The sequence below is a fragment of the Mycobacterium sp. AMU20-3851 genome, assembly GCF_043974665.1.
In the GTDB taxonomy this organism is placed as follows: domain Bacteria; phylum Actinomycetota; class Actinomycetes; order Mycobacteriales; family Mycobacteriaceae; genus Mycobacterium.
In genome coordinates this window covers 4,153,341-4,210,480 of the sequence record NZ_CP146371.1, presented here as the reverse complement: position 1 = coordinate 4,210,480, position 57,140 = coordinate 4,153,341, and the positions used below count along the sequence as shown (strand labels likewise).

55 protein-coding genes and 1 tRNA gene (2 of these 56 cut by a window edge) are annotated in these 57,140 nt (G+C 67.1%); 31 read left to right on the top strand and 25 right to left on the bottom strand.

The window, feature by feature from the left end:
* Both V4U86_RS20065 and V4U86_RS20060 read right to left on the bottom strand, forming a co-directional pair.
* A protein-coding gene (locus V4U86_RS20065) for a cyclodehydratase (protein WP_395307684.1) crosses the window boundary here: on the bottom strand, window positions 1–327 show its 5' end (the start). It extends 519 nt beyond the left edge of the window; the window shows 327 of its 846 coding nt (coding positions 1–327); it begins with the start codon at window positions 325–327; its stop codon lies beyond the left edge, outside the window.
* Window positions 328–362: 35 nt separating this feature from the next.
* The gene (locus V4U86_RS20060; RefSeq protein WP_395307683.1) at window positions 363–1,712 is read right to left on the bottom strand and encodes a zinc-dependent metalloprotease; all 1,350 of its coding nucleotides are present in this window, start codon (window positions 1,710–1,712) and stop codon (window positions 363–365) included.
* Between the two features lie 81 nt (window positions 1,713–1,793).
* Between V4U86_RS20060 and V4U86_RS20055 the strand changes: the two genes are divergently transcribed.
* Window positions 1,794–2,834: a YlbL family protein gene (locus V4U86_RS20055; RefSeq protein WP_395307682.1), complete on the top strand. Its 1,041-nt coding sequence runs from the start codon at window positions 1,794–1,796 to the stop codon at window positions 2,832–2,834.
* A 98-nt stretch (window positions 2,835–2,932) separates the two neighbouring features.
* Window positions 2,933–5,935 (top strand): UPF0182 family protein, encoded by a 3,003-nt coding sequence (locus V4U86_RS20050; RefSeq protein ID WP_395307681.1) that lies wholly within the window; start codon window positions 2,933–2,935, stop codon window positions 5,933–5,935.
* Window positions 5,936–6,094: 159 nt separating this feature from the next.
* Here V4U86_RS20050 and V4U86_RS20045 read toward each other — a convergent pair whose 3' ends face one another.
* Window positions 6,095–6,697, bottom strand: a complete 603-nt coding sequence (locus tag V4U86_RS20045; protein ID WP_395307680.1) for an Rv1733c family protein — start codon at window positions 6,695–6,697, stop codon at window positions 6,095–6,097.
* 235 nt (window positions 6,698–6,932) lie between these two features.
* On the opposite strand from V4U86_RS20045, the gene V4U86_RS20040 reads away from it, so the two are divergent.
* Complete coding sequence (locus V4U86_RS20040) at window positions 6,933–8,312, top strand: FAD-binding oxidoreductase (protein WP_395307679.1); 1,380 nt, start codon at window positions 6,933–6,935, stop codon at window positions 8,310–8,312.
* 69 nt (window positions 8,313–8,381) lie between these two features.
* Window positions 8,382–8,455, top strand: a tRNA-Met gene (locus tag V4U86_RS20035).
* A gap of 187 nt (window positions 8,456–8,642) precedes the next feature.
* Here the strand turns inward: V4U86_RS20035 and V4U86_RS20030 are convergent.
* The 3 genes from V4U86_RS20030 to V4U86_RS20020 form a co-directional block, all read right to left on the bottom strand.
* A complete protein-coding gene (locus V4U86_RS20030) occupies window positions 8,643–8,813 on the bottom strand; it encodes a hypothetical protein (RefSeq protein WP_395307678.1) in 171 nt (56 codons plus the stop codon).
* A 72-nt stretch (window positions 8,814–8,885) separates the two neighbouring features.
* On the bottom strand, window positions 8,886–10,046 hold the full coding sequence (locus V4U86_RS20025; protein ID WP_395307677.1) for an iron-containing alcohol dehydrogenase: 1,161 nt from the start codon (window positions 10,044–10,046) through the stop codon (window positions 8,886–8,888).
* Between the two features lie 3 nt (window positions 10,047–10,049).
* Entirely contained in the window at window positions 10,050–11,561 is a 1,512-nt protein-coding gene (locus tag V4U86_RS20020) for a CoA-acylating methylmalonate-semialdehyde dehydrogenase (protein ID WP_395307676.1), read from the bottom strand.
* A gap of 83 nt (window positions 11,562–11,644) precedes the next feature.
* On the opposite strand from V4U86_RS20020, the gene V4U86_RS20015 reads away from it, so the two are divergent.
* The 7 genes from V4U86_RS20015 (at window position 11,645) to V4U86_RS19985 (ending at window position 20,383) form a co-directional block, all read left to right on the top strand.
* A complete protein-coding gene (locus V4U86_RS20015; protein WP_395307675.1) occupies window positions 11,645–12,547 on the top strand; it encodes a LysR family transcriptional regulator in 903 nt (300 codons plus the stop codon).
* Between the two features lie 266 nt (window positions 12,548–12,813).
* On the top strand, window positions 12,814–14,277 hold the full coding sequence (locus V4U86_RS20010; protein WP_395307674.1) for a purine-cytosine permease family protein: 1,464 nt from the start codon (window positions 12,814–12,816) through the stop codon (window positions 14,275–14,277).
* 29 nt (window positions 14,278–14,306) lie between these two features.
* Window positions 14,307–15,743 carry an amidase gene (locus tag V4U86_RS20005; RefSeq protein WP_395307673.1) on the top strand — a complete coding sequence of 479 codons (1,437 nt, stop codon included), beginning with the start codon at window positions 14,307–14,309 and terminating at the stop codon, window positions 15,741–15,743.
* A gap of 787 nt (window positions 15,744–16,530) precedes the next feature.
* Window positions 16,531–17,682, top strand: coding sequence for an MFS transporter (locus tag V4U86_RS20000; RefSeq protein ID WP_395307672.1), 1,152 nt, complete (start codon window positions 16,531–16,533; stop codon window positions 17,680–17,682).
* 122 nt (window positions 17,683–17,804) lie between these two features.
* Window positions 17,805–18,428, top strand: a complete 624-nt coding sequence (locus tag V4U86_RS19995; protein ID WP_395307671.1) for a TetR/AcrR family transcriptional regulator — start codon at window positions 17,805–17,807, stop codon at window positions 18,426–18,428.
* Entirely contained in the window at window positions 18,425–19,633 is a 1,209-nt protein-coding gene (locus V4U86_RS19990) for a cytochrome P450 (protein ID WP_395307670.1), read from the top strand. Before V4U86_RS19995 ends, V4U86_RS19990 begins: the two co-directional genes overlap by 4 nt.
* Before the next feature lie 129 nt (window positions 19,634–19,762).
* Window positions 19,763–20,383 carry a GAF and ANTAR domain-containing protein gene (locus V4U86_RS19985; RefSeq protein ID WP_395307669.1) on the top strand — a complete coding sequence of 207 codons (621 nt, stop codon included), beginning with the start codon at window positions 19,763–19,765 and terminating at the stop codon, window positions 20,381–20,383.
* A 19-nt stretch (window positions 20,384–20,402) separates the two neighbouring features.
* Here V4U86_RS19985 and V4U86_RS19980 read toward each other — a convergent pair whose 3' ends face one another.
* The 3 genes from V4U86_RS19980 to V4U86_RS19970 form a co-directional block, all read right to left on the bottom strand.
* Complete coding sequence (locus V4U86_RS19980) at window positions 20,403–21,356, bottom strand: AraC family transcriptional regulator (RefSeq protein ID WP_395312126.1); 954 nt, start codon at window positions 21,354–21,356, stop codon at window positions 20,403–20,405.
* A gap of 345 nt (window positions 21,357–21,701) precedes the next feature.
* Window positions 21,702–22,616, bottom strand: a complete 915-nt coding sequence (locus V4U86_RS19975) for an MBL fold metallo-hydrolase (RefSeq protein ID WP_395307668.1) — start codon at window positions 22,614–22,616, stop codon at window positions 21,702–21,704.
* A 96-nt stretch (window positions 22,617–22,712) separates the two neighbouring features.
* A complete protein-coding gene (locus V4U86_RS19970) occupies window positions 22,713–23,531 on the bottom strand; it encodes an acyl-CoA thioesterase (protein WP_395307667.1) in 819 nt (272 codons plus the stop codon).
* 70 nt (window positions 23,532–23,601) lie between these two features.
* Here V4U86_RS19970 and V4U86_RS19965 point away from each other — a divergent pair, with 70 nt between their 5' ends.
* Window positions 23,602–24,255, top strand: a complete 654-nt coding sequence (locus V4U86_RS19965) for a heme oxygenase (biliverdin-producing) (RefSeq protein WP_395307666.1) — start codon at window positions 23,602–23,604, stop codon at window positions 24,253–24,255.
* A gap of 3 nt (window positions 24,256–24,258) precedes the next feature.
* On the opposite strand, the gene V4U86_RS19960 is transcribed toward V4U86_RS19965, so the two are convergent.
* The 5 genes from V4U86_RS19960 to V4U86_RS19940 all read right to left on the bottom strand — a co-directional run bounded on the left by V4U86_RS19960 (window position 24,259) and on the right by V4U86_RS19940 (window position 30,129).
* Window positions 24,259–25,557 (bottom strand): NtaA/DmoA family FMN-dependent monooxygenase, encoded by a 1,299-nt coding sequence (locus V4U86_RS19960; RefSeq protein WP_395307665.1) that lies wholly within the window; start codon window positions 25,555–25,557, stop codon window positions 24,259–24,261.
* Between the two features lie 26 nt (window positions 25,558–25,583).
* Window positions 25,584–26,189 carry a TetR/AcrR family transcriptional regulator gene (locus V4U86_RS19955; RefSeq protein WP_395307664.1) on the bottom strand — a complete coding sequence of 202 codons (606 nt, stop codon included), beginning with the start codon at window positions 26,187–26,189 and terminating at the stop codon, window positions 25,584–25,586.
* On the bottom strand, window positions 26,186–27,994 hold the full coding sequence (locus V4U86_RS19950) for a flavin-containing monooxygenase (protein ID WP_395307663.1): 1,809 nt from the start codon (window positions 27,992–27,994) through the stop codon (window positions 26,186–26,188). The genes V4U86_RS19955 and V4U86_RS19950 overlap by 4 nt, the downstream gene beginning before the upstream one ends.
* Window positions 27,995–28,175: 181 nt before the next feature.
* Entirely contained in the window at window positions 28,176–29,633 is a 1,458-nt protein-coding gene (locus V4U86_RS19945; protein WP_395307662.1) for an HNH endonuclease signature motif containing protein, read from the bottom strand.
* A 157-nt stretch (window positions 29,634–29,790) separates the two neighbouring features.
* Entirely contained in the window at window positions 29,791–30,129 is a 339-nt protein-coding gene (locus tag V4U86_RS19940; RefSeq protein ID WP_395307661.1) for an EVE domain-containing protein, read from the bottom strand.
* A gap of 257 nt (window positions 30,130–30,386) precedes the next feature.
* Here V4U86_RS19940 and V4U86_RS19935 point away from each other — a divergent pair, with 257 nt between their 5' ends.
* Both V4U86_RS19935 and V4U86_RS19930 read left to right on the top strand, forming a co-directional pair.
* Window positions 30,387–31,538, top strand: a complete 1,152-nt coding sequence (locus tag V4U86_RS19935) for a flavin-containing monooxygenase (protein WP_395307660.1) — start codon at window positions 30,387–30,389, stop codon at window positions 31,536–31,538.
* Between the two features lie 146 nt (window positions 31,539–31,684).
* Window positions 31,685–33,070 carry an NAD(P)H-dependent amine dehydrogenase family protein gene (locus V4U86_RS19930; protein ID WP_395307659.1) on the top strand — a complete coding sequence of 462 codons (1,386 nt, stop codon included), beginning with the start codon at window positions 31,685–31,687 and terminating at the stop codon, window positions 33,068–33,070.
* A gap of 57 nt (window positions 33,071–33,127) precedes the next feature.
* Here V4U86_RS19930 and V4U86_RS19925 read toward each other — a convergent pair whose 3' ends face one another.
* A complete protein-coding gene (locus V4U86_RS19925; protein ID WP_395307658.1) occupies window positions 33,128–33,901 on the bottom strand; it encodes an HAD-IIA family hydrolase in 774 nt (257 codons plus the stop codon).
* Window positions 33,902–34,278: 377 nt separating this feature from the next.
* On the opposite strand from V4U86_RS19925, the gene V4U86_RS19920 reads away from it, so the two are divergent.
* The 8 genes from V4U86_RS19920 to V4U86_RS19885 are packed head-to-tail and all read left to right on the top strand — an operon-like array spanning window position 34,279 to window position 41,017.
* Entirely contained in the window at window positions 34,279–35,259 is a 981-nt protein-coding gene (locus tag V4U86_RS19920) for a Bug family tripartite tricarboxylate transporter substrate binding protein (RefSeq protein WP_395307657.1), read from the top strand.
* 17 nt (window positions 35,260–35,276) lie between these two features.
* A complete protein-coding gene (locus tag V4U86_RS19915) occupies window positions 35,277–35,756 on the top strand; it encodes a tripartite tricarboxylate transporter TctB family protein (RefSeq protein WP_395307656.1) in 480 nt (159 codons plus the stop codon).
* Entirely contained in the window at window positions 35,753–37,243 is a 1,491-nt protein-coding gene (locus tag V4U86_RS19910; RefSeq protein WP_395307655.1) for a tripartite tricarboxylate transporter permease, read from the top strand. The genes V4U86_RS19915 and V4U86_RS19910 overlap by 4 nt, the downstream gene beginning before the upstream one ends.
* Window positions 37,236–38,147: a sugar kinase gene (locus tag V4U86_RS19905; RefSeq protein ID WP_395307654.1), complete on the top strand. Its 912-nt coding sequence runs from the start codon at window positions 37,236–37,238 to the stop codon at window positions 38,145–38,147. The genes V4U86_RS19910 and V4U86_RS19905 overlap by 8 nt, the downstream gene beginning before the upstream one ends.
* A 14-nt stretch (window positions 38,148–38,161) precedes the next feature.
* On the top strand, window positions 38,162–38,905 hold the full coding sequence (locus V4U86_RS19900; RefSeq protein WP_395307653.1) for an IclR family transcriptional regulator: 744 nt from the start codon (window positions 38,162–38,164) through the stop codon (window positions 38,903–38,905).
* A complete protein-coding gene (locus V4U86_RS19895) occupies window positions 38,893–39,504 on the top strand; it encodes a bifunctional 4-hydroxy-2-oxoglutarate aldolase/2-dehydro-3-deoxy-phosphogluconate aldolase (RefSeq protein WP_395307652.1) in 612 nt (203 codons plus the stop codon). Before V4U86_RS19900 ends, V4U86_RS19895 begins: the two co-directional genes overlap by 13 nt.
* 14 nt (window positions 39,505–39,518) lie before the next feature.
* Window positions 39,519–40,571, top strand: coding sequence for an L-glyceraldehyde 3-phosphate reductase (gene mgrA / locus V4U86_RS19890; protein ID WP_395307651.1), 1,053 nt, complete (start codon window positions 39,519–39,521; stop codon window positions 40,569–40,571).
* Window positions 40,568–41,017, top strand: a complete 450-nt coding sequence (locus V4U86_RS19885) for a heme-degrading domain-containing protein (protein ID WP_395307650.1) — start codon at window positions 40,568–40,570, stop codon at window positions 41,015–41,017. Before mgrA ends, V4U86_RS19885 begins: the two co-directional genes overlap by 4 nt.
* A 274-nt stretch (window positions 41,018–41,291) precedes the next feature.
* Here the strand turns inward: V4U86_RS19885 and V4U86_RS19880 are convergent, their stop codons facing one another.
* The 5 genes from V4U86_RS19880 to V4U86_RS19860 form a co-directional block, all read right to left on the bottom strand.
* Window positions 41,292–41,978 (bottom strand): nitroreductase, encoded by a 687-nt coding sequence (locus V4U86_RS19880; RefSeq protein WP_395307649.1) that lies wholly within the window; start codon window positions 41,976–41,978, stop codon window positions 41,292–41,294.
* A 31-nt stretch (window positions 41,979–42,009) separates the two neighbouring features.
* Window positions 42,010–42,909 carry a TIGR03620 family F420-dependent LLM class oxidoreductase gene (locus V4U86_RS19875; protein ID WP_395307648.1) on the bottom strand — a complete coding sequence of 300 codons (900 nt, stop codon included), beginning with the start codon at window positions 42,907–42,909 and terminating at the stop codon, window positions 42,010–42,012.
* Window positions 42,910–43,010: 101 nt separating this feature from the next.
* Window positions 43,011–43,343 (bottom strand): MarR family winged helix-turn-helix transcriptional regulator, encoded by a 333-nt coding sequence (locus V4U86_RS19870; protein ID WP_395307647.1) that lies wholly within the window; start codon window positions 43,341–43,343, stop codon window positions 43,011–43,013.
* Window positions 43,344–43,557: 214 nt separating this feature from the next.
* Window positions 43,558–43,917 (bottom strand): DUF488 domain-containing protein, encoded by a 360-nt coding sequence (locus tag V4U86_RS19865; RefSeq protein WP_395307646.1) that lies wholly within the window; start codon window positions 43,915–43,917, stop codon window positions 43,558–43,560.
* A gap of 61 nt (window positions 43,918–43,978) precedes the next feature.
* Entirely contained in the window at window positions 43,979–44,665 is a 687-nt protein-coding gene (locus V4U86_RS19860; protein WP_395307645.1) for an HAD family hydrolase, read from the bottom strand.
* Window positions 44,666–44,854: 189 nt separating this feature from the next.
* Here V4U86_RS19860 and V4U86_RS19855 point away from each other — a divergent pair, with 189 nt between their 5' ends.
* The 6 genes from V4U86_RS19855 (at window position 44,855) to V4U86_RS19830 (ending at window position 50,417) form a co-directional block, all read left to right on the top strand.
* Window positions 44,855–45,784: an NAD(P)/FAD-dependent oxidoreductase gene (locus V4U86_RS19855; RefSeq protein WP_395307644.1), complete on the top strand. Its 930-nt coding sequence runs from the start codon at window positions 44,855–44,857 to the stop codon at window positions 45,782–45,784.
* Window positions 45,785–45,859: 75 nt separating this feature from the next.
* Entirely contained in the window at window positions 45,860–47,308 is a 1,449-nt protein-coding gene (locus tag V4U86_RS19850; RefSeq protein WP_395307643.1) for a lipase maturation factor family protein, read from the top strand.
* Between the two features lie 53 nt (window positions 47,309–47,361).
* Window positions 47,362–48,384 carry a YihY/virulence factor BrkB family protein gene (locus V4U86_RS19845; RefSeq protein WP_395307642.1) on the top strand — a complete coding sequence of 341 codons (1,023 nt, stop codon included), beginning with the start codon at window positions 47,362–47,364 and terminating at the stop codon, window positions 48,382–48,384.
* 16 nt (window positions 48,385–48,400) lie between these two features.
* On the top strand, window positions 48,401–48,592 hold the full coding sequence (locus V4U86_RS19840; protein WP_395307641.1) for a hypothetical protein: 192 nt from the start codon (window positions 48,401–48,403) through the stop codon (window positions 48,590–48,592).
* A complete protein-coding gene (locus tag V4U86_RS19835; protein WP_395312125.1) occupies window positions 48,589–49,668 on the top strand; it encodes an NAD-dependent epimerase/dehydratase family protein in 1,080 nt (359 codons plus the stop codon). Before V4U86_RS19840 ends, V4U86_RS19835 begins: the two co-directional genes overlap by 4 nt.
* A gap of 317 nt (window positions 49,669–49,985) precedes the next feature.
* A complete protein-coding gene (locus tag V4U86_RS19830; RefSeq protein WP_395307640.1) occupies window positions 49,986–50,417 on the top strand; it encodes a hypothetical protein in 432 nt (143 codons plus the stop codon).
* Window positions 50,418–50,433: 16 nt separating this feature from the next.
* Here the strand turns inward: V4U86_RS19830 and V4U86_RS19825 are convergent, their stop codons facing one another.
* A complete protein-coding gene (locus tag V4U86_RS19825) occupies window positions 50,434–51,522 on the bottom strand; it encodes an FAD-dependent oxidoreductase (protein ID WP_395307639.1) in 1,089 nt (362 codons plus the stop codon).
* A 243-nt stretch (window positions 51,523–51,765) separates the two neighbouring features.
* Window positions 51,766–53,133, bottom strand: a complete 1,368-nt coding sequence (locus V4U86_RS19820) for a neutral zinc metallopeptidase (RefSeq protein ID WP_395312124.1) — start codon at window positions 53,131–53,133, stop codon at window positions 51,766–51,768.
* Between V4U86_RS19820 and V4U86_RS19815 the strand changes: the two genes are divergently transcribed.
* The 3 genes from V4U86_RS19815 to V4U86_RS19805 all read left to right on the top strand — a co-directional run bounded on the left by V4U86_RS19815 (window position 53,069) and on the right by V4U86_RS19805 (window position 55,111).
* Window positions 53,069–53,206, top strand: a complete 138-nt coding sequence (locus tag V4U86_RS19815; RefSeq protein WP_395312280.1) for a hypothetical protein — start codon at window positions 53,069–53,071, stop codon at window positions 53,204–53,206. The genes V4U86_RS19820 and V4U86_RS19815 overlap by 65 nt on opposite strands.
* A 368-nt stretch (window positions 53,207–53,574) precedes the next feature.
* Complete coding sequence (locus V4U86_RS19810; RefSeq protein ID WP_395312123.1) at window positions 53,575–54,285, top strand: SDR family oxidoreductase; 711 nt, start codon at window positions 53,575–53,577, stop codon at window positions 54,283–54,285.
* A gap of 1 nt (window position 54,286) precedes the next feature.
* The gene (locus V4U86_RS19805; RefSeq protein WP_395307638.1) at window positions 54,287–55,111 is read left to right on the top strand and encodes a hydroxypyruvate isomerase family protein; all 825 of its coding nucleotides are present in this window, start codon (window positions 54,287–54,289) and stop codon (window positions 55,109–55,111) included.
* Between the two features lie 60 nt (window positions 55,112–55,171).
* Here the strand turns inward: V4U86_RS19805 and V4U86_RS19800 are convergent, their stop codons facing one another.
* From V4U86_RS19800 to V4U86_RS19790, 3 genes are all read right to left on the bottom strand, one after another.
* Window positions 55,172–55,321, bottom strand: coding sequence for a hypothetical protein (locus V4U86_RS19800; RefSeq protein WP_395307637.1), 150 nt, complete (start codon window positions 55,319–55,321; stop codon window positions 55,172–55,174).
* 183 nt (window positions 55,322–55,504) lie between these two features.
* Window positions 55,505–56,689 carry a metallophosphoesterase gene (locus tag V4U86_RS19795; protein ID WP_395307636.1) on the bottom strand — a complete coding sequence of 395 codons (1,185 nt, stop codon included), beginning with the start codon at window positions 56,687–56,689 and terminating at the stop codon, window positions 55,505–55,507.
* A 26-nt stretch (window positions 56,690–56,715) separates the two neighbouring features.
* A protein-coding gene (locus V4U86_RS19790; RefSeq protein ID WP_395307635.1) for an SDR family oxidoreductase crosses the window boundary here: on the bottom strand, window positions 56,716–57,140 show its 3' end. Its footprint extends 439 nt past the window's final position; 425 of the gene's 864 nt are visible here — the last part of the coding sequence; its start codon lies beyond the right edge, outside the window; the stop codon is at window positions 56,716–56,718.

Here is a 57,140-nt window from a genome sequence, read left to right as displayed (position 1 = left end):
CGACAGCGGTCCGCGGCCGTGGATGCGTACCGAGACCGATCGCGTGCAGGGACGTGCCGGAGTCACCGTCACCGCCCCGGCGGAGACCAGGGTGTCCAGCAGGTCCGCCACGGCGTCCGCGCCCAGCCCGAGACCGGCCGCGCGGGCGGCGACATCAGCGGCCGGGGCCGGGTTCTGCAGGGAGCGCAGCAGTCCGGCCAGCGCGGCGCCGGTGAGTCCGGCCGGCGGGTGCACCTGCACCGCGCGCCGCGGATCCCAGCCGACCTGCACGCTGCCGTCGGGACGCAACAACACCGGCCTCGCCGGGTTGAGTGCGTAGCGCCGCATCCGATGACTGTGTCATGTCCGGCGCACGCCCGGCGTCAGTTATCCACAGGGCCCTCGGGGTCGCCGCCGGGGCCCTCGTTCTTCTCCAGATCGGCGAGCGCCTGATCGATGCCGCTGGTGTCACCGCCGAGCACCCGGTCGATGAACGCCGCCGGCTCGTCGAGATCGTCGGCGCCGGGCAGCAGATCGGGGTGCTGCCACACGGCGTCGCGGGCGTCCGCGCCGACCGCCTCGGTGAGCTTCTCCCACAGCGCCGCGGCCTCGCGCATCTTGCGGGGCCGCAGCTCCAGCCCGACCAGGGTGGCGAAGGTCTGTTCGGCCGGGCCGCCGGTTGCCCGGCGCCGCCGCAGCGTCTCGCTCAACGCGGAGGTACCGGGCAGCCGGTCCCCGAGCGCGGCGGTCACCACGGTCTGCACCCAGCCCTCGATGAGCGCCAGCATCGTCTCCAACCGCTCCAGCGCCGCGGTCTGCTCCGGGGTGGCCTTCGGTTCGAACATGCCCTGGCTGAGTAGCTGCTCCATCGCGGCCGGGTCGGCCATCGAGGCCGGGTTGAAACCCTGCGCCAGATCCTCGATGCCGGACATGTCGATCTTCATGCCCTTGGCGAAGGCCTCGACCGCATTGAGCAACTGGCTGGACAGCCACGGGACGTGACTGAACAACCGGTGGTGCGCGGCCTCACGAGCGGCCAGGAAGGTCAACACCTCGCTGCGGGACTGCTCCAGGCCCTCGGCCAGTGCGTCGACGGCCTCGGGCATCAGCGCGGCAACACCCTTGGGCCCCAGCGGCAATCCGATGTCGGTGGAGGTGAGCACCTCCTTGGAGAGCTTGCCGAGAGCCTGGCCGAGCTGGCTGCCGAAAGCCATGCCGCCCATCTGCGACATCATCGCCAGCAGTGGGCCGGCCATCGCCTGAGCCTCCTCGGGCAGCGCCGAGGCCCACACCGTGGAGATCTGTTCGGCCACCGGGTCGCACAGCCGCTTCCAGGTCTCCAGGGTGTTGTCGATCCAGTCGGTCGGCGTCCAGGCCGCGGTGCGGTTGGCGCCGGCCGGCAGCGGGGTGGCGCCGTCGAGCCAGGTCTCGGCCAGACGCACCGCATCGGCGATGGCGCTGCTGGTCGACTCCGGCACCGGGGCGACGAATCCGATGGCGCTCGACGCCAACTGGCGGGCCAGGTCGTAGTTCACCGGGCCGGCCTGCTGGCCGCCGGCGGCCATATTGCCTGCACCGCTGAACATCTCGCCGAGCCGGGTGAAGATCTGCCCGAGATCGGACATGTCGAAATTTCCACCGCCCAGCCCGAACGGGTCCCCGGAGGGATCTTTCTTGCGTTTGTCCGGATCCGGGTCATCTCCAGAGGAGAAGCCGAAGGGCAGGTCAGCCATAGCGTCAACGGTACCCACCGAGGGAAGGGCCGGTGGGGCCGCGGGTCACGCTGTGGGTGAACGCGCTCTACTGTGGGCGGCGTGAACAGGCGGATTTTGACGCTGGTGGTCGCGCTGGTGCCGATCCTGGCATTCGGGTTGCTGCTGTCGGTGGTGACGGTTCCCTTCGTCGCGCTGGGGCCGGGTCCGACGTTCGACACCCTCGGCGAGGTGAACGGCAAGCCGGTTGTCGACATCAGGAGCACCGAAGGGGTGGCCGGGGACATCACCCACCCGACGTCGGGTCACCTGAACATGACCACGGTGTCGCAGCGCGACGGGCTGACCCTCGGGCAGGCCCTGGTGCTGTGGATGTCGGGCCGCGATCAGCTGATCCCGCGCGAACTGGTCTATCCGCCGGACAAGTCCAAGGACGACATCGACAAGAGCAATACCGCCGACTTCAAGCGTTCCGAGGACGACGCCGAGTTCGCGGCACTGTCCTTTCTGAAGTACCCGAAGGCGGTCACCGTCGAGTCGGTGGAGGAGAAGGGGCCCTCGGCAGGCAAGCTGGAGCGCGGCGACGCCATCGACATGGTGAACAACATCGCGGTGCCCGACCTCAAGGCGTTCCAGGACATCGTGAAGGCCACCCGGCCCGGCGAGCAGATCGTCATCGACTACCGCCGCAAGAACGGCCCGCTGGGCACCACCACCATCACTCTCGGCGAGCATCCCGAAGGGGAGCAGGGCTTCCTCGGGGTCGGCGTGCTGGATGCGCCGTGGGCCCCGTTCGACATCGAGTTCAACCTGGCCAACATCGGCGGGCCGTCGGCCGGGCTGATGTTCAGCCTGGCGGTCGTCGACAAGCTGACCACCGGGGAACTCAACGACGGCAAGTTCGTCGCCGGCACCGGCACCATCGACGCCGAGGGCAAGGTCGGCTCCATCGGCGGGATCACCCACAAGATGGTGGCCGCCCGCGAGGCGGGGGCGACGGTGTTCCTGGTGCCCGCGGACAACTGCGCCGAGGCACTCACCGCGCACGAGGACGGCATGCAGCTGGTGAAGGTGGACACGTTGACCACCGCCGTGGACGCGTTGAACTCGATCTCTGCCGGTAGCGAACCCCCGACATGCTGAGAGATTCCTTGGCCGGCACTGCGTAGAGTTGGGGAAAGTTGTGGCAGCTCGACCCGGACCGGGGTCGGGGCCACGTACCACGGACTGGAGTTGAAGAGTTGGGTATGCGGCCCGCGGCGAGAATGCCGCAGCTGACAGGTCGGAGCCGGGTTTTCATCGGCGTCGCGGTCGTCGTCGTCCTGTTGTTGTTGGTGGGACCACGCTTCATCGACGGCTATGTGGACTGGTTGTTCTTCGGTGAACTCGGCTACCGCTCGGTGTTCACCACGGTGCTGTTCACCCGCATCGTGCTGTTCCTGGCCGTGGCGCTGCTGATCGGCGCGGTGGTGTTCGCTGCGGTGGCGCTGGCCTACCGCACCCGGCCGGTGTTCGTGCCGACCGCCGGACCCAACGACCCGGTCGCCCGCTACCGGACCACCGTGATGAGCCGGCTGCGGCTGTTCGGCATCGGTATCCCGGCTTTCATCGGTCTGCTGGCCGGCATCGTGGCGCAGAGTTACTGGCCGCAGGTGCAGCTGTTCCTGCACGGCGGCGAGTTCGGGATCACCGACCCGCAGTTCGGGATCGACCTCGGCTTCTACGCTTTCGACCTGCCCTTCTACCGGCTGGTGCTGACCTACCTGTTCGTGGCGGTGTTCCTGGCCTTCGTGGCGAACCTGTTGGGCCACTACCTGTTCGGCGGTATCCGGCTGTCCGGTCGCACCGGTGCACTGAGCCGGGCGGCCCGGATCCAGCTGATCGCGCTGGCCGGCACCCTGGTGCTGCTCAAGGCGGTGGCCTACTGGCTGGACCGCTACGAACTGCTGAGCAACACCCGCGCCGGTAAGCCGTTCACCGGCGCCGGCTACACCGATATCAACGCGGTGCTGCCCGCCAAGCTGATCCTGCTGGCCATCGCGGTGATCTGTGCGGTGGCGGTGTTCTCCGCGCTGGTGCTGCGGGATCTGCGGATCCCGGCGATCGGCCTGGTGCTGCTGCTGCTGTCATCGCTGGTGGTGGGTGCGGGGTGGCCGCTGATCGTCGAGCAGTTCAGCGTCAAACCGAATGCGGCGCAGAAGGAAAGCGAATACATCAGTCGCAGTATCGCGGCGACCAGACACGCCTACGGGTTGACCGACGACGTGGTGACCTACCGCGACTACAGCGGCGATGCCGCGGCCACGGCCCAGCAGGTCGCCGCCGATCAGGCCACCACCTCGAACATCCGGCTGCTGGACCCGACGATCGTCAGCCCGGCGTTCACCCAGTTCCAGCAGGGCAAGAACTTCTACAACTTCCCCGACCAACTGTCGATGGACCGCTACACCGGGCCCGACGGTCAGATCCGCGATTACGTGGTGGCCGCCCGTGAACTGAACCCGGACCGGTTGATCGACAACCAGCGGGACTGGATCAACCGGCACACCGTGTACACCCACGGCAACGGGTTCGTGGCCTCGCCGGCCAACACCGTGCGCGGCATCGCCAACGATCCGAACCAGAACGGCGGGTACCCGGAGTTCCTGGCCAGTGTGGTCGGCGCCAACGGCACCGTGGTGTCCCCGGGCCCGGCTCCGCTGGATCAGCCGCGCATCTACTTCGGTCCGGTGATCGCCAGCGCCGCCGACGATTACGCCATCGTCGGCAAGAACGGTGACGTCGACCGCGAGTACGACTACGAGACCAACACCGAGACCAAGAACTACACGTACCAGGGCTCCGGCGGTGTACCGCTGGGCAACTGGTTCGCCCGGGGCGTATTCGCCGCCAAGTTCGCCGAGCGGAACTTCCTGCTGTCCAACGTGATCGGGGAGAACAGCAAGATCCTGTTCAACCGTGACCCGGCGAAGCGGGTGGAGGCGGTGGCGCCGTGGCTGACCACCGACAACAGCGTGTACCCGGCCATCGTGAACAAGCGGATGGTGTGGATCGTCGACGGCTACACGACGCTGGACAACTACCCGTACTCGGAGTTGACCACCCTGTCGAACGCCACCATCGACTCCAATGAGGTCGCGGTCAACCGGTTGCTGCTCGACAAGCAGGTGTCCTACATCCGGAACTCGGTGAAGGCCACCGTCGATGCCTATGACGGCACGGTGACGCTGTACGCGCAGGACGAGAACGACCCGGTGCTCAAGGCGTGGATGGCGGTCTTCCCCGACACGGTGAAGCCCAAGGCGGACATCACCGAGGACCTGCAGAAGCACCTGCGCTACCCAGAAGATCTGTTCAAGGTGCAGCGCGCACTGCTGGCCAAGTATCACGTCGACGACCCGGTGAAGTTCTTCACCAACGCCGACTTCTGGGATGTGCCACTGGATCCCAACCCGACGGCCAGCAGCTTCCAGCCGCCGTACTACATCGTCGCCAAGGATCTGGCGCAGCAGAACGGGTCGGCGTCCTTCCAGTTGACCAGTGCGATGAACTGGATCCGTCGTGACTTCCTGGCGGCCTACATCAGCGCCAGTTCGGATCCGGACTCCTACGGCAAGCTGACCGTGCTGACCGTGCCCGGTCAGGTCAACGGTCCGAAGCTGGCCTTTAACGCGATCAGTACCGACACCGCGGTCTCCACCGAGTTGGGGCAGATCGGGCGTGACGGCCAGAACCGCATCAGGTGGGGCAATCTGCTCACTCTGCCGATCGGCAACGGCGGGTTGCTTTATGTGGCCCCGATCTACGCCTCGCCCGGCGCCAGCGACGCGGCGTCGTCCTACCCGCGTCTGATCCGGGTGGCGATGATGTACAACGACAAGGTCGGCTACGGCCCGACCGTCCGCGATGCGCTGGATGAGATCTTCGGCGCCGGTGCGGGTGCGACGGCCACGGGCCCGGCGCCCGCGCCCGGGCAGGCCGGTGCGCGCCCGCCGGCGCAAGCCGCGGCCAATCCGCAGGCCGCACCGCAGCAGGGCAGCGTCCCCGATGCGGCTCCGCCGCCGGCTGCCGCGGTCCCGTCGGGTCCGGTGCAGTTGTCGGGTGCGAAGGCCGCTGCGCTGGCAGAGGTCAATGAGGCGCTGGACAACATGCAGCAGGCACAGACCGGCGGTAACTTCGCCGAGTTCGGTGAGGCGCTGCAGCGGCTGGACGACGCGATGAACAAGTATCGCGAGGCCAAGTAGCTCCGGCGGATTGGCCCGATGAGTGGGCCAAGTAGCTCCGGCGGATTGGCCCGATGGGTGGGCCAAGTAGTTTCACGCTGACTCTGCGGTCATGGCGGGAACGTTCGAGAGGACGTCGCCATGACCGCAGAGTCGTTTCGCGTACAGGGGAGGAGTGTGTCAGTGATCCCGGTTGGCGCGGCCATTGCCGCTGCTGAGCAGCAGCCACTGGCGATCCCATTCCACGTACCGCCGGCGATCAAGCCGGGTGCGTAACAACGCGAATGCGGCCACGGCCACAACCGTCGTGCCGGTCCAGACCGCAAGACCCACGCCCAGTCCGGTGCTGTGCACCTGCTTGGACTGTCTTGCCGGATCGGCCGGCCTGCCGGCTTCGTCGATCCAGATGGTCAGCCGGTCACCAACGTGCGGCGTTTCCTTCATAGAGACAAATGCTTTGCGCTCCTGGAAAGCCTCGGTCCATTCCACGCCGACTCTGCGCACGAGAGTGGGCACGCGGCTGGGCACGGCATTGCGGATCTCGACAATGGTGGCTTCGACCGGATTCAGGGACTGGGTGTACTGGAGATTGCGCTCCGCCTCGGCAGCGCCGGCTGCTCGACCCGCGAGCACCGCAGCCGGTACCGCGACGAAGATCATCGCCAGCAGAAGGACTCTGGCGACGGCCTCGATGCGATCTTGGCGTCGGACCAGGGAGCTGCTACTCAACCCACACAGGACCCAGGGCCGCCGATGACGACGCCCCGGATTGGATGTGGTCATGCGCGCCCCCATACCCGTGTAACGGCCACGTTAACCACCCTGACACTCGGTCCCATTGGGGGCAATGCAGCGGTGGTCGGAGCGGCTGATCTCACAGTGCGTGCTCCCGCTGCGCCGCGGTCACACTCGGCATGACCTGCGATTTATCGCGCCTTGCAGCCGCCCCCAAGTGAACACCAAGTGGGTTGGGAGAGCGTTGACCTCAGCCGATCAACTCTGCCCGAAAGGACCCTCGATGACCCTGGCCGAATCTGTCGACGAGAGCGCGCTGTCGACGCTGCCCGACCACGTCAGCGCCCTGGTGGCGCTGCCCGGCGAGCCCGGCTATGAACGCTGCACGCCGTGGAACGTGGCCGTGCCGGTGCGGCCCGCCGCGGTGGTGTTCGCCACCTCGGCGCACCACGTCGCCGAGGCGGTGCGCTTCGCCGCCGCGCACGGCCTGAAGGTCACGGTGCAGGCGACCGGTCACGGGGCCGTCCCGGTCGGCGAGGACGCCATCTTGGTGCAGACCAGCGCCATGACCGACTGTGTGGTGGACCTGCAGACCCGGGTGGCCCGGGTCGGCGCGGGGGCGCGGTGGCAGCACGTCCTCGACGCGGCCGCACCGCACGGGCTCGCGCCGCTGTGCGGGTCCTCGCCGTCGGTCGGTGTGGTCGGATATCTCACCGGCGGAGGCGTCGGACCGTTGGTCCGCAGCGTCGGCGTGTCGTCGGACTACGTGCGTTCCTTCGATCTGGTGACCGGCGCCGGGGAGTTGCTGCACGTGACGCCGGAGCAGCACGCCGACCTGTTCTGGGGTCTGCGCGGAGGCAAATCCACCCTGGGCATCGTCACCGCGGTCGAGTTCGAGTTGCTGCCCATCTCCGAGTTCTACGGCGGTGCACTGTATTTCGATGGCGCCGACGCCCCCGCGGTGCTGCCTACGTGGCAGGAATGGAGCCAGAGCCTGCCGGAGAACATCAACACCTCGATCGCCTTCCAGCAGCTGCCGCCGCTGCCGGGAGTCCCCGAACAGCTGGCAGGTCGGCTGACGGTGGCGGTGCGCTACACCGCGCTGGATGATTTCGCCGAGGGCGCAGCGCTTCTCGCCCCGATCCGGGAGGCGGCGACGCCCGTCCTGGACACCGTCGGGGTGCTGCCGTATGCCGCGATCGGTGCGGTGCACGCCGACCCGGTGGACCCGATGCCCTGCCACGAGGGTCAGGTGCTGCTGCGTGAATTCGGTTCCGAGGCAGTCGATATCCTGCTGGCCGCGGCCGGCCCCGGCTCGGCCTCGGTGCAGACCATCGTGGAGGTGCGGCTGCTCGGTGGTGCGATGGCCCGCCAGGCCGAACATCCCAGTGCTTTCGGTAACCGCCAGGCCGCGTATGCGGTGACGACGATCGGGGTGCCGATGGGCCCGGCCGCCGAGTTGGTGCCGGCCCAGGCCGGTGCGCTCGCGCGTGCCCTGCAGCCGTGGTCCACCGGAGGTCTGCTGCCCAACTTCGCGCCCGCGGCGGACGCCGCGCGGATGGCACGGGTGTACGACGAGGACACCCGGCACTGGCTGGCCACGCTGGCCGACCGGTACGACCCGGCCGGGGTGCTCAGGACCGGGCAGGTCGTCCGAATCTGACCGGAAAACCGGCTCTGAGCACACGATTTGGTGCGCTGCATCCCCTTGGGTAATGTTGTGTTCACCCGACGCGGGGTGGAGCAGCTCGGTAGCTCGCTGGGCTCATAACCCAGAGGTCGCAGGTTCGAATCCTGTCCCCGCTACTAGGTAGAACGGCCCCCGGAGATTTCTCCGGGGGCCGTTTTCATGGGGTTGGTGAACGCACTTGTGAATGGGGCACCTGGCGAGGCTCCCTGGGGGCCGACGTCGACATCGTTCAGGGACAAACGGTGTGGTGCCGGTGGACGTGCCGGAGGGCGCAGCGGGGACGTGCGGTTGGGGTTGCGTCGATCACGCTGAGCGAGTGCCTGTCGGGTCACGCTCTCGACGGTCGAGCCGATGGCGCGACAGATCGTCACGCGTTTTCTGGCGGGCCAGCGTCAGGCCGGTCGACTGGCCGTTGTAATAGAGCACCGCAGAAATCTCGAGCGCCGTATCGCTCGCCGATGGCGGACTGCCCATGGCGGCTCTTTCGGGGTCGGATCCGTCCCTCCCTCTGCGTTGGGACGGATCCTCCCCGAGGAGCGGGCCGACCTACTGGTAGATCGCCTGGTACAACTCGATGACCTCGTCGGCGTCGGGAACCCGCGGGTTGTTGCCCGGAGATCCGGAGGCTAGCGCCTGTGCTGCCATCACCTCAAGACGCGAATCCCAGTCCGTTGCATCGATGCCGTACTGCGCGGGCGAGGGCACCGCAACATCGGCGCACAGGGCGTCGAGTTCGTCGACCAGGGCGCCTGCGGCCACGGCATCACTGGCCGAATCGTCGGCGACGCGCATCGCACGCGCACACTCGGCATACCGAGCCGTGGCCGCCTGCGCCGAGAATCGGGTGACAGCCGGCAGCAGCATCGCGTTCGACAGGCCGTGCGCTACATGGAAATGCCCGCCGATGGGACGACTCATACCGTGTACCAGTGCCACGCTGGCGTTGGAGAACGCCATCCCGGCCTGGGTCGAGGCGAGCATCATCGCTTCCCGCGCGGCTCGATCCTCACCGTCGGCATACGCGCGGCGCAGGTTGGCGCTGATGGTGCGCATGGCCACCAGCGCCAATCCGTCGCTGAACGGATTCGCGCGACGGCTCACATAGGCCTCGATGGCGTGGGTCAGCGCGTCGACACCGGTGTCGGCGGTGAGGCGAGCCGGCATCGATATAGTCAGCTCGTAGTCGACCACGGTCGCGATGGGAAGAAACGACAGACCCGGGCACAGCATCTTCTCGTCGGTGTCGTCGTCGGTGATCACCGTGAACTGTGTTGCCTCCGAACCGCTTCCCGCCGTGGTCGGTATCGCGACGATCGGTAGCGCCGGGCCGCCGTACAAACTGGGTGCCTTGAAGGAGGCGATATCGCCCTCGGCGACCGCCAGCACGGCGAGTGCCTTCGCGGTGTCCATGGGGCTACCGCCACCGAATCCGATGACACCGTCGGCGCGATGGGTTCGCACGATCTCAAGTCCAGGCACCAACGATGATGATGTCGGATCGGGCACCGTCTCGGCGAACAGCGCCGGCTCACAACCGGCTTGGCGCAGGATGCCCATCAGCCGGTCGGCCTGACCAGTGTCGGCGAGGTAGCCGTCGGTCACCAGGACCGGACGCGTGATGCCGACTTGTGCGCAGAGAGTCCCGAGATCGGCCGCAGCGCCGGCGCCGATCTTGCTGTGTCTAGGAAGAGTGACGTTGTAAGACATGGTTTATCCGTTCTCGGGGAAGCCGAGGTTGATTCCGCCGTGCGACGGGTCGAGCCAGCGGCTGGTGATGGCCTTCTGTCGGGTGAAGAAGTTGACGCCGTCCATGCCGTGGGCGTGGCTGTCGCCGAACAGGGAGGCCTTCCAGCCGCCGAAGCTGTAGTAGGCCATCGGGACGGGGATCGGGACGTTGATGCCGACCATGCCGACCTCGACCTCGTTCTGGAAGCGCCGCGCCGCGCCGCCGTCGTTGGTGAAGATGGCGGTGCCGTTGCCGTAGGGGTTGGTGTTGATCAACTCCAGGGCTTCGTCATAGGTTTCGACGCGCAGCACCGAGAGCACGGGGCCGAAGATCTCGTCGGTGTAGACGCTCATGTCGCGGGTGACGTTGTCGAGCAGGGTGGGGCCCAGCCAGAAGCCATCTTCGCCGCCGTCGGCGGTGACGTTGCGGCCGTCGACGACGACCTTGGCGCCGTCGGCTTCGCCGGCGTCGATGTAGGAGGCCACCTTGTCGCGGTGGGCCTTGGTGACCAGCGGGCCCATATCGGAGTCCTTGGTGCCGTCACCGGTCTTGAGGCCCACGGTGCGTTCGGTGATCTTGGCGACCAGGTCGTCGGCGATGGGGCCGACCGCGACGGCGGCGCTGATGGCCATGCAGCGCTCACCGGCGGAGCCGAAACCGGCGTTGACCATGGCATCGGCGGCCAGGTCCAGGTCGGCGTCGGGCAGGATCACGGCGTGGTTCTTGGCGCCGCCGAGGGCTTGGACGCGCTTGCCGGCGGCGGTGCCGGTGGCGTAGACGTACTGGGCGATCGGGGTGGACCCGACGAAGGACACGCTCTTGATCTTGGGGTTGGTCAGCAGCTCGTCGACGACGGTCTTGTCGCCCTGCAGCACGTTGAACACACCGTCGGGCAGACCGGCTTCCTTCCACAGCGCGGCCAGCCACAGCGAGGCGGACGGATCCTTTTCCGAGGGCTTGAGCACCACGGTGTTACCGGCGGCGATGGCGACCGGGAAGAACCACATCGGCACCATGGCCGGGAAGTTGAACGGCGAGATGATCGCCACCGGGCCCAGGGGCTGGCGGATGGAGTAGACGTCGACCTTGGTGGAGGCGTTCTCGGTGTAACCACCCTTGAGCAGATGCGGGATGCCGCAGGCGAATTCGACGACTTCCTGGCCGCGGCCGACCTCACCGAGGGCGTCGGAGACGACCTTGCCGTGCTCGCTGGTGATGATCTCGGCCAGCTCACCCTTGCGCTCGTTGAGCAGTTCGCGGAACCGGAACAGTACCTGGGTGCGCTTGGCCAGCGACGCGTCGCGCCAGGCCGGGAACGCGGCGGCGGCGGCGTCGATGACGGCCTGGGCGTCCGAAACGCTGCCCAGGGCGACCTGACCGGTGACCTGGCCGGAAGCCGGGTTCGTCACGGGCGCGGTCTGTGCCGAGGTGCCTTGAAACAGTTCGTTGTTCAGCCAATGGCTGATGGCCGTGGGCCGAGATGCGGTCTGAGTCACCCCACCATGGGAAGTGAGATTTGCGCACGAGTCAACGAGTAAATACGCTCCGGTGACTGCAAAAATGCACGATGGGAGGTCGCATGCTCAGCTCGGACAATCTCCGCTACTTCCTCGAAGTGGCGCGGGCCGGTCGGTTGAGTGACGCCTCCCGCGTACTGGAGGTCGACCACACCACCGTGGGGCGCCGGATCACCGCGCTCGAGCGGTCGGTGGGTGAGCGGCTCTTCGATCGGGCCCCCAGTGGGTGGCGACTCACCGAGGCGGGCAAGCGGATGATGCCCCGCGCGGAGGCCGTCGAATCGGCGGTGATGGCCGCCTACGATGTCCAAGGTGCGACGCCGGATGTCTTGACCGGTTCGATTCGTATCACGGCCACCGACGGTTTCGGTGCGTTCATCATTGCGCCCCACCTCGTGGAGTTGAAGGCCGTGCACCCGCGTCTGCGCGTCGAACTGGTCACGGCAACTGTGCACAATGCGGTGTCGGAGCGGCACTTCGACGTGGCCGTGACCCTGGAACGGCCGACCTCCCGTGCGGTCCGCTCGGAGGTGCTGTGCCACTACGACCTCGGTCTCTATGCGACCGCGGAGTACCTGAACGCCCACCCGCCCATCGCCAAAGTCTCCGATCTGCGGGCGCACACCCTGATCTGGTACGTCAACGCATTGATGGACGTGGAACCGCTCAGGATTCTCGACGAGCTACCGCACGTCCAGAACGTCGACGCGCAGATATCCAACATCACCGGGCACTGGCTCGCGGCGCGAAGCGGGCTCGGGGTCGCGCCGCTGCCCGCCTACATCGCCAATGGCGATGAACGCCTGATCCGGGTGCTGCCAGATGCCTTCAGCGTTCGCAGGCTTTATTGGTTGGTGGTTCCGCGGGAGCTCGAGCGTCTTGAGCGGGTGCGGACCGTATGTGCATTCCTGCGCGACACTGTCCAGGCGCATCCCGACATGAGTCTCGGCAAGCGTCGGGCCTAGTCGCGACGCATGTGAAAAATGCTGCGCTACAGCATAATTGAAAGACCGCAGCGGACCGCAGATTCGGCTGCAATTATGCACGGACGGGTGCAGTAATGGCCATTGACTTCAGCGTGCGCCGCGGATGAGATGTAGTTCACATCATAGGTGGACGACTCCGGCGTGGCGCAGAACGAGGTGATCGGTGCGCACGTCCGCCACGTGAGTGATGTCAGTAATGCGCCCGACCCCCGCCGCGCAGATCAGAGTCGGAAAGGACTCATGCCTTGAGTTTGAGAAGTTACTTCCACGGTCCGGCCACCAGTTTGGACGACCAGGTGGAGAGTTACGCGACCACCCGGGTGCCGGACAGCCAGCGCTGGCGTCGGCCCGCCATCCTGCTCGTACTCACCGGCAACGTGACCGCCATGTTCTGGTTTGCCCTCGGCGGTCAGATGGGATTCCTGGTCGGATGGCCCGGGGTGCTCGTCCCGATTGCGTACATGGTGATCGGCGCGACGGTGGTCGGGGCCCTGGTCATGCGGATCGCCAGCCAGCAGGGTCTCTCGCTGCCACTGCTCTCTCGAGGGTTGGGGTTCGGTGCACGCGGTTCGGCCATCGCCTCCTTCGTCTACGCGGTCAACTACGTCTTCTACTTCATCTTCGAGGGCAGCATCGTCTCGCACGGACTCAGTGAGATCCTCGGCATTTCCATCGATTCCGCGGCGGCCAGCGTGGTGTTCGCGATCGTCGCGTTGATCGCGCTGTATTACTCCTGGCGAGGCATGCACTCGATGAATGTCCTGCAGCGCTTCGGTATGCCGATATTCCTGATCCTCTTCGTGATCGGAATGGTGATGCTGGCCAACGGCTATGTGCTTGCCGGACCGGGTGAATGGGTCGTCGAGGACGGTGTGACGGCGACCGCGATGTGGCAGGCTCTGAGCCTGGCCAATGGCCAGGTCGTGTTCCAGGCACTCATCGCCACCGACTACGGACGTTTCGTCAAGCGTTCGGTGTCCTACGTCGGCACCGGTGGGGTGATGCTGGTCGAACTGTTGATGATTTCGGTCGTCATGGTGCTCGGCGTCTTCCTCGGGTTCACGATGATCGAGTACTTCGACGGCGAGCGCTCCGCCCGTGAGCTGGCCGCCACCGATCCCGGGCTGATCTTCGCTGTCGTGATGGGTGTGCTCGGCGTAATCTTCGCCATCCTGACCCAGGTCCGGATCAACGTCATGAACCTCTACTCGGGATCGTTGGCGCTGTCGAATGCCTGGGATGTGCTCTCGCCGAAGCGTGTCGGCCGGCAATGGTGGATGGTCCTGCTGGTGGTGCTCGGAATCGCTTTGTACCCGATCAACGTGTTGCAGTACACCGACAAGTTCCTCGCGGTCACCGGCATCATGACCAATACCTGGATCTTCATCCTGCTCAGTGACTACTTCATCTGCCGCAAGCTGCTCAAGCTTGCCCCCAGCACGCTGGTCGAGTACCGCGAGGGTAGGGTGAAGAACTGGAACTACTGCGGAATGACCGCTCTGGCAACCGGTATCGCGGTCGGTGCGCTCGGAGTCGCGGGAGTGTACCCGCTGTACTTCGCATCGTTCGCCGCAATGCTGGTGGGTCCCATCGTGTACGTTCCGTTGACTATCCTGAGCAAGGGTTCCCAATACGGGCTGCCGGCAGCCGATTCCGAGGATCCCATGGCTGACGAGCGCAAGACGACGACGGTCGATGCCGGCGAGTGAGCCGAAAAGCTGAAAAGGACTGTGAAGAGATGACCGATACCCATACCGATACCGCGCCCGCCGACACGGCGGCGCTGCACTACCGGGAGATCAGCGAACTGGTGCCGCTGCTGACGGACGGCGACGTCAGCTCCGTGCAATTGACCGAGATGACTCTGGAGCGCATCGGCGCCGTCGACCAACGCCTGGGATCGTTTGCCTTCGTCGCCGCCGATGAGGCTCGGCAGCGCGCGCAAGAGTCCGACCAGCGTCGCAAGGCCGGCGGGACACGTAGCCCCCTGGACGGGATTCCGTTGGCCATCAAGGACATCTACGACAAGACAGGGTGGCGCACGGAAGCCGGTATGGCGCTGCGGGCCGGTCAGCTGGCCGACGGTACGGCGACGGTGGTCACCAGGCTCGAGGACGCCGGCGCGGTGATCGTCGGCAAGGTGCACACCACCGAGGGCGTGTACACCGAGCACACGCCACCATTTCGTGCGCCCCTGAACCCGTGGGACCCCAACCGCTGGGTGGGGGTCTCCTCGAGCGGTAGCGGGGTCGCCCCGGTTGCCGGGTTGTGCTACGGCGCACTGGGTTCGGACACCGGCGGATCCATCCGTATGCCGTCGGCCTCCAATGGTGCCACCGGCCTGAAGCCCACCTGGGGACGGGTCAGCCGTGCCGGTGTCGTCGAATTGGCGGCCACCCTCGACCATGTGGGTCCGATCTGTCGATCCGCGCGGGATGCCGGGTTGATCCTCGGGGCTATCGCCGGTGCCGATCCGCGTGACCCGACCGCCTCGCTGCAACCGGTCCCGGAGTTCGGTACGGAGATGCCGACATCGTTGCGGGGTGTCCGGATCGGCATCGATCCGTCATGGAGCTATCGGGACGTCAGTGCCGATGTGGAACAGGCCCATCGGGCCGCCGAAGAGATGTTGCGCGAGTTGGGCGCGGAGTTGGTACACACCGATCTGCCCGACCCGACCCAGGCCATCACCGACTGGTTCGGCGTGTGTGCGGTGCAGACCGCGCGGTCGCACCAGACCACGTTTCCCGCACACCGGGACACCTATGGTCCCGCATTACGCGAGCTGATCGAGCGTGGCATCGCCATGTCCGGTATCGAGTACGACGAGTTTCTGCAGCGACGCCTGATCTTCAAGGGCCAGATGGAAGCCGCGTTGGCGCCCCTGGACGGGGTGCTCATTCCGGCCATGTCGTTCATCGCGCCGCCGGTGGAGAAGATGATCCGGATGGACGACGAGACCACCGCCGGGGTGCACCGCTTCACTGTGCCGTTCACGCTCTCGCAACTGCCCACCATCACCTTCCCCGGCGGATTCACCACCACAGAGGCCGGTCTGCCGTTCCCGGTCGGCCTCCAGATGGTTGGGAGCGCGTTCACCGAGCGTCGCCTCGTCGATATCGTCGGCGCCTTCCAGGCCGCGACGCCGTGGAACAAGCGGCATCCGCAGGTCTGAACCTGCGCGAAGCCGGTCCAACCCGTCGGATCCTGTGCTGACTGGTTACCGGCCAGCAAGCTCGGTCGTGAGGCACGGGAACTCAGATGGCGGAGACCAAATTCGTCGAGATTCACGGGCGCGGCAGGCAGCCGTCGACGAGAGTGCCGATGATGAGGTTACGCTCCTCATCCACGGTAGGGCGGGAGCGCCGAGACCTGGCCGGCCGTAGTACCACGGCCGGCCAAGAAGCACCGGGTGACCGCTTTACCGGCATTCGGAGTACTGTCGTCGGCTCGGGTGCTGATCGGTAGCGGTGGGCCCCGTGGTTACCAAGGGGCCCACATCAGCGTGCTCATAACCGAGAGGCCACAGGTTCGAATCCTGTCTCCGCTAATAGGTTTTCATTGTGTTCGTGAGAGTTGGAGAGCCTGTCGTGCGACGAAGGAGACTGTGAGTGCGGTGCTCATTGCGCAGCTGGAGGACCTCGGCGTTGCCGCCGGACGCCACGACCGCCGCCGCACCCCGAGCCCGTTACCGCGCATCAGGTGAGCCACCGATAGATTGCTGTCCTGGTGGCGGGTCCGCGGTGTCGTTGGGCAGAAGTACAACACCGGGCTCTCGGTTCGTCCCACCAGCCAATGGCCCGGGGCCGCATTGCGCTGACACCATCTGTACCGCAGATGGCAAGAGCGCAGCTGACAACAGGGAAACGTGAGGCATGTCTTCGTCTTCGGTAAGTGACTGCAGCACGTCGTCATCGGCATCGAGCTACTCCCGGCGGGACCTTACGCGGGTCCGGCTGGCGGTGTCCGGGGTTTTCCTGGCCTTCGGGTTCGCGGTGGCCGCCTGGGCGGTGCACCTGCCCTCACTGCAGCGCGCCACCGGCATCTCCACCGCGATGCTGGGGACCGTCGTACTGCTCTACGGATTCGGCGCCCTGATCGGGATGCAGATCTGTGGGCCGCTGTCCGACCGGTGGGGTGCGGGGCGGGTCGCGCTGGGCGCCACACTGCTGATGACCGTGTGCGTGCCGTTGCCGTTCCTGACCGCCGGTCTGGGCTGGGTGATCTGCGGAGCACTCGTGTTCGGTATCGCCACCGGCGGCGCCGATGTCGCCATGAACGCCGCCGCGGTGGCCCTGGAACGCACGTACGAGCGGCCGATCATGGCGTCCTTTCACGGGATGTTCTCGATCGGCAACGTGATCGGATCCGGTATCGCCGCAATCGGTTTCCTCGTCCATGCATCGACGGTCCTGATGACCGGGGTGATGGCCGCGACAGGAGTCGCCCTGATGGGGGCGGCATCGCCCTGGTTGCGCAGTCCGGTGCTGACCGCAGCCGCGCAGAACCTCGCGGCCAACCATGCGTCCCCGGGGCGCGCCCGTCAGAAACCGGGCAGGGGTCGGGTGTTGGTGCTGGGCGCGGTCGCGTTCCTGTGCCTGCTCTGTGAAGGCTCCGCGATGGACTGGTCGAGCCTGCACGCCCAGCAGCACCTCGGCGCGTCACCCGCGCAAGGGGCGATGGCGTTCGCCGCGTTCGTGTCCGCGATGACCATCGCCCGGTTCGTTCTGGACCGCATCGTGCACCGCGTCGGCCCGGTCGCCGTCGTCCGCTACGGCTGCATGCTCATGGTCGTCGGCGCCCTGCTGGTGGTGACGGTGCCGACGCTGCCGGTCGTCATGGTGGGCTGGGCGCTGTTCGGCCTCGGCTTGGCCGGCGGCGCCCCGCAGGTGTTCAGTACCGCAGGCAATCTCGGGGGGCCCGACTCGGGCCGGGTGCTGGGCCGGGTCGTCGGGATGGGCTACGTCGCTTTCCTGGCCGGGCCGGCCCTGGTGGGCTGGATCGGTGAGGCCACCTCGCTGAACACCGCGCTGTTCCTGCCCGTCCTGGCTGGGGCGGTGTGCGTCCTCGCGGCAGGTAGTGTCCGCCGCGAGGAGCACGGCGCACCCCGCTGACCAGCCAGGGGTTACACCGCCTACCCGGTAGGCAGTGGGTGGCCTCGGCGCGGGACATGCCCGTCCCGCGGGCCGATTACGAGACTCTTGATTTCCGGAACTCACTGGTTCAGGATCGAGGTGTGACGGCGACCACACGGACGGAGCGGGGGTCGCGCACGCGCGGGCGGCCGCGGGACGATCGGCTGGACGCGGCGATCATCGACGCAGCGGTCGCCGAGACCGCGGCCAAGGGCTGGGGCGGCGCCACCATCGAGGGCATCGCCGCCCGAGCCGGGGTGGGCCGTGCCTCGATCTACCGCCGCTGGCCGAGCAAGTACGAGCTGTTCCAGTACGTGGCGCGCGCAATCACCCAGGAATCCGAGGCAGCCGACACCGGCTCCTTCGTCGAGGACCTGTTCGCCGCGCTGCTGCCGATCGCCGACATGCTGACCCGGCCCGACCTCGCCGCGATCCTGCCCTCGCTGCTCGCCGAGGCGGCCAACGACGAGTCGATCCGCACGACGGTGCAGACCTTCGCCGGACGGTGCCGCCAGCAGGCGATCGACGCGGTGCAGCGGGCCCGGCGCCGCGGTGACATCCCGGAGTCCACGGACGCCGACGCATTGGTGGACATGCTGGCCGGTGGGCTCGTCTACCGGCGGCTGTTGCTCGGTGAGACGGCGGACGCGGCGGCGGTCCGGGCACTGATCCGCCAAGCCGTGCAGAGCTGCTCGACGGATATCGGGAAAGGGGAACAACCGTGACCGACGTTCTGGAGGTCGATCTCACCGACCCGCAGCTCTACACCAACGGTTTCCCGCACGAGCTGTTCACCGAGCTGCGGGCCCGGGGCCCGGTGCACCGCCATGAGGCCGTGCAGGGGCGCCCGGCGATCCCACCGATTCCGTTCTGGTCCATCGTCTCTCATCCTGAGATCCAGCAGGCCAACCGCGATTGGAAGACCTTCGAAGCCAAGGGCGGACCCATGATGGCGCCGGATCCGCTGCTGTCGGCCGGGCGCACCCTGGTGTCGATGGATCCGCCCGAGCAGGCCGAGATGCGCCGCATCATCACCTCGGAGTTCACGCCCCGCATGATCGGCCGGCTGGAACAACGCATCACCAGCCGTACCGGGCAGATACTGCAGGCCGCGGCCGGCGACACCTGCGACTTCGTCAGCGATATCGCCTATCAGGTGCCGATGCACGTGATCGCCGACATCGTCGGCATTCCCGAGGACGACCGGCCGTGGGTGTTCGAACGGACCGATCAGCTGCTCAAGACCGGTAACCCGTACAACGGCTACACCGAGGAGCAGCGGCTCGGGTTGCAGGTCGAACTGTTCGAGTACGCCCAGCGTCTCACCGCGGACAAACGCAGCAACCCGACCGACGACGTGTGGACCAAGCTCGCCGGACAGCTCGACGGCTTCGAGTTGGAGATGTTCTTTCTCATCCTGTCCATCGCCGGAAGCGAAACCACCAGAAACGCACTGACCCAGGGGCTTATCGCGCTACTGGGCAACCCCGAGCAGCTCGCCGACTTGCGGGCCGACCCGAGCGCCGCGGCGACCGCGGCCGACGAGGCCATCCGCTGGGCGAGCCCGGTATTGTTCTTCGGCCGGACCGCGACCGCCGACATCACCATCGGTGGTCAGGACGTGAAGGCGGGCGACCGGGTGCTGTTCTGGTATCCGTCGGGCAACCGCGACGAAACCGTGTTCGAGGATCCGTTCCGGTTCGACATCCGACGAACGCCCAACCCGCACGTGTCTTTCGGCGGCGGTGGTGTGCACTACTGCCTGGGTGCGAATCTCGCGCGTAAAGAGGTCGAGGCGGTGTTCGGGGCCATCGTGGCCGGCTACGACATCGAGCTGGCCGGGCCTGCGTTGTGGGCCGGCGGAGGACCGGTCCACAACGTCGGGATCGGCATCGACGCGCTGCCCGTGCGGGTCACCGCGCGCATCTGATCACGCCGCCGCGGTACCGGCGCGAACGGCTGTCGCCGCTATTACAGCGGCTGCTGCAGGCGGTATCGCGGGGCGCACCGGGCCGGTGAGCGAAAGTTTCCCGACGACTCGACCGATTTCGCCGCGGCGATGCAGGCGATCAACGCCGGCTCGGTGGCAATGGTTGCCGGGGCGCGATACGCCGGGATCACCGTGATCGAGGCCGACGGCACGGTCGCTGCGTTGGGGGCCACTCACCGTTTTCCGGCCGTGCTGGACTCGGCGCAGGGGGAGACCGGCGAAGGGCCGGGCTTGTCGGCAGCGCGGCAGCAGCGGGTCACCCGCGTCGACGACCTGCAAACCGACTCCCGGTGGCCCGCATTCAGGCAGATTGCGTTGGCCCGGACCACTGTTCGTTCCATGCTCTGTGTCAACCTGCTCGGTGACGACGCGCGGATGGCAGCCTTGAGCCTGCTGGCCGAGTCACCGAACGCTTTCACCGACGAGTCGGTCGAGATGGCGACCATGTTGGCCGCCCACACCACGATGGCCTGGAACCTGCGGCGGCGCCAGGAACAGTTCAGCGTCGCGCTGGATTCCCGCGACATCATCGGCCAGGCCAAGGGAATGCTGATGGAACGCTACGGGATCGACGCGGACGAGGCCTTTGCGTTGTTGAAGAAAATGTCGCAGGAATCCAACGTCAAGCTGTCCCGCATCGCCGAAAACAATGTCGCGCTGACCCATCCCGGCGCAAAACGCAATCAGTAACCGCTACTGGGCAACCCGGCTAGTTCCGCAGAGTGGCCATCGGTGACCGCCCGTAGGTCTGCCGGTAGTAGGCGGCGAACCGACCGCCGTGGGCGAAACCCCACCGTTTGGCGACAGTGCTGACCGCGGTGTCGACCGGAGAGCTGGCCAACAGATCCTGGTGTGCGCGGTCCAATCGGACCGTGCGCAGGTATTCGGTGGGCGTGCAATCCAGGTGTCGGCGGAACATGTACTGCACGGCGCGGGGGGTCAGGAACACCGCATCGGCGATGTCCCGCGGGCTGATGTCCTCGTGCGCATGCTCGTCGATGTAGGCCAGCGCTCGGCGTAGCAGTACCGGTTGCTCGGCGTCGCGTCGGTCCGCGGCCGTCGGTTCGAGCTGCGCATTGTTCGGGAAGGCCTGCAGGGTGGCCGCAGCCAGGTGGGTGACGGCCGAATCCACGATCAGCGGGGAATTGCGGGCCTGCTCATCGGTGAGGACGTGGTCGCGCAGGTATCTGATCAGCGAGCTGAGTCGCTGCTTGGCCGCCGGGGACACCGGGCGGTGACCTTCCAGTTTCACCGGTCCCGCCCGGCCGTGGGGTGCCGTGGTGGCGACCCGATCGAACAGGGCGCTGTCGAACACCGTCAGGTCGTACTCCGCCGCGCAGACCCGCCCGGAGTAGGGGAGTTCGGGCGGGCTGTACAGGGTCAGATCGCCCGGGGCGAACACGTCGTCCGGCTCACCGATGAAGTTCTCCTCGATGTGGCCGCTGTGCACCTCGCAAAGCACGATGAAGCCCAGAGGACTGGCGTCATAGCTCATGTCGAAGGTGACCGACAGCCGGTCCAGGCTGACCTGTCCGAGGGTGCGCCGCACCACCTGAGTCCGCGCCGGGTCGCCCGCGCCGCCGAGGCTCATCTTGGTGTACGTGCGGCCCAGGAAGTCCTCGGTCTCGCCGAGATCGTCGCTGTCGAAGCTGAAATCCTGCATCTTCGTCACCCAACGCCCTGCCGCAATCAGCCGTGATCAGGCTATACGTCGAAGGCGCGGCAACTGGCGATCACCTTTCATCACCCGGTCAAGCGACCGCCGCGTCACGCGCACTGTCGGCGGGCGACTGCGCGCACGAGGCGCACTCGGCCGAGTCGATGTCCATCTGACCGCAGCTCGTGCAGATAAAGGGAATCACGGTTGGCACCTCCACGTCGTATCGGTGGCGCACCGTCGCGCCTCGTTGCGTGCCCTGTACCCCGCCGAGGCGCGGGTTGAAACCGGCATGTGACCGAGAACCCGATCGCCTCGTCGCCGGGATCTCCGGCGACGAGGCGGCGCACGTCAGTAGTCCCAGACGGCGGGCACGAACCGGAAGGCGTTTCCGGCCACCGCGACGTGGCAGACCGAGGGGAAGGGCAGATGGGTGGCCACCAACTGTTCGCCGCTGGCGGCCAACTCGGTCAGCAGGCGGATCCGTACCCGGGTGGACTCCTCGGGGTCGTGCTCGAACCCGTTCTGCCATCCTGGCTGCTCGAATCCCGGCTGGAACACCGCGTCCCCGGCGAAGGTCAGCGCATCACCGCCGGATTCGATCCGGACGATGCTGTGTCCGGGAGTGTGGCCACCGGTGCGACGCAGCAGGACACCCGGTGCCACCTCGTACTCGTCCTCGAACACTCGCAGTTGGCCACGGTAGAGGTCCAGGAACTGCGCGGCCGTCTGACGCAGCACCGGTGGGATCGCCGCCGGCATCACGGTGCGGGTGAAGTCGGGGTTCTCCCAGAAATCAGCTTCGGCGGCCGCGACGTGTACCCGCAGGTCCGGGCGCAGCTTGTTGCGCAGCCCGGCGACCAGCAGCCCGCCGATGTGGTCCATGTGCAGGTGGGTGAGCACGACGTCGGTCACCGATGCCGGGTCGATCCCGGCCGCAACCAGGCGCATCCCCAGCTGCCCCGCGCGCGGGAAGTCGGGAAACTCGGTGCCCAACCCCGAGTCGATGAGGATGGTCTTGCCGGCGCTGCGCACCACCGCCACATTCAGCGGCCAGTCCAGGACCTCCGGCGGCAGGAACATGTCCTTGAGCCATGCCGCGTACGCGGCGGGTTCGGCGTTGGTTGCCAGGGTGGACGCGGTGATCGGCAGCACCCCGTCGCTGATCACCAACACCTCGATGTCGCCGACGTTCAGCGCGTAGCGCGACGGCACCAACTCGTCGATCCCCGTGCCACCCAGATGGGTGATGTTGTCCACGCTCATGTCCTCTTCCTCCTGCACACCGTGTCCGACGAAGGTGCGGGCTGCCCCTTCTGCCCGGTCGAACGCGTGTCAGTCGGAAAAGTCATCCCCGAGTGATCAGTGGTAATCGGGGAAGTACATCTCCTGCCCCACGGTGCACACCAGTGAGCCGTCGCGGTTGAACATCGTCCCGCGGGCCAGGGCCAGCGTGTCGCTGCTACTCGGCGAAGACTGTTCGTAGAGCAGCCAATCCGACAGATCCGCCGGGCCGTGGAACCACACCGAATGGTCGCGCTGCGCCGACGCGCCGATCTTCCCGCGGGCGGCGTAGGCCGGCTCGGTCAGCGTCACCGCCGACAAATAAGCCACCAGGGAGGCGGTCAATACCGGATCGTCGGGAACCTCGCCGTCGGGGCGCCACCAGATCCGGGACCGCGCCGGGGGCGACTGGTCGGCGTCCACGATTCGCCGCTGGAACCAGCGCAGGCTGGCCCACATACCCTCATTTGCCTCGGTCGACTCGGCGAAATGTGGTGCCACCCATGGTAAGTCGCCAGGTTGAGCAACCTGCGGCGCGGACGGCTGATATCCGCCGGCACCGGGGCCCCCGGCCTTGAAGGAGGACATGGCCTCCAACAGGATCTGACCGTCCTGGCGTGCGGTGACCCGGCGCGCCGAAAACGTGCGCCCCTCCTGCAGTTCGGTCACCTCGAAATCGACGGGATGGCGGGCGTCCCCGGGCCGCAGGAAGTAGGTGTGCACGCTGTGCGGGGCCCGGCCCGGGGCGGTGAGGCTGGCAGCCATCAGCGCCTGCGCGGAGATGTGCCCACCGAGAATGTGATTGGCCGGCGCGGCGAGCTGGACGCCGGTGAACCGGGCCGCGTTCACCCGTTCGAGCTGCAAAGAGGCGAGCACTTCGCCCAATGAGGAGGACATCGCAGGTATTGTGCCCGACCCGCTCGGTATGGTCGTAGCCACCGTCTCGCACCGCAGTCTGGAGCACAGCATGCCGCCGAGTACCGCCGAGGCCATCCGGCCGCTGTCCGTCGCGATGAAGGAGGGCTCGGCGAGCGAACACGACGCCGCCGAGCAGTCTCCGTTCGTGACCGAACTGCTGGCCGGCCGCGTCGACGCGCAGGGCTACACCGATTATCTGCTGCGGCTGCGCCTGATCTATGCGGCGATGGAGGACGCTGTGCGCGCACACCGGGACGACCCGTTGGTCGCCGCGGTGTACGACCCGGTGCTGGAGCGGACCGCGGCGCTGGATGCCGATCTGGCGCACTGGGCACCGGGCGGGGACCGCGCAGTCGAATCCCCGGCCGCGGCTGCCTACCGGGACCGGATCGCCGCCGCCGGCTGGGGCGGTGAATTACTGGCTCATCACTACACCCGCTACCTGGGCGATCTGTCCGGCGGTCAGGCCATCGGCAAGATCCTGGACCGCGAATTCGGCCTGGGCGGAGCAGGGTTGGCGTTCTACCACTTCCCGCTGCGAGTCAAGCCGTACAAGGACGGCTACCGGGACCGGCTCGACGGGTTGGCGCTGGGACCCGCGGACATCGACCGGGTGGTGGACGAGGTCAAGGTCGCGTTCGGTCTGAACCAGGCGGTGTTCGACGAGCTGGCCGAGAATCTCCCGCGCTACCGGCGGTCGTAGGTATCAGAACCGCTCCCGCAGCGGGCGGTCGTGCGGCGTGGCGCGGTAGATACCGCGGTCGATGAGCCGGGGGACCACCTCGTCGATGAATTCCCGGATGGCTTGTGCGCCTGCCGAGAACATCAGGTTGAAACCGCCGACGTTGCCGTCCTCGTGCCAGGCCGCGAAGTCCTCGACGAGGTCGTCATAGCTGCCGATGAACTTCCGGTGGGTCGCACCCCCGCGGCCGACGGCCTGGGCGACGACTTCGCGCACGGTGACACCGGGACGCTCCTGAATCCAGTTGTACAGCCCGACGTAGTTGCCGAAGGTGCTCTTGATGGTCTTCTCGACCTCTTCGGGGCGGGGCAGCAGATCGGCGGGGAACCGGTCGTCGACGTCTCCGAACGGGACCTCGATGCCGAACTGCCCCAACGCGAATGGGGCGATGGGCTCCCAGTTCACGTGGCTGTCCAGCTCGTGCAGCTTCTCCTCGGCTTCCTTCGCGGTGCGCCCCAGGTAGGGAATGAGGCCGGGGATCGGTGGGACCGAGCCCGGGGCGCGGCCCTGCTCGACGAGGGCTTTGTCCAGGGATTCGCGGTAGGCCGCGGCGCTGTCGCGGGTGGAGGAGTTGGTGAACACCATCTCTGCGTGCTTGGCGGCGACCCGGATGCCGGCGCCCGACCCGCCGGCCTGGGCGATGAGCGGGCGGCCCTGCCGGCTCGGCGCGATGTTGAGTGCGCCGGCCACCTGAAACAGGTTGCCCCGGTGGTTGATCGGGTCGGCATAGAACCTGGTCAACCCGTCGGGGTCGCGGCGCAGCGCACGGTTGTCCCACAGCGCGCGCAGCACGTCGAGGAACTCGTCGGCGCGCTGATAGCGTGCCTCACGGTCCAGATGCTGTTCCAGGCTGTAGTTCTGCGCGAACTGGTCGATGACCGAGGTGACGGCGTTGTAGCCGGCCCGGCCGTCGGAGGCCTGGTCCAGCGAGGCCAGTAGCCGGGCCAGGTTGTACGGGTCGTAGAACGTGGTGGACGCCGTGGCGATCAGCCCCACGTGCTTGGTGTGCTGGGAGATCGCGGTCAGCGCGGTGATCGGTTCGGCCGGCCCGCCGTCGAAGGCCGGGGATCCGTTCAAGCCGGGAATGTCGCCGACGAACAGTGCGGTGAACAGTCCCTCGTCACCGAACCTGCCGTACTCCAGCAGCCGTTCGAAAGTGCTGCGCTCGGGGATGCCGTGTGCCTGTTCGTACTTGTAGGCACCCTGGTGCAGGTTGATGTCGTTGGCCACCAGGTTCAGGTGCAGATGGCGTCGGTCTGACATGTGTTGTCCCTTGATGGTCGGCGCTGTCAGCGCATGGTGGCGTAGAGGGCGTCGGTCATCGCCTCGATGGCGGCCTCGCGGTCCAGCGGCCAGCCGTCGACCAGCCACAGGTGCATGAATGAGTCGACCATGGTGTACATCATCGCGATGGCCAGGCGTAGTTGAGCCTCGGTGGCACCGGGCATCGCCTCCGAGCGAACCCATTCGGCCACATTGGCTTCCATGGTGGTGCGGTGCGCCGCGGCGAACTCCGGGTCGGCGGCGCGCGCCTGGTGCAGCGCCGTGTACAGCTCCGGCGCGGAAGTGTAGAAGTCGACGACCTTCTCGAAGAACGATCGCACCGACGGTCGGCCGGCGGGCCCACCGCGGGGCGCGTCCTGATCGGACCACACCGTCATCCGGGTGTTGCGCAGCTCCCGCAGCACCGCAGCCTTGCTGTCGAAATGCAGATAGAACGTGGCCCGGCCGATGCCCGCCCGCCCCACGATGTCGTCGACCGTCGTTGCGACATAGCCGCGTTCGGCGAACGCCTCCAGCGCCGAGGCCATGATCTGGTCGCGGGTCATGATGCGGTGCCGGTCCCGCATGGTGAGCTTCGGTGCCGCGCCGGTAGTTCGGGTGGCGGCGCTCATGAGATCGTGACTCCGTCGAGGCGTCCCGTCGCACGCCAGGCACTGAGCATGTCGAAGAAGTCGGTTGGCTTGCCGCCGAAGTTGTTGGCCAGCATGCCGTGTGGATTGTCCTTCTCACCCTCGGAGCTCAGATAGCTCGGGGTGCAGTCCGCGTAGAAGGTCTTGGGCTTCTCCGACGCCTCGTTCATCGCGGTCAGCCATTCCTCTTCGGCGTCGCTGGTGGCCTCGATGGTCGATGCGCCGCGCTGGGCCCAGGTGCGCACCAGATAGGTGAAGTGCCGCGCCCGTTCCTCGGCGGTGTGGGTGTAGTTGGGGGACACCCCGGATTGGGTGTAACCCAGGAAGAAGCAGTTCGGGAAGCCGTGCGACTGCAGTCCGTGGAAGGTGCGCATGCCCTTGGCCCATTTGTCGGACAGCCGCACGTTGTCGCGGCCGACGATCTCGAAGCCGAGGCGCCGGGTGAATTCGGTGCCGACCTCGAACCCGGTGGCGAAGATCAGCGCGTCGAGTTCATAGTGCACCCCGTCCACGACGGCGGCGGTCTCGGTGAACCGCTGCACGCCGCGGCCCTCGGTGTCGACCAGGGTGACGTTGGGCCGGTTGAAGGTCGGCAGGTAGTCGTCGTGGTAGCCGGGGCGCTTGCAGTTGAGTTTGAACCAGGGCTTGAGCGCCTCGGCGGTCACCGGGTCGGTGACCACGTCGCTGATCCGGCGACGCAAGCGCTCCATGGCCTCCCAGTCGGCGCGGTACAGGAAATCGGTGATCTCCTCGGGTGTCATCGCCCGGCCCAGACGGGCGGTTTCCCGGGCCACGGCCGGCTCGGTGAGGGCCAGGGCGTTGCGGGTCCAGCCGTCGTCGGTGAGATCGAGCTCGGTTTCGACACCGGCGGTGACGCGGGTGAAGTTCTCCATCCGCGCGCGCTGCCAGCCGGGTTGCAGGCCCGCCGCCCACTGTGGGTCGGTCGGGCGGTTGTTGCGTTTGGCGACGGTGCTGGGGGTGCGCTGAAACACGTAGAGCGCTCCGGCGTCTCGGCCGAGGTGCGGGATGCACTGCAGCCCGGTGGCACCGGTGCCGATGACGCCGACGCGCTTGTCGTGCAGCCGGCTCAGGCCGCCGGATTCGTCGCCGCCGGTGTAGTCGTAGTCCCAGCGGCTGGTGTGGAAGGTGTGGCCACCGAACTCGTTGATGCCCGGGATGCCCGGGAGTTTGGGCCGGGTCAGGGATCCGGGGGAGACAGCGACCAGGTTGGCGGTCAGACGGTCGTGCCGGTCGGTGCTGATTTCCCAGTGTTCGGCGGCCGCGTTCCAGGTCATGCCGGTAACGGTGGTCTGTAACAGCGCGTTTCGGTACAGCCCGTAGTGGCGGGCGATGGCCTGCAGGTGTTCGCGGATCTCCGGGCCGTGCGCGTAGCGCTCGGTCGGGGTGTAGTTCAGTTCCTCCAGCAGCGGCAGGTAGATGTAGGACTCGATATCGCACTGCGCGCCCGGATAACGGTTCCAGTACCAGGTGCCGCCGAAGTCGCCCGCGGTATCGACGAGCCGGACGTCGGTGATGCCGGCTTCCTGCAGTCGGGCCGCGGCGATCAGGCTGCCCAGCCCGCCGCCGATGATCAGCACCTGGGTGTGGTCGGTGACCGGGTCGCGGTCGACGCGTTCGGTGTACGGGTCGTCGGCGTAGTGCGAGAAATTGGCGGTGACCTCGACGAACTGGCCGACCCCGTCGTCGCGCAGTCGCTTGTCCCGTTCGGCCTGGTACTTCGCGCGCACCCAGTCGGCGTCGTAGGTCGCAGGCTGGGGGCCGAGCATTCGCGTTCGCTCCTATCTCGCTGGACAGTGTGTCCAGTGAACGTATGGAGCGTCATGATTACAGACTGAGCGTCTGGTGTAAAGGCGGTAGAACTAGGCGCGAGTGGGTGGAGGAGCGCCTAAAGGGCGTGCGCGCTACTCGGTTCACGACTGTGGCGAATATCGCCGGCCCGGCGCGTTTCTAGGGAGGGGGTTCGTCGTCCCGAGGTCCAAGGAGGCGCTCGGGGTGGTGCAGGTTGTTGAGGTGGGCTTGGCCGGTGGTGGGATCGATCCATTCGAATCGGCCGTCGGGGCGGCGTCGGGTGGTCCAGCCGGTGTCTTCGATCATCTGGTTGGCGGGGCTGCAAGCCAGGGTCAGGTCGTCGACGTTGGTCTGCCCGTTGTGTTTCCAGTCCGCGAGGCCGTGGTGGGCCTCGGTGTCGTAGAAAGCGGCGTCGCAGCCTGGGCAGGTGCAGCCTCGTTCGCGTCCGAACAGTGCGAGTTTCTGTGCCCCGGTGGCGCATCGCTGGGCTCGTCCGAGGTGCAGTGCCATGGAGGTGTGGCCGTCGAAGACGGCGAGGTAGTGGTAGGCCCCGGCGGCGGCCATCGAGATCAGATCTCGTATCGGCAGCAGGGAGCCGCCGCCGGTGACGGCGTACCCGGCGCCGGCCTGGAGTTCCTGCAGGGTCGTCGTCACCACCACGGTGGTGGGTAATCCGTTCAGCCTGCCCAGGGTCTGGGAGCGCAGCAGCAGGTCGAAGGCTGCTGCGACCGCGTCGTGGAGGTACTGGGCCTTGGTGCGCCACTGGGAATCCAGCAGCGGGGTGGACGGTGGTGGGGTGAATGGATTGTCCTCGCCGGTAACGTCATTGGGCACGGGCACGGGCACGGGCACGGGATCCGGTTCGGGTTCGTCGAACAGGTTGGGTTCGGTGGTTACGGGCTCGGGTTCGCGGGCGGGGTGGCGGCCGCGTTCAGCGAATTTGGCGAGGATGGGTTCGATCATGGCCCGCAGTTTCGGAGTGACCCACCCGGATAGGTAGCTCAGGCCGTCGGGTTGTTGAGAACCCAGGTGCAGACCCGCTTTGCGGGCGGCCGCGTCGGCGGGTTCGTCGCCGTCGGGGTGTAGCAGGGCCAGCAGGCGGATCGCCAGGACGGTCAACGAGTGCGGGTCCAGATCGGCGGCGGCTGTGACCAGGGACTGCTCGGCTTGGGTGCGGGTGATCGGATCCACGGTGGTGGGCAGGGCGTGGAAGAACTTGCGGATCACTTCGACGTGCTCCTCACCGAACACGCCGCGGGTCAGTGCGGCGGCGGTGTGCTCCCATTCCGATGCCATGTGCTGGCCCTGCAGTGTTCGCCGCGGTGCGAGTTGGGTGGCGCGGGTGAGGAGTTTGTGGGCGCGTCCCTTGCTCATCCGGGTGCGCAGGGTGAGCAGTTTCGTCCAGGAGGTCGCACCCAACTCGGCGGGATTGGATTCGCGTTGCAGGCGGGCCAGGATCGCGTATTCGAGCATGGGGACTCGGTGGGTGGCGGTCTCGAGGTCGGCGAACGCGGCGAGCAGTTCGCGGTGTGAGCAGGCGTCGACGTCGGCGGCCAGCAGTGCGTCCACACTCGCGGTGTAGGCGGCGACTGCAGTAGTCAAATCCGACGTTGTCATGATTCGAACATACGTGCGACCACCGACAGATCCGGCCGCCCGTGTGACTGGTGAAACCAAAGGGACAGAAGATATTTGACTGATTCACGATGCTGAATTCAGCGACTCGAACGTGAACCGATGGCAGGACGCTATCGGCGGAAGGCGCGGGCGCGTGTCAACGCAGCAGGAGCGGTTCGATCAACGCCCACTCGGGAGCGGTCACCCAGGATGGATTGGCCTGTTGAGGCGACCGGAACACCTCCATCGAGCGCAGGCCGGGAATCAGGCCGAGATCCTTTGCGGTGACCGGACCGTGAAAGAGCGGAATATGAACCGGAATCTTCAACTGCCCGTTGTCATTCGACAATGCTCCGACGACCCGGCCGACACCCCATATCCCGCGCAGTGCCGGCCCGGTGACCCAGAACAGCACCCGGTGACCGGGCTGCATGAGCCGTGCGCGGTAGTTGTCGGCGACGCACCAGGCCGGGTTGGCCACGCCGGCAGCCCGCATGGGCTCCAGGTCCGTCTTGGCCGGATTGCACTTTATTACCCACCCGCCGAGAGTCTCAGCGGTGATCCTTCGCGGTCCATCGCCTCGATTCCTCATGGCGTCGAGTCTGCCTGAACTGGCCAGGACTGCGCGGATGCTGTGCACGTCAAACGTGTGCCGGCGGGCAAGCCAGAGCGGGCACCCGGGCATATGTGTGAGCCCCCCGGCAGACGGGAATGGTTGCCCTACCGGGTCAGGCCGGATAAGAGGAGGGCCGAGTGCAGACACCGAGTGGTGCCGACGAGCGGACCGCCGTCATCGGCGCGGGGCCGTGCGGCTTGGCCGTGGCCCGGCAGTTGCGCCACCTGCGGGGGATCGACGCCCTGGTGCTCGACCGTGCACCCGAACCGGCGTCATCGTGGCGACGATTCCATGACGACTTCCGGTTGAACACGTGCGGCTACTGGTCGCATCTACCAGGTCAGCACATACCCAGCCGGCACGGGCGGTGGCCATCTCGCGACGCCATGGTGGACTACTTCGACGACTACGTGCGGCGGCAGCAGCTGCGCCTGCGGATGGGCGTGGCGGTCGCGCGCATCGACCGCGACGCGGTGGGGTGGCGTCTGCACACCGATGGTGGAAGTGTCAGTGCCGCAACGATAGTCGTGGCGACCGGCAACTACCACACTCCGCGCACCCCGTCTTGGCCCGGGGCGCGGGAGTTCACCGGCGACCTGCTGCATTCCATCGACTATCACCGGGCCGGCCCGTACGTGGGGCGCGATGTTCTGGTCGTGGGGTCAGGTAACTCGGCCACCGACATCGCCGTACGCCTCAGCGCCGCTGGGGCAGGCCGAGTGCGGATGTCGGTACGCACACCGCCGCACCTGGTGCCACGGGCGATCGCCGGCGTTCCTGTCGACCTGTTCAGCGACGCCTTCGATCGACTGCCCGTGAAGGTGCTGGACCGTGCCGCAGCTGTGATGCGCACACTCTGGTGGGGTGACCTGAAAGAGAACGGCCTCCCGGCACCACGCAAAGGCATCTACCGTGCGTTGATCGAGGACACCCGCATCCCCACGTTGGGCGACGATCTGGTGCCTCGGGTCGAGGACGGCCGCATCGAGGTAGTGGCGGCCGTCGAGTCCTTCGACGGTGACAGCGTCCAGCTTTCCGACCAGACGACCGTGCACCCCGATGTCGTCATCGCCGCCACGGGATATACCAAGGGTCTCGACGATATGGTCGGCCACCTCGGCGTGCTCGATTCCGAGGGAGATCCGGTGAGCAACGGAACGCCATCCGCTGCAGCGGGCTTGTGGTTCGCCGGCTACAACGAGCCTCTGGTGGGGCCGCTTCGGTCGTTCCGGCGAGCGGCCTCGGGGTTGGCGGACGAGGTAGCAGGGTATACGGCGAATCCGGTCTGACCGAGACTCGTCGGGCGCTGCCTGAAGCGGCATCGGATCATCACGCTGTTTACAAAATGGGTGAGTGTTGTAAAGAGATTAGGTAGGCTTCGCGTCATGCGCTACCTGCAGCCCGATCCCCGCCGCGCCAGACCCTGGAGTGCTCAGTGACCAACGCCTCGATCCGCCTGGTGCAGTGGACCACCGGAAATATCTCGTGTGAGGCGGTCAAGGGCATTCTGGAGCGCCCCGGCCTGGAACTGGTCGGTGTTTACGCCTATAGCGCCGACAAGGTGGGCAAGGATCTCGGTGAGCTGTGCGGGCTCGACCGCAGACTCGGTGTCGCGGCGACCAATGACATCGACGAAATCCTGGCGCTGAAGCCGGACTGCGTTGTCTATATGCCGTTGCACCCCGACATCGGCCATCTGGAGACGCTGCTTCGGGCGGGCATCAACGTCGCGACGACGGCACACTTCATGACCGGCCGCGCCTACGGCGAGGAGGCTCGTGCGCGGATCGAGGCCGCCGCCCTCGAAGGTGGTGTGAGTATGTTCGGCAGCGGCGTGAACCCGGGCTACGTGCAGTACCTGGCGTCGATCGCGACCAACGTGTGCCGTACCGCCAATTACGTGAGCATTCTTGAGTCTTTCGACATCGGGCCATGGGCCGGGGACGCGAACCAGGACGAGCTGGGGTGGGGGCGTCCGGCGGGTGACACGAACCACGAAGCGGACATCGCGCATGCCACCATCCCGTTCGGCGACACCTGTGAGGCGCTGGCCGAGCTGCTGGGCCTGTCTGTGGACGGTATTCGCTGCGATGTCGATTTCGCGTACGCGGCAAAGGATCTCGACATCCCCGGACGGGACGTTCGCGCGGGTACCGTCGCCGGTATCTACGCACGCTGGATCGGCTCGGTCGGCGGGTTGGACGTCGTCGAGACCGCCGTGAAGTGGACGATCACCCCCGACCTGACCCCGGCATGGGACATCGGGATGGCCTACGAGATCGAGGTCCGCGGCCATCCGAACGTCACCCTGCGGGCCGGGGTGCTACCGGAGTTCGGCTCGATGACGATGGACGAGATGGTCGGAATCGGTTCGGTGATCACGGCCATGCCGGTCGTCAACGCGATTCCGGCCGTCGTCGCTGCGCGGCCGGGCATCGTCGGTTATTCCGACCTTCCCGCGGTCGCGACCCGACTGGTGCCCGCACCACCGCCCGCGCCGGCCGCCGAGGTGCCCCCACCCTCGCGTGCGCATTTCACGCGCGAGTCGACCCTGCAGGATCTCGCAGCCTCACGGGTGGGGCGGTTGCTCAACCGTGTCGTGGCCAGGCAGGCGAAGAAGACGGCCACCAATGACCGTGAGGCGGCGACGTTCGTCGGCATGGCCGCCTACCAGAGCGTCGCGCAGATGGTCGTGATGAGCGAGGGCAAGATGTCCTGGTCGGTTGCGGACTCGATCATCGATTTGGCGAACGGTCAACCCCATCGCATCGCCGGGCGGGCCATCGCCGCGACCCGAAAGCGTTGGCAAGCACCGCGATAGACGATCCGGCCGCGTCGAGTCGTCGACGTCGGGCGCCGACGGCCGACGCATCGCGACTCAGACGAGTTCTATCGCCTCGGCGATCGACGGGAGGACACGGTTCGGGCGAAACGGGTACCTGTCGATGTCCTCTACCGAGGTTGACCCGGTCAGCACGAGGATCGTTTCCAGTCCGGCTTCGATCCCGGCGACCACATCGGTGTCCATCCGATCGCCGACCATCACCGTGCTTTCTGAATGTGCTTCGATCCTGTTGAGCGCACTGCGGAACATCATCGGGTTGGGTTTGCCGACGAAGTAGGGTTGCCGGTTTGTTGCCGTGGTGATCATTGCCGCGACCGAACCCGTGGCGGGCAGCGGGCCCTCAGCCGACGGGCCGGTGACGTCCGGGTTGGTCGCGATGAACCGAGCGCCCCCGAGTATGAGGCGGATCGCTTTCGTGATGGCCTCGAAGGAGTACGTGCGCGTCTCGCCCAACACCACGAAGTCCGGGTCCACGTCGGTCAGGGTGTAGCCGGCTTCGTGCAGCGCGGTGGTCAAACCGGCCTCGCCGATCACGTAGGCCGAACCGTTGGACAACTGATCGGTCAGGAAGGCAGCGGTGGCCATGGCGGACGTCCAGATCACGTGTTCGGGGACGTCGAGACCTGTCCTGGCGAGCCGCGCGGCGAGATCACGTGGGGTGTAGATCGAGTTGTTCGTCAGGACGAGAAACGGCCGCTCCTTGGCCGTGAGTCGCTGTAGGAACTCGGCCGCCCCTGGAAGCGCGCGCTCTTCGTGTACCAGGACGCCGTCCATGTCGGTGAGCCAGCACTGAGCCTCGGATCGCACCGCTCCAGTGTGCCACCCCCACTCAGCGGCGTGTCCCGACCGACATGCCCTACCCGTTCCATAGCTCGGGTCTCCGGCAGCGCCAGGGCGATTGAAAGGGCTGACGGTGAGGGTTATGAGTTACGCAGCTATGTGGCTGCGTGCAGATCCCCCAGGGCGTACATCAGTGGGGCCAGTTCGGGGATCCCTCCGGACTGCTCCAGGGAGGACTTGAGCGTGCGGGCCCCATTCCGAGTGCCAAGCGGCGACCCGGCCGCCGGGCAGGACGCAGCTCACTGGACGCGAAGGGCTATGCCGCCGGTCACATGTGCGCTACGCTCTGTGCACAGTAAGCAACACTGTTGCACCCTGTGCAACAAGAACCAATGGAGGTTCCCGTGTCCCGATCGCGTCCGATGCGCACCGTTATCACCGGCTGTGCCCTCGCCGCAATGCTGTTCGCCACGTCGGCATGCGCAGACCGGGCATCCAGCGGCGCCTCCGCGGAGAACTTCCCCAGCGGCGACATCACGCTGCTCACCCCGACCGCGGCCGGCGGCGCCACCGACCTGACCGCCCGCACCCTGGGCAAGCAGATGGAGGGCGATCTGGGCGTCAGTGTCATCGTCGAGAACCGGCCGGGTGGCGCCGGTTCGGTGGGCATGGAGTATCTGGCCGATCAGGAACCCGACGGGTACACCATTGCGGTGCTGCCGGTGGAGGTCAGCATGCTGGGGCACCAGGGCTACTCGATCGACCCGGCCGCCTATGAATTCCTGGGCCAGGTCAACTCCCAGCCTGGAACCATCGCCGTCCCCGCCGACAGCCCCTACGCCTCGCTCGCCGAGCTGATCGACGCCGCCAAGGCCGACCCGGGATCCATCACGGTCTCCAATGCAGGCCCCGGATCCATCTGGGAGGCAGGGGCTTTGGAGCTCGGACGGGTCGCCGGTGTGGAGTTCTCCGGAGTTCCGTTCGACGGCGGTGCACCGGCGGTGTCGGCGGCGATCGGCAACCAGGTCGACGCCGTCGTGGCCGGTATCGGTGAGACGGCCCCGGCGCACGACGACGGGCGCTTGCGCGTCCTCGCGGTCTTCACCGATGAGCCGGCACCCGCGCTGGCCGACGTTCCCACCGCCGAGTCACTCGGGCTGGACGTGGTGATCGGCAGCTGGGCCGTGATCGCCGCGCCGGCCGGGCTGCCCGACAACGTCGCCGACCGACTCGAGGAATCCATCGAAAAGGCCGCCGCGGCAAAGGAGTACACCGACCTGATCGAATCGGGCGGCAACATCCCGCTGCACCGGTCGGCCGATGAGACCAGCACCTTCGTCACGAACGAGTCGGACAGGTTCGCTGACCTGGCGGCCCAGCAGTGACCGCCGAGCTGACATCGATGACGCCGGATCCGGTGGTCGAGCAGTCCACCCGTGAACCGAATCACCGCGGCTACGAGGTGGCCGTCGGTATCGCCGTCGCCGCGCTCGGCGCCGCCTGCTTGGTGCTCACCGATCAGCTGGAGCTGTCCCGAGACGGAGGCGCATTCGGTCCGCGGTGGTGGCCCACCGCGCTGTCCATCGCCATCATCGCGATCGGCGTGGTGCTGGTGGTCCAAGCGGTGATCAGCCGGGTGTCCTCCGACGAGCCGCGCATCACCCGGTCGGGCGGTGTCACGCTGGCGGCCACCGTGTCAGCCATCATCGGGTACGGAATCGCCTGGCAGTATCTGGATTTCCGGGCCGTCACCGTCGCCCTGCTCATCGGTCTGACCTTCCTGTTCGGTGGCCGCGGCATCAAGGCGCTGATCGTCTTCCCCCTGGTCACCACGCTGATCCTGTGGGCCATCTTCGGCCTGTTGCTGCGGGTGCCGCTGTGAGCGCCGTTCTGGACGGGTTCAGCGCCCTGCTCGATCCGAAGATCGGCCTCTGCCTGCTGATCGGTGTGCTGCTGGGCACCCTGGTCGGAGCCGTGCCCGGTATCACCGCCGCCATGGCAGTCGCGCTGGCCGCCGGCTTCACCCTCACTCTCGAGCCGCTGGAAGGCCTGGCGGTCCTGCTGGCCATCTACGTCGCCGCCCAGTTCGGTGACCGGGTGCCCTCGATCCTGATCAACACCCCGGGCACTCCGGCCTCCATCGCCACCACCTTCGACGGTTATCCCCTGGCGCAACAGGGGAAAGCCGGTATCGCGCTGACCAGTTCGGCACTGGTCTCGGCGTTCGGCTCGGTGATGGGCCTGTTGATCCTGGTGTTCGCCGCCCAGCCGATCGCCGGGATCGCGCTCGAATTCGGGCCCGCCGAGATGTTCGCGCTGGTGGTCTTCGGCATGACGATGATGATCGGCGTCTCGGGCGGCCGGGTCGCCAAGGGACTGGCCACCGGCGTGCTCGGCCTGCTGCTCGGCGCCATCGGACGCGACCCGATAACCGGCGAGGGCCGGTTCACCTTCGGCATCAACGAGCTCAGCTCGGGAATCCCGTTCATAGCGGCCATCGTCGGCCTGTTCGGTATCGCCGAGGTGTTCAACCAGATCGTCTGTCGGCACCCGCATCTGACGCCGCCGCCCATCACCCAGCTGGGCAAGTGGTGGCCAAACCGTGCCGAACGACGCACACTGGTCAAACCCGCGCTGATCGGCTCCGGGGTGGGTGCCGTCGTCGGCGTCGTACCCGCCGCCGGCGGTGATATCGCCGGCATCGTCGCCTGGGATCAGGCGCGGCGCGTCTCCAAGGACCCCGGCAAGTTCGGCAAGGGATCCCTGGAGGGACTGGCCGCGGCCGACACCGCGAGCACCGCCACCATGGGCGGTTCGTTGACAACGACGCTGGCGCTCGGTGTGCCCGGTGACGCGGTGATGGCGGTGATGATCGGTTCGATGATCATCTGGGGACTGCAACCCGGCCCGACACTTTTCGTCGATTCCCCCGACCTCGTCTACAGCCTGGCCGGCATCATGTTACTGGCGATCCTGGCCGCACTGGCGCTGTCGCTGGTCCGGATGCGCGGTGTCATCAAGTTGTTGGACCTGCCGCAGCAGTATCTCTGGGCCGTCATCATTGTGTTCTGCATGGTGGGCACCTATGCCGTGCAGAACAGCGTCTTCGATGTCGCGCTGATGCTGATCTTCGGTCTGCTGGGGTTGGTGTTGCGCCGCAACGGGTTCCCCGCCGGACCGCTGGTGCTCGGACTGATCCTGGGACCCTTGGCCGAGAGCAACATCCGGCGCGCATTCCTGATCGATGGTGCAGCCAGCATCTACACCAGCGGTATCGCGCTGGCGCTGCTGGCCCTGAGCGCGCTGGCGATCTTCGGCCCGCGGCTACGTGCATTGGTGAAGAGGCGCAAGGAGACCGTGGATGCATGAGGTGCTGTGCCTCGGTGAGACGATGACGCTCGTCGCACCCGTCGGCGCGACCCCGCTGGCGACGGCCGACCTGTTCACCCTGCACATGGGCGGTGCGGAATCGACCGTCGCGCTCTACCTCGCCGAACTCGGCCACGACGTGGCCTGGGCCAGCGCGGTGGGCAACGATCCGCTGGGGCGGCGGATCGTCGACGAGATCACCGCGCACGGTGTGGACACGTCGCTGGTCCGGTATCTCGAAGATGCGCCCACCGGCGTGTACTTCAAGGACCCCGACGGGGGCGCGACCACCGTGCACTACTACCGGAAGGGTTCGGCGGCCTCCCGGATGGATGTCGACAGCCTGAGCGGGCTACCGCTGCGGGAAGTGCCACTGGTGCACGTCTCCGGCATCACCCCCGGCCTGTCGGCCACCTGCCAGGCCATGTTCGGCACGCTCTACGACCTGTGTATCGGGTCGCCGACGCGGATCTCATTCGACGTGAACTACCGCCCCGGTGTGTGGAACCCGACGCAGGCCGCTCCCGTGCTGCTGGACTTCGCGCGGTTGTCCGACGTGGTGTTCGTGGGTCGTGATGAGGCCGCGACCCTGTGGGGCACCGCCGATGTCGAGGCAATCGCCGATCTGGTCATGGGCGCCCACAACCGGGTACAGACCCTGGTGATCAAGGATGGCGGCATCGGTGCCACCGAGATCACCGCGTCGACAACGACGTTCACCCCCGCGCTGCCGGTCGAGGTTGTCGAGGTGGTCGGCGCCGGTGATGCGTTCGCGGCAGGTTACCTGTCGGGGCTGTTGACCGGGAAGGAAGCCGATGAGCGCCTGAACATGGGCCATCGGCTGGCCGCCCGCGCACTGTCGAGCACATCGGATTTCGTGCCCGTCACCGACGGCCGCGGCTGAGAAAGGAAAGCGCTGTGTCGCAGAGCATCGAAAGAGCTGTGGAAACACTGGAGTTCGTGGCGATCCGGCCGCGCACGCAGAGCGAGGTCGGCGCGCACCTGGGCGTACACCGGTCCACGGCGCTGCGGGTGTTGCAGACGCTGACCGAGTACGGTCTCACCCGCCGCCAGCCCGACGGCCGCTACGGTGTCGGCTACCGGCTGGCCGGGCTGGCCGGACTGGCGCGCGAGCAGTTCGACCTTGCCAACCTTGCCCGGCCGTATCTGGTCACCCTCGGAGAGATGTGCTCGCACACAATCCACCTCGCCGCGCTCGAAGGTGAGCGCATCATCTACACCGACAAGGTCGAGCAACCCGGCATGGTCAAGCTGTACTCACAGATCGGTGCACCGGTGTGCCTGCACACCGCCGGCGTCAGTAAGGCCATCCTGGCGTATCAGGAACCGCCCGCGGTGGACGCGATCATGGCCAACGCCACCTTCGAGCGGCACACCGACACCACCATCACCACGCGGGCGCAGTTCGACGCCGCGCTGGCCGACGTCCGCGAACGCGGCTGGTCCACCGACGACGCCGAGTACGAGGATTACGTGAATTGTGTGGCGATGCCCATCCGCGACTCCGGCGACAAAGTCGTTGCCGCCGTGTCGATCACCTCGCTGAAAGCCCGTGCCGATCTCGACGCGCTCAAACAGCTGCTGCCCGACCTGACCACCGTGACCGACAACATCTCCAAGGAGCTGGGATGGCGACAATGACCGACTGGTTCGACGAAGCATTCGCAACGACCCCCGTAATGGCGATCCTGCGCGGGTTCAGCCCGCAACGGACCGTCGAACTGGCCCAGCGTGGCTGGGATGCCGGCATCAGCTGTATCGAGGTGCCCATCCAGTCGCAGGCAGCCGTCGAGGCGCTGGCTGCCGTCGTTGCCGCCGGCGCCGAACGGGGCCGTCCGGTCGGCGCGGGCACGGTGGTCTCGGCCGAGCACGTCGCGACCGCGCGCACGGCGGGCGCCGCCTTCACGGTGGCGCCGGGATTCGATCCCGCGGTCGCGAGGGCGAGCCTGGATGCCGGAATGCCGCACCTGCCCGGAGTCGCCACCGGCTCGGAGGTCCAGCGCGCCATGGACTTCGGCCTCGGCTGGCTCAAGGCATTTCCCGCCTCGGTGCTGGGCACCGACTGGTTCTCGGCGATGGCGGGACCTTTTCCCGGTGCGAAGTTCGTCGCCACCGGTGGGATGAACGCCCGTAACGCCACCGCGTACCTGGATGCCGGGGCACGCGTCGTCGCTGTCGGCTCAGCGTTGGAGGACGACGCGCAGATCGAACTACTGACCGACCTTTTCGCAGTCCGATAGGAGTACTGAAACCGATGCCCTCCCTGCTGAACGACGCCTACACCCCGGCGGCGGACCGCTATGACTCGATGACCTATCGGCGGGTCGGCAGCACCGGTTTGGTGCTACCCGCCGTCTCGCTGGGTATGTGGCACAACTTCGGCGATGACACGCCGCTGCAGCGTCAGCGCGACATCATCCGGGCTGCCTTCGATCTCGGCGTCACGCACTTCGATCTGGCCAATGGTTACGGCCCGCCGATGGGTTCGGCGGAGAAGAACGTCGGTCGCATCCTGAGTGAGGATTTCGCCAACCTGCGCGATGAGCTGATCATCTCGACCAAGGCCGGGTACAACTTCTTCCCCGGACCGTACGGTAAGGGTGGCGGCGCGAAGTATCTGCTGGGCAGCCTGGAGCATTCGCTGCGCAGCTTGCGGCTGGACTATGTCGACATCTTCTACAGCCATCGCTACGACCCCGACACGCCGCTGGAGGAGACCGCCCGGGCGCTGGACGCCGCGGTGCGGTCGGGCAAGGCGCGCTATGCCGGGGTTTCGTCGTACTCCGCGGAACGAACCCTGGAGATCGCCGGACTGCTCGAGCAGCTGGGTACCCCTCTGGCCATCCACCAACCGTCATACTCGCTGCTGAACCGGTGGATCGAGGACGGTTCGCCGTCGCTGCTGGATGTGCTGAGCGACAAGGGAATCGGCTGTATCGCTTTCTCCGCACTGGCGCAGGGCCTGCTGACCTCGAAGTACCTCGACGGGATCCCGGAAGGTTCGCGGGCCACCCAGGGCAAGACGCTGCGCGAGGGCATGCTCTCGCAGCGCAATCTCGACAATGTGGCCGCGCTCGACAAGATCGCGCAGCGGCGCGGGCAGCCGTTGGCGCACATGGCGCTGGCCTGGGTGATGCGCCAGGACGCCGTGTCCTCGGTGCTCGTCGGGGCATCGCGCCCGGAACAGGTCGCCGACAGCGTGCGCGCCCTGTCCAGCTTGAGCTTCAGCGATGACGAGCTCGCCGAGATCGACCAGTACGCGGTCGATGGTGAGCTCAACATCTGGCTGGCGTCGTCGACGGCATGAGCGCCGACGACAACGCGGTGTGGCTGGACGGTTTCGACTACACCGACGCGTGGCTGCTCGGCTGTCAGATGCGCGCCGCGGCATTGGAGCGGTCGCTGCCATTGGTGATCGGCGTCATGCACGGGGATCAGCGGGCGTTCCACACATCGCTGCCTGGGGCGTATCCCGAGAGCGACCGCTGGCTGGAGCGCAAACTCAACACCGCGAAACGTTATGGCCGCAGCTCGCTGGGTGTGTTGGAGTTCTTCACCGAGACGGGCCGCGACTTCGACACCCAATCCCGGCTGCCCGCCGGTGAATACGCCGCGGCCGGAGGGGTGGTGCCGATTCGAGTCACCGGTGTGGGCATTGTCGGTTTCGCCGGGGTGTCCGGGCTGCCACACCGCGACGATCACACGTTCGTCACCGAGCAGCTCGCAGCTTTTCCATCAAGTCACGACGGGTGACCCCTTCCTGTACGGGGCTTGGGCTCGACGGTTCACATTCACCGTGTGCGTGATGATCACGGCGCGGTCGAACCTGGACGTAGGTCGCTGGTTTGCTGGTTTGTGTCAATAGTTTTTCGTAGACGTATGAGTCCTGACATTCCAGTTGTCTGCAGCCGCGGGAGAGATGGGTGAGGTATGAACGCCTGAACCATTACGAGGGCTCCCCGGCTCAGCTGGTGGCGCATTCGGCCGCACGACGACGGCCCAGGCTGGAGTGACCGTGGACCGTCCGTCAGGCTCCGGGGGTGCCGTGCAGGACCACGCTGTCGGCAAGGGGGAGGCGGTGCATGTGTAGGTCGTTCACCTGCGCCGCGGGATCGGCGGTGCCGAATGAAATCCCGAACAATAGTTTGAGATCATCGGAGATTCCGAGGGCCTCGCGCACGGCGCCGGCATACATGCCCAGGATGGTCTGGGGGATGCCGTGAAATCCACGCGCGGTGAGCGACAACAGAAATGTCTGGGCGTACATGCCGATATCGCCGGCCGTGCGCACTCCGTCGCCGAGCTTGGGCATGAACAGGAAGGCGACGTGGGGGGCATCGTAGAAGCGCAGGTTGTCGCGGATCACCTCTTGCCTGCGTTCGACGTCGCCGCGTCCGATTCCCCAGGCGTCGTAGAGAGTTGCGCCGTGGGCCTGCGACCGTTCCAGATAGGTGCCGTCGCCATAGTCGAAGGTGAAGTCGGGCGATAGGCGCTCCTGCTCCCAGTCCCTCAACATGCGCTCGCTGATGGTGTCCCGCACCGCACCAGAGACGACGTGCACCGCCCACGGCTGGGTGTTGCTGTTCGACGGGGAGGTCTGTGCGTCTTCGAGGACGCCCCGGATGTCTGCTGCCGACATGGGCGTGGGTAGGAATTTACGTGCAGAGCGGCGGGACCGGATGACGTCGACGAAGGACGTGGCGGTATCTGTCATGGCAGGCTTCCTTCGGATTCGGTGATGCGGCTCAGAGGCTCAATGCTGAGGCCAGTGCCCGCAGCGCCGGGCGCGGGTCGGAACTGGCTCCGTCGCCGACGATCTGCACCACGACGTGGTCGGCCCCGGCGTCGAGGTGAGCGGTGAGCGAGGCGGCTGCGTCCTCGGCGGAACCCATGCCCACCAGGGCGCGGGCCAGCCGTTCGGACCCACCGACCACTATGTCCGACTCGTCGAAACCTTGTCGCAGCCACGAGTTCTGGTAGTTCTTCAGCCGTGAGTAGGGATCCAGGTGGTGGTGCGCCCGGCGTAGCTGGTCCTCGGCGTCCCCGCCGATCGCCACGGCCTGTTCGGCCACCACCCAGGCGTCGGGACCGAGAATTTCGCGGGTGTTCTTCGTCTGCTCCGGGGTGACCAGATAGGGGTGTGCGCCGTCGGCCAGCTCTCCCGAGAGCTCGATCATCTTGGGTCCCAGGGCGGCCAGCAGGCGGGTGGCTTTGGCACCCGCCTCCACCTCGTCGGGAACCTCGTTCATCCGCTCCAGGTAGGTCCGCATCGTCGCCAGCGGCTTGCTGTAGGCGCCTCGTAACGCGTTCTCCACATATGGGGCGTGGCTTACGCCGAGGCCTAGCACGAACCGGCCCGGGTGCAGCGCCGCGAGGGTACGAGCACCGGTCTCTGCGGGCACGGGGATCCGGAAGTGAATGTTGGCGATGCCCGTGCCGACCACCAGCCGATCGGTGGCAGCCAGGAAGGCTGCCGACTCGATCAACGCGTCCTTGCCGCCACCTTCGGGCATGAACAGCGAGCCGAATCCCATGGCCTCGATCTCGCGGGCGATGTCCTGCGCCTCACGTATCGGCCAGGGTTCACTGTTCCACCACACGCCGACCTTGGCCGGAAACGTGAGCCCGGTGGATGTTCTTGCCATTGCTGTTGACCTCAGTTCCTCAATTGGTGTGCCCCGTAGGCCCGAAAACTGTTGCGGTGGCGGCGCACATGAGATCGCTCGGCTGGGCCGGACAGCCGTCGTCACTCGCCTGGCGGGTGGGCGAGTGTTTCGAGCGTGCGGCGGAGCTCCTCGATATCGTTCTCGGTGAGCTGACACGCAGATTCGATCCGACCGGCGACGCTACGTACCTCGGACTCCAGCGCCTGACCCGCATCGGTCAGGTCGACCAACACCCGACGTTCGTCGGCCCGGTCGCGGACGCGTGTCACCATGCCGGCCGCTTCCAGGCGCTTGACCAGGGGAGTGATAGTGCCGGTGTCCATGTCCAGGCGGCCACCGAGCGCACCCACGGTCTGGGGTGCGCCGTCGAGCAACGCCAGGATGACGAGATACTGCGGAAACGTCAGCCCCATCGGTTCAAGGATGGGCTTGTGCTGCCGGATCATCCGGTTCGCGGCTCCGTACAGGGCGAACGACAATTGCTGACCCAAGTCGTTGGATCGACCGGTGACCTGGGGGAGGCCGAGGTCTCTAGCGCTAGATTGCATCGTGCTCTAGATAATAGCACGCAAGTATAGAAGGCGCGGGCCATGCCGCGGGGTGGTGGACCCAAGACGTCGTCGACCGTCAGGAGCCTGTCAAGATCGCGGCGAGGACGGCGGCCTCGCTGATCTCGGGACGCTTGGTAGCGGTGAGGAGCGTGAGTGGTCCCTCGGCGGCCAGTTCCTTCAGATGGGCCAAAGCGGCTGCCGGCTCCGGATCGTTCAACTCGGCGGCGTACCGCCGGCTGAATTCCTGGAACAGGTCGGGGTCGTGGTGATACCAGGTGCGCAGCCCCGATGATGGTGCTACCTGTTTGCACCACTCGTCGAGGTGCGCTCGACTCTTGCTTACGCCGCGAGGCCACAGTCGGTCCACCAGAACCCGGACACCGTCGTCGGGCAGCGGAGCATCGTAAATGCGGCGCACCTGCACTCGGTTGTTCATCGCACCTCGAAGGTCAGACCGCTGAGTATGCCTGTCCCGACGGCGGCTGTCGTCTTAACAGTCAGAGCAGTTCGATCAGGTGTTGCACGGGGCTTTCCGTGAGGCGCTCGCAGAGGTCGAGGGCGTTGTCGAACACGACGGTGGCGCCGGCTTGCTCGAGTTCGCTGCGGGAGACGCCACCGCTGAGAACGCCGATACATGTCACCCCGGCTGCCACGCCGGCCTGGGCGTCCCACACGGCATCACCGACAAACACGGCGCGCTGCGGACTGACTTCGGCTCTGCCCAAAGCAATCTGGACGATGTCGGGTTCGGGCTTCGCGGTCTCCACGTCTCCTGCCGACGTGACGACAGAGACCAGCTCGTCGCGGTCGAGGACCGCACGTAGCGTTGCGAGTTCGTCTTCAGGAGCGGAGGTCGCCAGGACGACTTGCAATCCCAACGAGTCGATGCGGTCCAGGATTTCCCGCGCTCCCGGCAACGGAGACAGCAGCGACGTCGTCTGCTTGTAGTACTGGCTGTGCAACTCCTTGAGCTCGTCGCGAACATCGTCATTCACTCCGGCTGCCAACGTTTCGAGGAGTTTCTCACCGTCCATGCCGATGGACCGATGGATCTGCCAGCTCTGCACCGGAATTCGCAGCTCGCTGAACGCGCGGTACCACGCGTGCACGTGCAGATAATTCGAGTCGACCAAGGTGCCGTCGACGTCGAACAGAACGGCAGGTGGACGCTCGTTGCCAGACACGGCGGGAGACATGCCCGCTGGGCGCACTCTCAAACCTCGCCCCCGTGGCAGGCTCCTGCGCCACGTGCTGACCAGGGCAGGAGGCGTCCCGTTCCGGTCACGATCGACGATCGCGACCGAAACCATCCGTCCTGCGCCGATCCGCCGCTGCGACGTTTGAGACGCCGCACCCGGGTAACCCCAGCCCTCGTGAACCAGTGGGAATGTGTGGTCGTCGGCGGGGGCGCCGCGGGACTGAGCGCCGCGCTGGTCCTCGGCCGCGCCCGCCGCAGGACGCTGGTGGTCGACGCCGATCGGCAGAGCAACCGCGCTGCTGACACCATGGGCGGGGTCCTGGGTTTCGACCGGCGGCCGCCGGCGGAGCTGTACAGCAAGGGGCGGGAGGAGTTGTCCGCCTATCCGAGCGTGCGGTACCAGCCCAGCGAAGTGCGGCGCGGAACGCCGGTCGACGGCGGGTACGCGCTCGACCTCGACGACGGCCAGACGGTTTACGGCCGTCGGGTCCTGCTCGCGACCGGGATGGATTACACACCTCCGGACCTGCCGGGAATGGCGGAGCTGTGGGGCAGATCGGTGTTCCAGTGCCCGTTCTGCCACGGCTGGGAAATGCGGGACAAACGTCTGGCCGCGCTGGCCTCGGGGGAGGAGGCGGTGCACGCGGCACTGATGCTGCGCGGCTGGAGCGAGGACGTCGTACTGCTGACCGATGGACCTGCGGATCTGAACGCCGCCCAGACGCGATCGTTGGCTCGGGCAAAGGTGCAGGTCGAGGAACGCCGGGTCGGCCGATTGCACAGCTCCGGCGGCACCTTGGCGGCGATCGGGTTCGCCGATGGCGACCGCCTGGAACGCGACGGTCTGCTGGTGGAAGCGCCCCTGCGGCAGCGTTCCCCCCTGGCCGAACAGTTGGGCGCTGCGTGCGCACCCGGCCTGGAGGCCGGCGTGTTGGCCATCGATTCCCTGCATCGCACCGAGGTACCCCATGTGTTCGCCGCGGGTGACCTGTGCGCCGAACAACCCCATCTCGCCGGCGCGATCGCGGCAGGATCCCAGGCCGCGATGATCGTCGTGCAGAGCCTGCTGGCCGACGAATTCGGATTGCCCTACCCGCCCGGGTGACGCGTGCTGCGATCGGCGACGACAATGGAACCCACGACGTAAATCATGGTCATCACCGTGCCGGGAGGTTGACCGATGGATTGGCTCGCGGCCACCGAGTCGTGGTGGGGCAGACTCGCCCTCACCCGCGGCATCGCCGCGGTCTATCTGATCGCATTCCTGTGCGCGGCGCTGCAGTTCCGCGGACTGCTCGGCAGCAACGGCATGACTCCCATCCCGAAGTTCCTGGCCCGCAGTTCTTTTCGCGCCAAACCGAGCATCTTCCACCTGCACTACTCCGACCGGTTCTTCGCCGGCGTGTGCTGGGCCGGGGCGGCGGTGTCGGCGGCGATGGTCGTCGGACTGGGCGACGCGGTGCCACTGTGGGCAGCGATGCTGCTGTGGCTCGGGCTGTGGGCGGCCTACCTGTCCATCGTCAACGTCGGCCAGACCTGGTACTCGTTCGGTTGGGAGTCACTACTGCTGGAAGCCGGGTTCCTCGCGGTGTTCCTGGGCAACGACGAGACCGCACCACCGCTGCTGGTGCTCTTGCTCGCCCGATGGTTGCTGTTCCGTGTCGAGTTCGGGGCGGGTCTGATCAAGATCCGCGGCGACCGCTGCTGGCGCGACCTGACCTGCCTGTACTACCACCACGAGACGCAGCCGATGCCCGGACCGCTGAGCTGGTTCTTCCACCGGCTGCCCAAGCCGCTGCACCGCATGGAGGTTCTCGGAAACCACATCACCCAGCTGATCGTCCCGTTCGGGTTGTTCGCGCCGCAGCCGGTGGCCGGCATCGCGGCCGCCATCATGATCGTGACGCAGCTGTGGCTGGTCGCCTCCGGCAACTTCGCCTGGCTCAACTGGCTGACGATCATCCTGGCCTGCAGCGTGCTCGACGACCGCATGTTCGCCGCGGTGCTGGGCGTGCGCGCGCCAGTCGACGCGCCGACCGCGGTGCCCACCTGGTTCGGCGTGCTGGTCCTCGCGTTCACTGCCCTGGTGCTGGTGCTCAGCGTGCGGCCGGCCCGCAATCTGCTGTCGCCGCACCAGCGGATGAACAGCACCTTCGACCCGCTGCACCTGGTCAACGCCTACGGGGCGTTCGGCAGCGTCGGCAAGGTCCGTTACGAGGTGGCCATCGAGGGGACCGCCGACGCGGCGATCTCCGCGCACACCGAGTGGCGCGAGTACGGCTTCAAAGGCAAGCCGGGGGACCCGGCTCGGATACCGCGACAGTGGGGTCCTTATCACCTGCGCCTGGACTGGTTGATGTGGTTCGCAGCGATCTCCCCGTCCTACGCGCGGCCGTGGATCGGGCCACTGCTGCAAGGCCTACTGTCCAACAATCGCGACATCGTGAAACTGTTGCGTAACAACCCATTCCCCGACCGACCGCCGACCTACGTACGCGCGCTGCTCTACGAGTACCGCTTCACCACCGGGACAGAATTGATTCGCGATCGGGTGTGGTGGCGCCGCGAGCTCGTCGGCGACTACCTGCCGCCCATCGACGCCGATCGGGTACGCAGGTTCGTGTCGTAACGGCAGTGGGTATCCCGTGCCAGCGGCAGGGCCGCTGACGGCGGGAGGACGCGATGCTGGGCTGGCTGGATCGACTGCAGCAGCGCAGCCGGGCGGCCGGCTTCGTCATTGCCGTCATCTACAAGTACGTCGACGACCAGGCCAACTATCTGGCCGCGCTGATCACCTACTACGCGTTCGTCTCGTTGTTCCCGCTGTTGCTGCTGCTCACCACGACCCTCGGGGTGATACTCCGGGAAAAACCCGAGTGGCGGGAGCAGATCGTGGACTCCGCCATCAGCCAGCTCCCGTTGCTCGGCAACCAGCTCAGTGAGCCCAGCGCGCTCAGCGGTGGGACGACCGCCGTGGTGATCGGCATCGCCGGTGCACTCTACGGCGGCCTGGGCGTGGGCACGGCCGTGCAGAACGCCATGGATACGGTGTGGGCGGTGCCCCGCTATGTGCGGCCCGATCCGATCAAGGCCCGGCTGCGCAGCCTGATGTTGTTGGTCGTGCTGGGGTCGGCGTTGATCGCCACGACCCTGCTCACCGCGATCGGCCGGAGCTGGGCCGCCCTCGGCATCGTCGGGACCGGCGCCGTGGTGGTCGCCGCTCTGGCGCTCAATACCGCCGTCTGCGTCGCCGCATTCCGGGTGTCCACGGTGCGCGAACTGACCGTCCGGGAGGTGCTGCCCGGAGCGGTGGCGGCCGCGGTGCTGTGGCAGCTGCTGCAGTGGTTCGGCGCAACCTATGTCGCCCGCGTGGTCGCGTCGGCCAGTGTGACCAACAGCGTGTTCGCCATCGTGCTGGGCCTGCTCGCGTTCCTGTACCTGGTGGCCACCTCGCTGTTGGTGTGCGCCCAGCTCAACGCGGTGCGCGTGGACCGGCTGTACCCGCGGGCGCTGCTGACCCCGTTCACCGACAACGTCGACCTGACCGTCGCCGACCGGCGTATGTACACCGGGCAGGCCGAAGCTCAGCAGGCCAAGGGATTCCAGCGGGTGGATGTCAGCTTCGACGAACCCGACAACCCGAACCGCGCGGGGGACAACGTTTCCCGCCGACAGGACGAGGGTATCGCCGAAGCTGACCACTAGGGATGGGGGAAGCGTTGTGAGCGTTACCAGCAGGGCACGGTCGATCACCCGGTTCGGGGTGAAGGTGCAGCGTCGGTTCGTCATCGCGCAGGCCCTGCTGTGGCCCACGCTGATCCTGACCGGTGCGGCCGCGGGCACCGCGGCGGCCGTCGTCATCCGGCGGCGCCGGCCTGCGGCGCCCGCGTACCCGGATACGTTCCCGGACTGAGCATGCGGGTCGTGATCACCGGAGCGTCCGGCAACGTCGGCACCGCCCTGTTGCGCCGCCTCGGTGACCTCTCGGACCACGATCTGATCGGCGTCGTACGCCGGCCACCCGGGCCGGTGGGCGTGTACCAGGGCGTTCGGTGGCACAGCGTGGACCTCGCCGACGACGATGCGTCGGACAGATTGCGGCCGATCTTCGACGGTGCGGACGTCGTCGTCCACCTGGCCTGGGGTTTTCAGCCGACCCGCAATGTCGCCTATACGCAGCGCCAGGCTGTCGGTGGCTCGGCGGCGGTACTGGCGGCCGCGCACGCCGCGTCGATCGGGCATCTGCTGCACATGTCGTCGTCGGGGACCTACGCACCCGGTCGGTACGGCATCCTGGTTGATGAAACCTGGTCGACCGCCGGAATTCCCACCTCGCCGTACAGTCGGTACAAGGCCGCCGTCGAAGCGCTGTTGGACGCCTACGAGCGTACCCACGGTGACAGCGGTGTCCCGATCACCCGGCTGCGGCCCGGCGCCGTGGTGCAGCGCAGCGCGGCCTGCGCACTGGCGCGCTACGCACTACCCGGCTACCTCCCGATGCGAACCGTGGGGTGGCTGCCGATACTTCCACTGGACCGGAGGATGTGCATCCCACTGATCCACAGCGATGATGTCGCCGACGCCTGCGTCCGCGCGATCGAACGGCGCGCCCGCGGGCCGTTCAACCTCGCCGCCGACCTCCCGGTGACGCGCGACATGATCGCTGAGGTGTTGCACGCCAGGACCATTCACGTCCCGTCGAGGATGCTCTGCCGGCTGTCCGACATCAGTTGGCGGGCGCGGCTGCAGCCGATCGATCGCGGCTGGCTGGACATGATGTTCAGCGTGCCGCTGCTGGACTGTTCGCGAGCGAAGACAGTGCTCGGCTGGCGACCGCGGTGGACGTCGCGCGCCGCGGTGGCCGACATCGTCGACGGGTTCGCTGAGCGGGCGCATGGGCAGAGCCCGCCGCTGCGCCCCCGCTCAGTTCTCGAACAACTCCGCCGTGATATCTCGGAGGGCCCCCTGACGACCCGGCGCGTGCCCTAGGTGCGTGACCACCATGGCGCGGCGAAGCGAACCGGATCTGTTGTTGCGCGGGAAATTTTTGTGGACTCCCGCGTCCGAGCCGCCAAACCGGCGTAATTTACTCAACAGATAATTGGGTGTCCCTGGGGAGGGGGTAACCGATGTCGGCCGTCCGACGCTGGGGCAAAATCTGCGCGGTATCAGTCTTGGCAGTGGCCGCCGCGTATGGGGGTGCGCCTGCGCTGCCCGTCCAACTGTCCCGACCTGCCGGCTCGGTGGATACGGCCGCCGACTCGGACCTGCCCCGTGCGGCGCCGGCCCCGCGGGGTGCTGCCACGGTGTCGAAAACGGTCAATCCGCTGTCGGGAAAGGTGCTCGCCGGCGCGGTGTCATCGTGCACGTCGTTCGGACCTCGGGCCCCGATCGATCTGCGCAGCGTGCGTGTGAGAGTCGGTAAGGTGGCCGGCCGCGCGGGCACGAGTGCGCAGGTCACCATGACCTACACCGGAGAGGTACCCCCCACGGGTGAGGTGCTGTGGACGTTGCAGGCCACCAATCCCGCGGGTTCGACGATCCGACTGGACTCCAGGATCCTGGACGGGCAGGAAGCCAGCTACGGGTTGGCGGCGTCGAGCGACAGGGACACACCCGGGCAGATCGGCATGGTGCTCCCGTCGGTGGGCCTGGAGATGCTCGGATCGGTGTGGTGGTGGTCGGCCACCATCAGCATCGACGGTCGGGTCATCGACTCGTGCCCGGACGCCTGGTGACGCACCTGGGCCGCTATTACGGGCGCACGGTCCGGCCGTCGTAGCCCGAGAGCGCGCGGGGCGGGCGCCAGCGGCTCACCAGACCCGCCAACAGACCGAACAGCGGATCGGGAGTCAGCCGCAGGGCGAGGTTGCGGGTGTGTTCGGCAATCGGCACCCGTGGTGTCGCGAAATGCGAGCCGATCTTGGAGGCGGTGTAGAGGGCCAGCATGCGTGATCGTCGTTTCGCCAGGGCGTCGGGCCCGCACCGGGCAAGGGTGATGGCGTCCTCCATAGCCAGTGCGGCACCTTGGCCGAACGTAGGGCGCATGGTGTGGGCGGCGTCGCCGATCAGGATCACTTCGCCGCGCCGGAGATCACGGGGCGGTCGGGCCTCGAATATTGTGGGAGTTGCGATCTGAGCGGGATCGGCGGCACCGATGAGCATCGGGAGGGGATCCGGCCAGTGCCGGTACTCGTGCAGGTGGCTTCCTGGATTCAGCGTTCCGCCGTAGACGTAGGTGCGGCCATCGACCAACGGCAGTATCCCGAAATCGGTTGTTGCGCCCCAAATCGGTCCGAACCCGCCGTCGAGTTTGCGGTCGACGATCCAAGACCACCCGGTTATGCCGGTCGGGTGCGGTGTGTCCGCGTCTGGCCAGAGCATTCTCCTGACCATGCCCCGGGTCCCGTCTGCGCCGACGACGAGATCGAAACGCTGCTCTGTCCCGTCGATCTCCAGGACACCGTCAGCGTGCACGCCCGTCACTGGGCTGCCATAGTGCAAGCAAGTCGGGGGCATTCTCTCGGTGAGCCAGGTGAGCAATTGACTGCGCTCCACGGTGGCGTAGTGATCTCCGCCGGTCAACTGTGCGAGCGTGCGTCGGACGAGAACGCGTCCATCCGATGACCGCACGGTGGCCGGTATATGTGACCACGGCTCGGTGGCTGGCAGACTGCGAACCCCGAGAATCGATAGGCAGCGAAGCGCGTTCGGCGCCAACGAAATAGCGCCACCCGCAAGGTTCGGTCCCGGCGATTTCTCGAACACCGCAACGTCCTGACCGCTCTGCCGAAAGGCGATGGCAGCTGCCAGGCCGGCAAAACCGCCACCGACGATCCCCACCCTCACCTCTCACAAGCTACGACTACCCGTAGTAGTTGTCCAGAGCGGCTCGGATACGCTCGTCGCCTGTTGGTGCTACCGCGCGGACCGCGAACACCGTCGCGTCCCGACTTCGGCATCCGGATGGCAACAGCGCTTGTGCCTTCTCCGGACGAAGGTGCAAAGCTGCAGCTCAGGGGCATTTCGGGGTCGCTGCAAAAGACATCCAGTTCGAGAATCGACACGGGGCAGATGTGCCGGGTATCAGGCGGGCATGTCGGCGCAGGAGTCCTCATCGCCGAGCACGCCGGTCCGGAACGCGTCGATGCGGGCGAAGCCGGCGGGCGCCGCCACTCCGTTGACGTCGCTGGCGGCGATGCCGTTGGTGAGGAGTCCGGCGACCGCCTCGTCGAGGTCGCCCGCGGTCAACGCCACGGTGTTGCCGTCGGGGGTCTGCACCTCCCGTGCGAGCTTGCGCGTGGCGACCCCGGTGAGACAGGCCGTCCGCAGCCCGGCCGTGGCGTCGTCGAGGGGGAGGCCGCGGGCATTCTGTAACGACAGCATCTGACGCGAGATCAGCACGGAATACGCGGTGTTGTCACCGGTCAAGCCTGCCGGGCCTGACGTCGCTGCGCCGAGCTTCTTCAGGCCGGCGAGGTCGACCGCGAGGGTGTTGGTGGCCGGGCAGAAGGACACCGGCGGTGTCGCTCGCACGCCCGGGCACTTGGCCGCAGTGGCGCTGTCGAAGACCAACTTCGGCTCCTCGGCTATCTCGAAGAGGATGTTCATCGCGGCCACAACCGATTTCACCGATTCCCGGGAGACCGGCCAGTTGCCGGTCTGGCCGCGTTGCAACGCCACCGGCAGGTCGCCGCGCCGTTGCCTGACCTCCTCGACGGTGATCTCGCGACATGTTGTTGGGCCGCCGGTGAATCCGAACTGGAAGGCCGACACCCGTTCGAAGGCCGAACCGTGTTCCCCGCCGCCCGCCTTCGCCCGGTCGCGGCTGAAGATCGGGTCGCGGAAGGAGATCACGCTGGCGAGCAGGGCGTTGAGCCCGTCGCCGGTCGACAGCCTGAAGCGCTGCGAATCGCCCTCGGCCACCCAGCGCATATAAGCGCCGGCGAAACAGTCGGCCTGTTGCTCTGCCACCAGTACCGGGGTGTTCGGTTGGTTCAGTTCGGCCTGGTACTGCACCGAATGGCCGTACTCGTGGGCTAGGACCATGCCGACGGACATCTCCCCGTACGTCTTCTTCAGTGCCGGGAGCAACACGGCACGGTCCCAGCCGATGGAGCTGTCCGGCGGGCAGAACGCGGCATTGACCAGACCGGCGGTGCTCTCACCGCAGAACGTGACGGGGGAACGGGTCCTCTTCGCGTCCCAGGACAGCAGTTTGCGGACGGGTGTGAAACGGGAGTCGAAGGTGTCGGCGAAGGCGCCGTTCCAATAGTCCTCGACATCGCTGACGGCGGCTACCGCCAATTTGTCGATGGATCCGTTGTCGGTGTTCACGACCGTGCGCGACGGGATGCTCGCGCCCGGCCGCAGGCCCGACGGGCCGTCCGTGACCGGCATGCCGCCGACGGTGAACGGGTCGGCGTTCTCCGAGGTGGGCGCGGCGCAGGACATCGTGAGCACGGCGACCGCCGCCGCGACGGAGGCGCGGGCGAGCCGTCCCGGTGCGGTCCGTCCGCCGGGGTAGGTTGCGCGGAACCGGCCATTTGCGTGCTGCGGGGAATGAACGTCGATGACCAGACACCCTTCCCCTCGCCCGGGCTTGTGACTCGCAGGACGTTACCAGCCGCGGCGGCGCCGCACCTCAAATACGGTGCGCGACAACGTCATGCGGCGTCGCTACGCATCCCGGCGGGTCGCCCGACCACACTCGGCGGCGGTCCAGCAAAGCTTGTCCGGGCGACGAAACGGCGTTGTGGACGGCTTTCGTGGCAACGTCGGGCGAGAAGCAATCCGCCCGTCGTGTCGGACCGCAGCGCACCGACCGGCGTGATCCGGTGACGGGTCGGACCCGAAAAGGCCGGGTGCACCCCTGTCATTCGGCGGCACGGCAGAATCAGGCCCGTGAGCAAAGTCGTCATCATCACCGGCGCCGGCACCGGCATCGGCCGCGCGACCGCGCGGACACTTCTGGACGCGGGACACCGGGTGGTCCTGGCCGGCCGGCGGCCCGAACAACTGACCGAGGCGGCCCACGGTGCTCCGGGCGCGCTGGTGGTGCCCACCGACGTCACCGACTCGGCCGCGGTCCGGGCGCTGGTCGAACAAGCCGTGTCGGCCTTCGGCCGGGTCGACGTGCTTTTCAACAACGCCGGCACCTTCGGTCCGTCGGCCTCGATCACCGACATCGACGACGAGCAGTGGCACGCCGTCTGGCGCACCAACGTGGACGGCGCGGTGTTCTGCGCGCGCGAGGCCGCCCGGGCCATGACCGCCCAGTCCCCGCGCGGCGGACGGATCATCAACAACGGCTCGATCGCCGCGCACCGCCCGCGCCCGAACAGCCTGGCGTACGCGGTGACCAAGCACGCGATCAGCGGGTTGACCGCCTCGATGCTGCTCGACCTGCGGGAACTGGACATCTGTGTCACCCAGATCGATATCGGGAACGCCGCCACCGAGATGACCGGTGGTTTCACCGAGGCGAGTTTCGATGTCAAACACGTCGCGGAAATGATCTCGCACATCATCGATCTGCCGCTGGATGTCGACGTGCCCACGCTGACCGTGATGGCGCGCCGGATGCCCTATGTCGGGCGGGGCTGACGTGAACACCGCGCGCTACGTCGTGAACTGCTCGATCCTGCTCACCGAGCTGCCGCTGTTGCAGCGTCCGCAGGCCGCCCGGGACGCCGGCTTCGACACCGTCGAGTTCTGGTGGCCGTTCGACGACGCCGTCCCGTCCGACAGCGAGGTCGAAGCCTTCATCGGCGCGGTCACCGACGCCGGTGTCCGGCTGGCCGCGCTGAACTTCGCCGGCGGGGACATGGCGGCGGGGGAGCGTGGCCTGCTGTCCGACCCGGGCCGCCGCCGGGAACTGCGCGACAACGTCGACGTCGCCCTGGGGATCGCAGATCGGTTGGGCACCAAGGCCTTCAACGCGCTCTACGGTAACCGGCACGACGGCGTCGCCGCCGCCGAACAGGACGCGGTGGCGGCCGAGAACCTCGATCACATCGGCCGACTGGCCGAGCGGGCCGGCGCGGTGATTCTGGTGGAGCCGCTCAGCGGGGTGGACGCCTATCCGTTGCGGACCGCCCGCGACGTGATCTCGGTGATCGAGAAGGTGGACGGTGTGACGTCGCTACGGCTGCTGGCCGACCTGTACCACCTGAGCGTGAACGGCGACGACATCACCGCCGCCGTCGACGATTACGGCGACCGCATCGGGCACGTGCAACTTGCCGATGCTCCCGGCCGCGGCGCACCCGGCACCGGGACGGTGAATTTCGACCGCCATCTGGCGCACCTGCACGAGCGCGGGTACCGGGGACACGTCAGCCTGGAATACCGGGACGACAGCGCGGACCCGTTCGGCTGGCTGCCGCGGTCACAGCGCAGCGCCGACCCCTGGCAGCGGGCCGACAAATGAATCAGAGCCGGGGCCCTGTAGGGCCACCGGCTCTGGTCTGCGCGATCGTCGAGATCGAAATCAGCGGACGGAGTCCTGGAACTCGTAGCGCTGGGCCACCGCGATCAGTTCTTCACGAACCGTCGAGTCGGGCATTGCGTTGATCCGCGCGTAGAGGCGACGCCGATTGTTGGCGCGCTTCATGTTGTCGCGAAACTGCGCGAGGGACATTCTTCTCACTCCTTGAGTGCCCTGGGTCACAGGGCATTTGGTCGGTCTCACTGGTGCGTCAAGCGGGGGTCACCCGACCTGATCAACACCTCAATGCTCCGTGTTAATTCTGGGTAAAGCAACTTTACGGGTGTGAGTTTGGATACACCGCAAGACGATTCGCTCGGCCTGGAGTGCTACGCGTCACACCGAGCGCAGTGTCAGCAGGGTGATCTCGCTGGGGGCGAACACCCGAAAGGGCGGACCCCAGAACCCCGTTCCGCGACTCGTGTACAGCTGGGTGCGCGCACCGTGTCGGCTCAGGCCTTGCACCGCAGGCTGATCGAGACGGACCAGCACGTTGAACGGCCAGATCTGCCCGCCGTGGGTGTGTCCGGAGATCTGCAGGTCCACGCCTGCGGCCACCGCCTGCGGAATCTGCTTGGGCTGATGGGCGAGCAGCAACACCGGCAATGCCGGGTCCGCGCCCGCCAGCGCAGTGGCCAGATCCTCGCCGTGCCCGTGCAATCCGGAACCTTGCGCGGTTGCGTCGTCGACTCCGGCGATGACCAGTCGGTCACCGCCACGCTGGATCACGATGTGCCGGTTGTGCAGCGCCGACCAGCCGATGCTCTCCATGTAGTCCAGCCAGCCCTGCGCCTCGTTGAAGTACTCGTGGTTGCCCGTCACATAGACCCGCGCCGCGCTCGCCCGCACCGCGGCCAGCGGGCTCGCCTGAGCGCGTCGCCGTTCCACCGTCCCGTCGGCGATGTCACCCACATGGCACACCACGTCGGCGTCGAGGTCGTTGACGCGGGCCACCATGTCCTTCGACCACTGCGCTCGATTCAGCGGTCCGTAATGGGTGTCGGTGATCATCGCAACCCGCAACCCGTCCAGTCCTCGGCCCAACCGGGGCAGCTGCACCTCGACCGGGCGGACGCGGGGTACCCGCATCGCCTCGACATGGCCCCAGGCCAGCAGCGCGGCCGATACCGCCAGCACCGCGGCGGCGACCACCCGTGACCGCAGCGGGTCCTCAATACCCGCGGCCAACAGCACCAGGTGCGCGAGGTTGCCCAGTACCGACCAGACGAACAACACCCACATCACGCCCAGCAGGGCGTCACCGAACGCCGCGGGTAGGTCGCGGTGGCGTCCGTGCCCGGTGAACAGCAGGGCGGGCAGGGCGATCAACGCGGCCACGAACAGCGCGGTTCCGCCGACCACGACTGGGGTGGGCCAGGCCGCACCGGCGATCAGCAGCGTCCACCACGGGACACCGAACAGCAGCGCCAGCACGGCGGACACGATGACGGTGCGGTGCCAGCGCGTGCCACGCGGCGGGTGCGCGGCTTCTTCGACGATCTCGGCCGGGTTGTCGGTCATTCCTCGACGGTACCGACGCCCCGCGGTCAGCCGGGCAGCGTTTCCCCGCCGATCGGCGCCAGCACCTCGCCGCTGTAATAGGAGGACAGGCGGCCGGCGGCGAAGAACACATACGACGGTGCGATCTCGTCGGGCTGGGCGGCACGCCCCATCGGGGTCTGCTCGCCGAAACTCGCGGTCTTCTCCGCATCCATCGTCGCGGGGATCAGCGGCGTCCAAACTGGCCCCGGTGCAACACAATTGACACGGATGCCGCGATCGCTCAACGCCTGGGCCAACGAGTACGTCAACGCGATGACCGCGCCTTTGGTAGCCGAGTAGTCGATCAGCGTCTTGTTGCCGCGCAGGCCGTTGATCGAGGCGGTGTTGATGATCGCGCCGCCGCGGGTCAGATGGGGCAGCGCTGCCTGGGTCACGTGGAAGAAGCTGTCGATGTTGACCGCGAAGGTGC

What these genes read in the sequence shown, in the direction of transcription:
- V4U86_RS19795 (WP_395307636.1), bottom strand. Translation starts at nt 56,689, where the DNA reads ATGACCGACAACCCGGCCGAGATCGTCGAAGAAGCCGCGCACCCGCCG.
- V4U86_RS19965 (WP_395307666.1), top strand. Translation starts at nt 23,602, where the DNA reads ATGCCGCCGAGTACCGCCGAGGCCATCCGGCCGCTGTCCGTCGCGATG.
- V4U86_RS19850 (WP_395307643.1), top strand. Translation starts at nt 45,860, where the DNA reads ATGGATTGGCTCGCGGCCACCGAGTCGTGGTGGGGCAGACTCGCCCTC.
- V4U86_RS19880 (WP_395307649.1), bottom strand. Translation starts at nt 41,978, where the DNA reads ATGACAGATACCGCCACGTCCTTCGTCGACGTCATCCGGTCCCGCCGC.
- V4U86_RS19970 (WP_395307667.1), bottom strand. Translation starts at nt 23,531, where the DNA reads ATGTCCTCCTCATTGGGCGAAGTGCTCGCCTCTTTGCAGCTCGAACGG.
- V4U86_RS19985 (WP_395307669.1), top strand. Translation starts at nt 19,763, where the DNA reads ATGCAGGCGATCAACGCCGGCTCGGTGGCAATGGTTGCCGGGGCGCGA.
- V4U86_RS19975 (WP_395307668.1), bottom strand. Translation starts at nt 22,616, where the DNA reads ATGAGCGTGGACAACATCACCCATCTGGGTGGCACGGGGATCGACGAG.
- V4U86_RS20060 (WP_395307683.1), bottom strand. Translation starts at nt 1,712, where the DNA reads ATGGCTGACCTGCCCTTCGGCTTCTCCTCTGGAGATGACCCGGATCCG.
- V4U86_RS19960 (WP_395307665.1), bottom strand. Translation starts at nt 25,557, where the DNA reads ATGTCAGACCGACGCCATCTGCACCTGAACCTGGTGGCCAACGACATC.
- V4U86_RS19945 (WP_395307662.1), bottom strand. Translation starts at nt 29,633, where the DNA reads ATGACAACGTCGGATTTGACTACTGCAGTCGCCGCCTACACCGCGAGT.
- V4U86_RS19820 (WP_395312124.1), bottom strand. Translation starts at nt 53,133, where the DNA reads ATGTCCTGCGCCGCGCCCACCTCGGAGAACGCCGACCCGTTCACCGTC.
- V4U86_RS19955 (WP_395307664.1), bottom strand. Translation starts at nt 26,189, where the DNA reads ATGAGCGCCGCCACCCGAACTACCGGCGCGGCACCGAAGCTCACCATG.
- mgrA (WP_395307651.1), top strand. Translation starts at nt 39,519, where the DNA reads ATGCCCTCCCTGCTGAACGACGCCTACACCCCGGCGGCGGACCGCTAT.
- V4U86_RS20025 (WP_395307677.1), bottom strand. Translation starts at nt 10,046, where the DNA reads ATGTCTTACAACGTCACTCTTCCTAGACACAGCAAGATCGGCGCCGGC.
- V4U86_RS19940 (WP_395307661.1), bottom strand. Translation starts at nt 30,129, where the DNA reads ATGCGGGCTGCCGGCGTGGCCAACCCGGCCTGGTGCGTCGCCGACAAC.
- V4U86_RS19950 (WP_395307663.1), bottom strand. Translation starts at nt 27,994, where the DNA reads ATGCTCGGCCCCCAGCCTGCGACCTACGACGCCGACTGGGTGCGCGCG.
- V4U86_RS20030 (WP_395307678.1), bottom strand. Translation starts at nt 8,813, where the DNA reads ATGGGCAGTCCGCCATCGGCGAGCGATACGGCGCTCGAGATTTCTGCG.
- V4U86_RS19895 (WP_395307652.1), top strand. Translation starts at nt 38,893, where the DNA reads ATGGCGACAATGACCGACTGGTTCGACGAAGCATTCGCAACGACCCCC.
- V4U86_RS19875 (WP_395307648.1), bottom strand. Translation starts at nt 42,909, where the DNA reads ATGGCAAGAACATCCACCGGGCTCACGTTTCCGGCCAAGGTCGGCGTG.
- V4U86_RS19980 (WP_395312126.1), bottom strand. Translation starts at nt 21,356, where the DNA reads ATGCAGGATTTCAGCTTCGACAGCGACGATCTCGGCGAGACCGAGGAC.
- V4U86_RS19870 (WP_395307647.1), bottom strand. Translation starts at nt 43,343, where the DNA reads ATGGGGCTGACGTTTCCGCAGTATCTCGTCATCCTGGCGTTGCTCGAC.
- V4U86_RS19885 (WP_395307650.1), top strand. Translation starts at nt 40,568, where the DNA reads ATGAGCGCCGACGACAACGCGGTGTGGCTGGACGGTTTCGACTACACC.
- V4U86_RS20040 (WP_395307679.1), top strand. Translation starts at nt 6,933, where the DNA reads ATGACCCTGGCCGAATCTGTCGACGAGAGCGCGCTGTCGACGCTGCCC.
- V4U86_RS20005 (WP_395307673.1), top strand. Translation starts at nt 14,307, where the DNA reads ATGACCGATACCCATACCGATACCGCGCCCGCCGACACGGCGGCGCTG.
- V4U86_RS19905 (WP_395307654.1), top strand. Translation starts at nt 37,236, where the DNA reads ATGCATGAGGTGCTGTGCCTCGGTGAGACGATGACGCTCGTCGCACCC.
- V4U86_RS20015 (WP_395307675.1), top strand. Translation starts at nt 11,645, where the DNA reads ATGCTCAGCTCGGACAATCTCCGCTACTTCCTCGAAGTGGCGCGGGCC.
- V4U86_RS19915 (WP_395307656.1), top strand. Translation starts at nt 35,277, where the DNA reads ATGACGCCGGATCCGGTGGTCGAGCAGTCCACCCGTGAACCGAATCAC.
- V4U86_RS19845 (WP_395307642.1), top strand. Translation starts at nt 47,362, where the DNA reads ATGCTGGGCTGGCTGGATCGACTGCAGCAGCGCAGCCGGGCGGCCGGC.
- V4U86_RS19800 (WP_395307637.1), bottom strand. Translation starts at nt 55,321, where the DNA reads ATGTCCCTCGCGCAGTTTCGCGACAACATGAAGCGCGCCAACAATCGG.
- V4U86_RS20045 (WP_395307680.1), bottom strand. Translation starts at nt 6,697, where the DNA reads ATGACCACATCCAATCCGGGGCGTCGTCATCGGCGGCCCTGGGTCCTG.
- V4U86_RS19865 (WP_395307646.1), bottom strand. Translation starts at nt 43,917, where the DNA reads ATGAACAACCGAGTGCAGGTGCGCCGCATTTACGATGCTCCGCTGCCC.